General features: G+C 51.8%; 42 protein-coding genes (1 of these 42 only partly in view). 24 read left to right on the top strand and 18 right to left on the bottom strand.

The window, feature by feature from the left end; all coding sequences use genetic code 11:
* Positions 1-159 precede the first annotated feature (159 nt).
* From RIC19_RS01560 to RIC19_RS01580, 5 genes are all read right to left on the bottom strand, one after another.
* A complete protein-coding gene (locus tag RIC19_RS01560; RefSeq protein WP_350176128.1) occupies positions 160-2424 on the bottom strand; it encodes a hypothetical protein in 2265 nt (754 codons plus the stop codon).
* Between the two features lie 18 nt (positions 2425-2442).
* Positions 2443-3588, bottom strand: coding sequence for a radical SAM family heme chaperone HemW (gene hemW / locus RIC19_RS01565; protein ID WP_350176130.1), 1146 nt, complete (start codon positions 3586-3588; stop codon positions 2443-2445).
* A 10-nt stretch (positions 3589-3598) separates the two neighbouring features.
* The gene (locus RIC19_RS01570) at positions 3599-4369 is read right to left on the bottom strand and encodes an alpha/beta fold hydrolase (protein WP_350176132.1); all 771 of its coding nucleotides are present in this window, start codon (positions 4367-4369) and stop codon (positions 3599-3601) included.
* A gap of 138 nt (positions 4370-4507) precedes the next feature.
* Positions 4508-6001 carry a T9SS type B sorting domain-containing protein gene (locus RIC19_RS01575; RefSeq protein ID WP_350176134.1) on the bottom strand — a complete coding sequence of 498 codons (1494 nt, stop codon included), beginning with the start codon at positions 5999-6001 and terminating at the stop codon, positions 4508-4510.
* A 128-nt stretch (positions 6002-6129) separates the two neighbouring features.
* On the bottom strand, positions 6130-6855 hold the full coding sequence (locus tag RIC19_RS01580; RefSeq protein ID WP_350176136.1) for a hypothetical protein: 726 nt from the start codon (positions 6853-6855) through the stop codon (positions 6130-6132).
* A gap of 182 nt (positions 6856-7037) precedes the next feature.
* On the opposite strand from RIC19_RS01580, the gene RIC19_RS01585 reads away from it, so the two are divergent.
* From RIC19_RS01585 to murI, 3 genes are all read left to right on the top strand, one after another.
* A complete protein-coding gene (locus tag RIC19_RS01585; protein WP_350176138.1) occupies positions 7038-7559 on the top strand; it encodes an OmpH/Skp family outer membrane protein in 522 nt (173 codons plus the stop codon).
* Between the two features lie 103 nt (positions 7560-7662).
* On the top strand, positions 7663-8169 hold the full coding sequence (locus RIC19_RS01590) for an OmpH/Skp family outer membrane protein (protein ID WP_350176140.1): 507 nt from the start codon (positions 7663-7665) through the stop codon (positions 8167-8169).
* A 13-nt stretch (positions 8170-8182) separates the two neighbouring features.
* Positions 8183-8977: a glutamate racemase gene (murI, locus tag RIC19_RS01595; protein WP_350176142.1), complete on the top strand. Its 795-nt coding sequence runs from the start codon at positions 8183-8185 to the stop codon at positions 8975-8977.
* 62 nt (positions 8978-9039) lie between these two features.
* Here the strand turns inward: murI and RIC19_RS01600 are convergent, their stop codons facing one another.
* On the bottom strand, positions 9040-14754 hold the full coding sequence (locus tag RIC19_RS01600) for a CHRD domain-containing protein (protein ID WP_350176144.1): 5715 nt from the start codon (positions 14752-14754) through the stop codon (positions 9040-9042).
* Positions 14755-15348: 594 nt separating this feature from the next.
* Here RIC19_RS01600 and RIC19_RS01605 point away from each other — a divergent pair.
* Both RIC19_RS01605 and RIC19_RS01610 read left to right on the top strand, forming a co-directional pair.
* The gene (locus RIC19_RS01605) at positions 15349-15963 is read left to right on the top strand and encodes an RNA polymerase sigma factor (RefSeq protein ID WP_350176146.1); all 615 of its coding nucleotides are present in this window, start codon (positions 15349-15351) and stop codon (positions 15961-15963) included.
* A complete protein-coding gene (locus RIC19_RS01610; protein ID WP_350176148.1) occupies positions 15953-16732 on the top strand; it encodes an anti-sigma factor in 780 nt (259 codons plus the stop codon). The genes RIC19_RS01605 and RIC19_RS01610 overlap by 11 nt, the downstream gene beginning before the upstream one ends.
* A 115-nt stretch (positions 16733-16847) precedes the next feature.
* Here the strand turns inward: RIC19_RS01610 and RIC19_RS01615 are convergent, their stop codons facing one another.
* Entirely contained in the window at positions 16848-17150 is a 303-nt protein-coding gene (locus RIC19_RS01615; RefSeq protein WP_350176150.1) for a F0F1 ATP synthase subunit delta/epsilon, read from the bottom strand.
* An 80-nt stretch (positions 17151-17230) separates the two neighbouring features.
* Positions 17231-18748, bottom strand: coding sequence for a F0F1 ATP synthase subunit beta (gene atpD, locus RIC19_RS01620; protein ID WP_350176152.1), 1518 nt, complete (start codon positions 18746-18748; stop codon positions 17231-17233).
* A gap of 343 nt (positions 18749-19091) precedes the next feature.
* On the opposite strand from atpD, the gene RIC19_RS01625 reads away from it, so the two are divergent.
* The 7 genes from RIC19_RS01625 to pyrH all read left to right on the top strand — a co-directional run bounded on the left by RIC19_RS01625 (position 19092) and on the right by pyrH (position 25628).
* On the top strand, positions 19092-20621 hold the full coding sequence (locus RIC19_RS01625; RefSeq protein ID WP_350176154.1) for a DUF5691 domain-containing protein: 1530 nt from the start codon (positions 19092-19094) through the stop codon (positions 20619-20621).
* A gap of 26 nt (positions 20622-20647) precedes the next feature.
* Positions 20648-21736 carry an ATP-binding protein gene (locus RIC19_RS01630; protein ID WP_350176156.1) on the top strand — a complete coding sequence of 363 codons (1089 nt, stop codon included), beginning with the start codon at positions 20648-20650 and terminating at the stop codon, positions 21734-21736.
* A gap of 408 nt (positions 21737-22144) precedes the next feature.
* Positions 22145-22588 carry a 50S ribosomal protein L13 gene (gene rplM / locus RIC19_RS01635; protein ID WP_350176158.1) on the top strand — a complete coding sequence of 148 codons (444 nt, stop codon included), beginning with the start codon at positions 22145-22147 and terminating at the stop codon, positions 22586-22588.
* 31 nt (positions 22589-22619) lie between these two features.
* Entirely contained in the window at positions 22620-23006 is a 387-nt protein-coding gene (rpsI, locus tag RIC19_RS01640; protein ID WP_350176160.1) for a 30S ribosomal protein S9, read from the top strand.
* Positions 23007-23078: 72 nt separating this feature from the next.
* Entirely contained in the window at positions 23079-23804 is a 726-nt protein-coding gene (gene rpsB, locus RIC19_RS01645) for a 30S ribosomal protein S2 (protein ID WP_350176162.1), read from the top strand.
* A gap of 50 nt (positions 23805-23854) precedes the next feature.
* Positions 23855-24688, top strand: a complete 834-nt coding sequence (gene tsf, locus RIC19_RS01650) for a translation elongation factor Ts (protein ID WP_350176164.1) — start codon at positions 23855-23857, stop codon at positions 24686-24688.
* Between the two features lie 223 nt (positions 24689-24911).
* On the top strand, positions 24912-25628 hold the full coding sequence (pyrH, locus tag RIC19_RS01655) for a UMP kinase (RefSeq protein ID WP_350176166.1): 717 nt from the start codon (positions 24912-24914) through the stop codon (positions 25626-25628).
* Between the two features lie 16 nt (positions 25629-25644).
* On the opposite strand, the gene RIC19_RS01660 is transcribed toward pyrH, so the two are convergent.
* Positions 25645-28065, bottom strand: a complete 2421-nt coding sequence (locus tag RIC19_RS01660; protein WP_350176168.1) for a zinc-dependent metalloprotease — start codon at positions 28063-28065, stop codon at positions 25645-25647.
* Between the two features lie 241 nt (positions 28066-28306).
* Here RIC19_RS01660 and RIC19_RS01665 point away from each other — a divergent pair, with 241 nt between their 5' ends.
* From RIC19_RS01665 to RIC19_RS01690, 6 genes are all read left to right on the top strand, one after another.
* Positions 28307-28669, top strand: coding sequence for a transmembrane 220 family protein (locus RIC19_RS01665; RefSeq protein WP_350176170.1), 363 nt, complete (start codon positions 28307-28309; stop codon positions 28667-28669).
* 94 nt (positions 28670-28763) lie between these two features.
* The gene (locus tag RIC19_RS01670; RefSeq protein WP_350176171.1) at positions 28764-33101 is read left to right on the top strand and encodes a PAS domain S-box protein; all 4338 of its coding nucleotides are present in this window, start codon (positions 28764-28766) and stop codon (positions 33099-33101) included.
* 2 nt (positions 33102-33103) lie between these two features.
* Positions 33104-33481, top strand: coding sequence for a nuclear transport factor 2 family protein (locus tag RIC19_RS01675; protein WP_350176173.1), 378 nt, complete (start codon positions 33104-33106; stop codon positions 33479-33481).
* 38 nt (positions 33482-33519) lie between these two features.
* The gene (locus RIC19_RS01680) at positions 33520-34542 is read left to right on the top strand and encodes a ligase-associated DNA damage response exonuclease (protein ID WP_350176175.1); all 1023 of its coding nucleotides are present in this window, start codon (positions 33520-33522) and stop codon (positions 34540-34542) included.
* Positions 34539-36140, top strand: coding sequence for an ATP-dependent DNA ligase (locus RIC19_RS01685; RefSeq protein ID WP_350176177.1), 1602 nt, complete (start codon positions 34539-34541; stop codon positions 36138-36140). The genes RIC19_RS01680 and RIC19_RS01685 overlap by 4 nt, the downstream gene beginning before the upstream one ends.
* Before the next feature lie 39 nt (positions 36141-36179).
* A complete protein-coding gene (locus RIC19_RS01690) occupies positions 36180-37352 on the top strand; it encodes a PDZ domain-containing protein (RefSeq protein WP_350176179.1) in 1173 nt (390 codons plus the stop codon).
* On the opposite strand, the gene RIC19_RS01695 is transcribed toward RIC19_RS01690, so the two are convergent.
* Positions 37349-38059, bottom strand: coding sequence for a ComF family protein (locus tag RIC19_RS01695; protein ID WP_350176181.1), 711 nt, complete (start codon positions 38057-38059; stop codon positions 37349-37351). The two genes, RIC19_RS01690 and RIC19_RS01695, sit on opposite strands and share 4 nt — an antisense overlap.
* 325 nt (positions 38060-38384) lie before the next feature.
* Positions 38385-39515 (bottom strand): S1C family serine protease, encoded by a 1131-nt coding sequence (locus RIC19_RS01700; RefSeq protein ID WP_350176183.1) that lies wholly within the window; start codon positions 39513-39515, stop codon positions 38385-38387.
* A gap of 547 nt (positions 39516-40062) precedes the next feature.
* On the opposite strand from RIC19_RS01700, the gene RIC19_RS01705 reads away from it, so the two are divergent.
* The gene (locus tag RIC19_RS01705) at positions 40063-40815 is read left to right on the top strand and encodes an HD domain-containing protein (RefSeq protein ID WP_350176185.1); all 753 of its coding nucleotides are present in this window, start codon (positions 40063-40065) and stop codon (positions 40813-40815) included.
* Here the strand turns inward: RIC19_RS01705 and RIC19_RS01710 are convergent.
* Positions 40797-43115: a TonB-dependent receptor gene (locus RIC19_RS01710; protein ID WP_350176187.1), complete on the bottom strand. Its 2319-nt coding sequence runs from the start codon at positions 43113-43115 to the stop codon at positions 40797-40799. The two genes, RIC19_RS01705 and RIC19_RS01710, sit on opposite strands and share 19 nt — an antisense overlap.
* Before the next feature lie 201 nt (positions 43116-43316).
* Entirely contained in the window at positions 43317-44369 is a 1053-nt protein-coding gene (locus tag RIC19_RS01715; protein WP_350176189.1) for a sugar phosphate isomerase/epimerase family protein, read from the bottom strand.
* Positions 44370-44726: 357 nt separating this feature from the next.
* On the opposite strand from RIC19_RS01715, the gene RIC19_RS01720 reads away from it, so the two are divergent.
* Together RIC19_RS01720 and RIC19_RS01725 are read left to right on the top strand one after the other, a co-directional pair.
* Entirely contained in the window at positions 44727-45341 is a 615-nt protein-coding gene (locus tag RIC19_RS01720; protein ID WP_350176191.1) for a hypothetical protein, read from the top strand.
* A 10-nt stretch (positions 45342-45351) separates the two neighbouring features.
* Entirely contained in the window at positions 45352-46575 is a 1224-nt protein-coding gene (locus RIC19_RS01725; RefSeq protein ID WP_350176193.1) for an outer membrane protein assembly factor BamB family protein, read from the top strand.
* Positions 46576-46769: 194 nt separating this feature from the next.
* Here the strand turns inward: RIC19_RS01725 and RIC19_RS01730 are convergent, their stop codons facing one another.
* From RIC19_RS01730 to RIC19_RS01740, 3 genes are read right to left on the bottom strand one after another with little or no spacing between them, the layout of a single operon-like run.
* Positions 46770-47522, bottom strand: coding sequence for a succinate dehydrogenase/fumarate reductase iron-sulfur subunit (locus RIC19_RS01730; RefSeq protein WP_350176195.1), 753 nt, complete (start codon positions 47520-47522; stop codon positions 46770-46772).
* Positions 47523-47566: 44 nt separating this feature from the next.
* Positions 47567-49567: a fumarate reductase/succinate dehydrogenase flavoprotein subunit gene (locus tag RIC19_RS01735; RefSeq protein WP_350176197.1), complete on the bottom strand. Its 2001-nt coding sequence runs from the start codon at positions 49565-49567 to the stop codon at positions 47567-47569.
* 29 nt (positions 49568-49596) lie between these two features.
* The gene (locus RIC19_RS01740) at positions 49597-50286 is read right to left on the bottom strand and encodes a succinate dehydrogenase cytochrome b subunit (protein ID WP_350176199.1); all 690 of its coding nucleotides are present in this window, start codon (positions 50284-50286) and stop codon (positions 49597-49599) included.
* 453 nt (positions 50287-50739) lie between these two features.
* Here RIC19_RS01740 and RIC19_RS01745 point away from each other — a divergent pair, with 453 nt between their 5' ends.
* Positions 50740-51252 (top strand): hypothetical protein, encoded by a 513-nt coding sequence (locus RIC19_RS01745; protein ID WP_350176201.1) that lies wholly within the window; start codon positions 50740-50742, stop codon positions 51250-51252.
* A 92-nt stretch (positions 51253-51344) separates the two neighbouring features.
* Positions 51345-53576: a ribonuclease R gene (rnr, locus tag RIC19_RS01750; protein ID WP_350176203.1), complete on the top strand. Its 2232-nt coding sequence runs from the start codon at positions 51345-51347 to the stop codon at positions 53574-53576.
* A 352-nt stretch (positions 53577-53928) separates the two neighbouring features.
* On the opposite strand, the gene RIC19_RS01755 is transcribed toward rnr, so the two are convergent.
* Both RIC19_RS01755 and RIC19_RS01760 read right to left on the bottom strand, forming a co-directional pair.
* Positions 53929-54276 (bottom strand): hypothetical protein, encoded by a 348-nt coding sequence (locus tag RIC19_RS01755; protein WP_350176205.1) that lies wholly within the window; start codon positions 54274-54276, stop codon positions 53929-53931.
* A gap of 43 nt (positions 54277-54319) precedes the next feature.
* The gene (locus RIC19_RS01760) at positions 54320-56428 is read right to left on the bottom strand and encodes a peptidylprolyl isomerase (protein WP_350176207.1); all 2109 of its coding nucleotides are present in this window, start codon (positions 56426-56428) and stop codon (positions 54320-54322) included.
* Positions 56429-56782: 354 nt separating this feature from the next.
* On the opposite strand from RIC19_RS01760, the gene RIC19_RS01765 reads away from it, so the two are divergent.
* Positions 56783-57671, top strand: the 5' portion of a protein-coding gene (locus RIC19_RS01765) for a T9SS type A sorting domain-containing protein (protein ID WP_350176209.1). It continues 644 nt past the right edge of the window; the window shows 889 of its 1533 coding nt (coding positions 1-889); the start codon lies at positions 56783-56785; its stop codon lies beyond the right edge, outside the window.

The raw sequence follows: 57671 nt of genomic DNA on the forward strand, positions 1-57671 counted from the left end.
AAACTTTTTATCCGATTCACTTAGAGCGTGTTGGGGTTTTGGTCTTCTAGTCGAAAACTAAAGTCCCGGTACGCTCTTAATAACACCAGACTATCTCACTGGTTATTGCTCCAAATATAGCCCTTTCAACGGACTATCAGCAAAGCAAGTGTTTTTTCTTTATCTCCCCGCAAACCGAATCAACTGCTCAATCTCATACAAATGGGGAATGCTCTCCAGGAAGTTGGCATCTTTACAGGAAAACTCCAGATGGATAACCGTCTGCCCATCTGCTGACAGGCAGTAAAGGTGCTTCCTGAAAAAATCATAATACTGCACCCGCTCCCGCTCTGTGAAAGTCCGTGCGGCACGGCCACCGAGCTGGGTATCAGTAGTGGGTTGTTCAATATTCTTAACCACCCAATCCTCCAGGGACTGCCCGTTGGCGGGAAGGAATTCATACACTACGCGGGATTGCCCGTAATCGCCTTGCTTGTAGAGTTTCTGAATGCTCTCCTCCAGCTTCCACTTCTTCGGAAAGGTCAAAATGAGCCCCTGCTCCACCGTATCCACCTGGTAATCCGTCTCAATCCCGGCGGGCGTAGGCAGTACCGGCGGGTGCTCCTGCCCCCGGGCGTCGAGGTACCCGAAGCGGTCATCGGATACGAACTGCGCCACAGCGTTGTTTTCCGTCAACGCATAGCATAGCTCATCGGTAGTGGTATAATCCCCGCATCCTTTCAGCATCCGGTACCGGAGCGGCGCCAGCACTTCTCCTGAGGTACGGATAAGCCCAAAACGCCCACGCTCCTGCCCTACCAGTACGCCCGGTGCCAACGCCCGCAAATGCCCGTAGTTGAGCGGCACCTGCAGCTGCCCTTTGCGGTTGATAAAGCCCCAGTAATTGTCCGGGGTTTGTACCAGATAGCCTTCCAGCCCAACAGGAGTGAGCCCGGCATAGCGGCCCGGGGGGACCACCCATTGCCCCCGGGCATCAATGACACCGGTTTGCCCGTTTTCCACAGCTACCGCCTGATTGCCGAAAAAGGGGTGGATGAGGTCAAACTGTGGTGATATAAGCATGGCCGCGCGGTCATCAATCAGCCCCATTTCACCGCCTGCAAAAGCCCAGTAGTTGCTGTCATCGCGGGGGATAAGCCGCTCGTAGGCTGCGAAAGGTACGAGGGTGTCTCCCGACAGGTGCAGAATACCCTGCGCGCCACTGTATTGGGCCAGCAAAAGGCTGTCGCCTAAATATTCCAGCTTTTCAAAGTAGATGGGGAGTAGCTCCCGGCCGTCCGTTTGCACGAGGCCAAAACGTTCTTCCAGCTCTACTACCGCTAACCGGGGGTGTACCGGCTCAATACCGTCGTATGCTGCGGGCAGAACAACCCGTCCGTCACTTGCCCGGAGCCCGGTACGGCCTTTTTCGGTAAAAGCTTCCAGGTGCGCGGCTTTTGCCCCTTCACGCCAGCGCTGCAACTTGCGGGGTTCAGGTTGTAAAGCATTCAGCCAGACCCAATCTTCAAGGTGGCCAGCCGGCGTTACAACCTGCCAGCCCCAGGTGTTTTTTTCTTTGACTTCATAAACCAAAGCGTCCCGCTGATCGCCCCGCTGAATCTGTAGTTTGTCTCCTTGCTGCCGCCAGGTGCCGGGTAAGGGTTTCGCACTTTGCCCATCCCAATAACGGGCATGTCCATTTTCCGCCAGCAGCCAGCAGGCCGCACCACCCTGCACCGCCATCCAGCCGGAGGCTTGGCCCTTAGTCTGCACTATCCGCCGTTCTACCATTTTTGGCTGACCGGACAACTGATTGTGCTCCAACCGGTGATCCCATTTCCCATTGCCATCCCAACTGTATTGGTAGGTGCGCCAGACGAACAGCGCTCCATCCTGCAGCCCGGCCTCAGCAATCGGCCAGCCTTCCGTATTGAGCAGGTAAGCAAACTGCCGTTTCCCGTCCGGACTGATCAGGCTAAGGCGACGGCGCTCAGGTGTAGCTGACAGGCCGGGCGTCAAAGCCAGCAGGCTGTCCATCGCTGCCGTTGAGGAAGGGCTGAGATAAAACGCTGTTGTGTCGCAGATCAACCCCTTAGTGCCCGGCACTTTGTTCCAAAATTGCCCCCCATTGAGAATGGCCGAATGCAGGGTATCGGCTAAAAAGTTCAGTGCCCACTTTTGCCTGCTTCCATAGGGACCACCCCCTGCGACATAAAGCCCCCCGGCTTCCTCACCCGGATAAACTGAAGTCACACTTTCCAGTTGTCTTGCTGAAAATGCCCATGCCCCGGTTTGGGCCCCAACAATATAAGCCGGGTGGTAAGCCTGTTGCCCGGGACCGTCCCCGGCAAACAGCCACTGTGGGTCAGCCTGTCCAGTCATTTGTACGATGGCGAAGCTTTGAAGGCATAACCAAAGTCCGGCTGCGCGAAGTAAAAGATTCATTCGTGTAAGCATTTCAATTTACCAAAAGAGCGCTGCCGCAGTGCCGTCCGCCATAAAGCGGTGAGTACCGGGCAGCCAGTACCTGCCATTTTTTTCCTTCATTTGACCGGCAGCCTGATAAGGGACCACCTCCCGCATGAAGTGTGCTGCGTATTTAACTCCAAAGCGGCTCCGGATAGTGCCCAGGTCCACCCCCCAAATGGTCCGAAGGCCGGTCATCACGTATTCGTTGTATTGATCAGCGATGCTCAACTCCTCCTTTTCGAATAGCCCCGTACCGGCTGCCTGGCTCAGATCAGGGGCTGACATGGCTTTGAGGTATTTTGCGTTATTGGCCACATTCCACTGCCGGCTATGCCCGTTGAAGCTATGGGCGGAGGGGCCAATGCCGAGGTAGGGCTCCCCTTTCCAGTAACTGCTATTGTGCACAGCGTAGCGCCCGGGCAAAGCAAAATTGGAGACCTCGTACTGCTCGTACCCTGCGGCGCTTGTCATTTCTACCAGCATCTCAAAGTGTCGGGCAGCGGCAGCTTCCTCCACCGGGGGGACTTTGCCTTTTCTGACAAAATAGTCGAGAGCCGTCTGCGGCTCTACGGTCAGTGCGTAGGCGGAAAAATGGGGCACTTTGGCCTCCAAAACCGTTTGCAGGTTGACCGCCCAGTGCGCATCGGGCATGGTGGGCGCTCCATAGATGAGGTCAACGGTAAGATCACGGAAGCCGGCGGCGCGGGCGCGTTCCACACACTGACGGGCTTCGGCTGCATTGTGTGCCCGGTTGAAAAAGGTTAGGTCTTCTTCGAAAAAAGACTGAATGCCAATGCTCAGCCGGTTGACAGGCGACGCGCGCAGGGCTTGCAGTTTTTCCGGTGTGAGGTCATCGGGATTGGCCTCAAGGGTGATTTCCGCATCCGGTGCGAGCTCGAAGTGCCGGGCAACGGCATCGAAAAACGCCGCCAGTTCCTCCGCTTCCAGCAGGCTGGGAGTTCCTCCTCCGAAGTATAGGCTTTGCAAAGGCTCCTGTGGCAGGTAGCCCGCGCGCCAGTGCAGCTCCTTCAGCATGGCTTCCACTACCTGCGACTTGTACTTCAGGGAGGTGGAGAAGTGGAAATTGCAGTAGTGGCAGGCTTGCTTGCAAAATGGAATATGAAAATAAATACCTGGCATGTACCGTAGTTTAAGCCTCTAAAAACGATTCCAGGGCTTCCAATAGTGCCTTCGGTGCCTCGGCATGCACCCAATGCCCGGCCTTGTCGATGGTCTTGAGCTGGTAATTGGGAAAGTGGGCTTCCAGGTCAGGCAGGTCGCTGTCCTGAATATAATCGGAACGCCCGCCGCGCACAAACAGCGTGGGGCCTTCAAAGGGCGGGTGCTGCCCGGGCAAAGCATCCAGGATATCAGCATAGTGGTTCCACAGGGCATCCAGGTTCATTTTCCAGCGGTAGTCACCGGCCTTGCTGCGGGTCAGGTTTTTTAACAAAAACTGCCGGATGCCAAGGCTTTTGATCTGCGCTTTTAGCATATCCTCGGCTTCTCCCCGGCTGTCAATTGCCGACAGGTCCAGGCTTTGCAGGCCTTTGAAAATATCCTCATGCCCACCGGCGTAGGCTTTGGGGGCAATATCCACCACAATCAGTTTATCCACCATGTCCGGGTAGATACGGGCAAAGGCCATTGCGGTTTTGCCGCCCATAGAATGCCCCAGGATGTGGGCTTTGAAGATCCAGTGCGACTCCATAAAGTGATGCAGGTCTTCGGCCATTGCGGTGTAGGTATGCGCCTCATCGTGGGGCGATCGCCCGTGGTTGCGCTGATCTACCAGGTAAACGGTGTAGTGCTCCGCCAGCTTTTTGCCAAGGGCCTGCCAGTTGTCAAGAGTGCCAAACAGCCCGTGCAGTATGATGAGGGGATCGCCTTGTCCGAAGGTTTTATAGTTGAGTTCGAGCATGGGTGAGTTTTCGTTATGATAAGGTAGCACAAACAATCAGAAAATGTGCCGCTGCAAAAATTAGCATTTTTAAGCAAACCAACTCACATAACGAAAACAGAAGCACATGGTTTATTCCGTTTGACCAGAAGTCTACTCTTACCGCACCAAATGCACTTCTCCCGACCCGGTCTGCCGGAATGTCGCCAAGCCATCCCGAAAAGTAATCGAAAGAAAATAAGTGTATACACCAGCTACACAAGGCGCTCCTCTACAAACCCCATCCCAGCTATTGCTGATATCATTACTGACAAATACCTGGTTCCCCCAGCGGTCAAAAATTTCCAAATGGAAGGATTGCACCTGGCATTGCCCCTGCACCAGAAAACGGTCATTCACCCCATCCCCATTGGGTGAAAAAGCATTAGGTATATAGTAGCAGGAGCCTTGCTCAATCTGACTACAATCTAAACCGTTGTACACGGCACTATCCAAAACGCCACAGTACGGGTGCATGGCATAAATACGGCTTTCTCCTAATGTATCCAACGTAAGCGTGTCAGCAACCGGCTGCTGCCCGAGATAGTATTCAACCTCTTCTGCGGCGGGCAAAACAATTGATAACCTATCCCCTGCACAATAGTCTGTTGATACCAAAGCGCTGTCATCAAACCGGCTGACCACGCCTGAGCAATCTTGTACCTCTATCTTAAAGGTGCCTATCTGCCCGCATTCATCCAGAAAAACAACAGCTTCATACAAGCCTGGTTCTTCAAAGACCCGTAAGCCACCTGAAGCCGGACCTCCCTCCAATTCATACGACCGATAGGCAGTGGTATCAAAAAAGTACGATTGCCCGGCTAGCAGTATCGTATCTGCCGGGACTAACGATGCCACCCGATAAAGGCTTACATCATCAATAAAGTGGAAATCCGTATACCCGATGACCGTATCGAGATAAACGGTGGCTTCGTCCGGAGCAAAATTGCCCAGCACCAGCATATCTTCGTCTCCATCTGCCTCAAAACAGCCGCCAATTTTCACCCACTGCCCCGTGGGGATGAACGCCGTATTGCTCAGGTCAGGCTCTGCCGGTAGCACATCGCCATCAAAGACAAGACCGGCACTGTTGGTCAGAAGAAGCTGATAATTTTGTGTAATGACCTGAAAAGGCAAGGTGTAAATCCAAAAAGCCCCGTAATAGCGCTCTGGGCGCAGGGGCTCTTCAAGCGGGTAGGCTAAATACTCCCGCGTAACATTAGGGGGCGTAGGGTCACTGTCGAACCATACACAGGAAGATAGGCCGGTACCGCTGTGTGCCTCAGGAGTAATTGTAGGGTTCTGACCGTAATAATTACAATTCATATAGTTTGGCGTGCCAAAAAAAGTCACCCAATCCGTGGCATAGCCCTCGAAGTGCCCTTCGTCAGTAGGGCACTGTTCAAACGATTCAAAGTCGCCATTAGGAATCAGGTTCTGCCCGGGGAGCAGCCCCGGGCAGAACGCAGATACCAGAAAAAGATATAGTATTTTAGTGCTTGACAAATCGCAATGGTTTGATTTGGGGGTGGTCTCTATTGGGCTACCGGTAGCTTTCCGGCGGATGAGGGCATCGAGACGTTTTAATTGTTCCAGTTGTTCGATGAGTTGCATGAGAGGCGTGTTTGACTAGAAATCCTAATAAAAATCACGAACAATGTACCTCTCTAAATAAAAATGATGTTAAAACCATAGCGCCTTTTTAGCCGTACCCCCGACATAATCTGCATTAACACAAAGCTTCAAGGCACGAAAGCCAACACCGAAGCCGGCGTCCGCCCATCCTCCCAGTCTCCCTCCGTGCGGTAGGGGTGGAAACGGCAGAACAACTCTTCTTTGTACCAGCCCAGTTCCCGGGTACGGCGTACCACTTCTTTGTGGTATTTACTTCGGTAAGCGTAAGCGGTCATCAGTTCGCTGTTTTGCCAGAGGCTGAAGGTCGCCTGCTGTACGAGCGGCAGCTCTCCAATACCCACAGAAAACAACAGCCCTTCCTTATCTTCGATGGACCGGCTCACGGGCGGCACAAACCGCCAGAAGCGCCAAAGGTGGTGTGGGTAAATCGTAGCCCGGGTGATGACTGCTACCGGGCGCGCCGGATCATAGTCTGTGGTGATAGGGAAAGGCACCTCTCCTTCCCAAACTCCGTGCACTTTAGCGGCTTCCATATAAACGGTCCACCAACCGGCGCAGCGCTCCCGGGATTCTGCGAACAGCGCGTGCTTTTGGAAAAAGCGTTCTGCCGCACCTTCGTTGTCCCAAACGCTGAGCAGACCGTAGACCCCGAAATTGGGCCAGATGCTAAAGCCGTTGCCCGCTCCGCTGCCCAGCATTTTGTGGAAACGGAGCCCGTCCACCTGATCCAGCACTTCGCCGGCCAGCCCCATTTGCTTGAAGCCCCACCAGCGGTTGGCCCAGGACTGGTAGCGAAAAAAAGTAACCGTCGTAACAGATTGGAATGTCGCCATAATCAAATACTATTGACCTGTGTAACACTTATGCCGGGGGCAATTGTTGCGCCCGCGTTAAAAAATGCGCTACGCGTTAAATCGAGGTTAAACAACGGGCGGCGAATGCACCCAAATAGCCAAGTGTTGCGTTATGCCTTTGTGTTCCGTACATTCGTCAAAAAATCAAAAACAACGAAAATATGAACCAGTTATCATTTAGGAAGGCGCTCCTGACCCTCGCGATCGTCGCGGCAGGCACCTTCACTACCTTTGCGCAGCGCATCGCTTATGTCAATGTCAATACTATTCTGGAAAGCATTGACGAATACCAGGCGGCACAGCGCGACCTTGATAAGACCGCACAGCAGTGGCGGCAGGAAATCGCCCAGGAATACGATAAAATCAAGGGCATGTACAACCGTTACCAAGCCGAGCAAGTCCTTCTAAGCGAAGATGAGCGACAGCGCCGCGAGGAAGAAATCATGGAGAAGGAGCAGGAAGTACGCGACCTGCAAAAGTCCCGCTTTGGCCCGGAAGGCGATTTATTCAAGCTGCGGCAGGACTTGGTGCGCCCCATTCAGGAGCGCGTATATGCTGCAATCGAAGAATATGCACAGGAACGGGGATACGATTTCGTCTTTGACAAATCCAGCGGTGCCGGCATGATCTTTTCCAACCCGTCTTACGACAAAACGGAAGACGTCATGAAGAAGCTGAAGTAATAAGGCGCAGGATTTCAGGCAAAAAAGCGCGAAATTCTTATTTTTGCACCCGCAAAAACAACGATCAACTTTTTGATCCAATACAAATTCAAACCGCATACGAATGAAAAGTTTGTTGAAAATCACTTGTCTTATAGTACTTTTTGCAGCGGCCGCCGGTACGCTACAGGCCCAGAAGTTTGGCTATGTTAATTCTGCTGCTATCCTGGCTGAAATGCCGGACGTGAAGCAAGCGGATGCCAACCTTGAAGCCCTGCAAAAGCAGTTGCAGAAAAAAGGGCAGAGTATGCTTGAGCAGTTGCAGCAAGACTATACTGCACTTCAAAAGAAAGTACAGGGCGGCGACTTGTCTCCTAAGCAACAGGAAGAAGAAGCTCAAAAGCTACAGGCGCGCGAGCAGGAAATTGCGAAGTTTGAGCAAGACATGCGCAAACAGGTTTCCGATAAGCGTGACGAGCTACTTGGACCGATCTACGAAAAGGTCAATCAGGCGATTGAAGACGTTGCTAAAGAAAACAACTATCAGTTTATCTTTGACCAGAACGTACTGCTGTACTCAGAAGAATCTCAAAATGTGAATGAGCTGGTGAAAGCAAAGCTGGCCAATTAAGCGCTTGCCGGCAATGCCAAGCCAAGCTATCGGTATATTTGATTCTGGCATAGGCGGCCTGTCGGTCGCCCGTGCCATTATCGAATTACTGCCTTCCGAATCCCTGCTTTACTTCGGCGATACGGCACGTGTCCCCTATGGCACCAAGTCTGCCGAAACCATCCGTCAATACAGCCTGGATATTTCCCGCTTCCTGATTGAGTCTGGCTGCAAAGCGATTGTCGTAGCCTGCAATACCGCCTCCGCTGCGGCGCTTGGCACTTTGCGGGAGACTTGGCCGGATACGCCCATCGTAGGTATGGAGCCGGCGGTTAAACCCGGTGCCAATGCCACCCGGACCGGCGTCGTCGGCGTTTTAGCAACAGCTGGCACTTTCCAAAGCCAACGCTATTCCACCCTCATGCAACGGTACGCGAGTGATGTCACTCTCCTTGAAAATCCGTGTATCGGCCTGGTCGAACAAATTGAGGCGGGAGAACTCGATACAGCCACCACCCGCCGCCTCTTAGAAGATATTCTGCAACCGATGCTCCAACAACAGGCTGATACCTTTGTACTGGGCTGTACCCACTACCCTTTCGTTGCTCCATTGATACAGGAAATTATCGGGTCCGGGCGTACCCTCATCAATCCTGCTCCGGCGGTAGCCCGGCAGCTCAGCCGCGTACTTCAGGTACACCACCTGCTTGCCCCACCGGAGGCCATCCCCAACCACCAACTGTTCTTTTCAGGAGACTACTCCGGCACCGAAGCATTGGCAAAATATATGCTTGGCGGAGCATTCCCCATCGCTCCTCTTACCCTATAAAAAAAGCCGGCAACGACATGCGTTACCGGCTTCCCTATTAATACCTTAATAAATCAAAACGTTTATTCAACAATAAATCGGCGGATTGCGACCTGCTGCCCTTCAACAATTAAGCGAAGGAAGTAAGCGCCCGCTGGCATCTGCTGTACATCAATCTGTTCTGTTGTCGTACCAGACGATAATTCTACTGGCAAAATACGTATTGTCTGACCATTGCTGTTGTTCACCATCAACTGCCCGCGGAAGGCTTGCTGACTGCTCATCTCTACGGTCAGGTTGCTCCGCGTAACGGTTGGGAAGGCGTTCATGCCCAGACCGGCAGCATCCACATTCAAGGTGGAGGTAATCATACCACGGGTCAACTCAACTGTAGCAAAGCCTCCGGGTGTTGCCACGCTGCCATCCGATGCTACTGCACGGTGGTAGAGGGTGACGGTTTGATTGATGGCGATGCCGGCATCTGCCAGTAACTGATCCACCACACCAAAGGTGGTTTCGAAGGTTTGTTCAGTACCAACGTTCTGTTGCACCAGTACTGCCGTAAAGTCTTCCTCCGCGGCCAACTGCCAGATGTATGCCAGGTCGTCACGATCACTTGCAACCGACCAGGTTGGCGCAAATGGCGTTTCCGGGTCTCCTTCAATCGTAATCGCGGCACCATCCATCGGGGCAGTAATCTCCGCTTCATTGGATGGGAAACGATTGATTTCGGTGAGCACCTGCCCACGCAGTTCTCCGGCAGGCTGATCAGTGGTGTGGATGTTGACATAATAGTTGCCAGCCCGCACAGCTTCTGCCTGCTCAGCCGTCAGGGCATACGCATTGTCGGCAGCCGTAAAGGTGCCGCTCGTCTGACCGGCATCAATTGTGGCCATGAGCGCCAGGTCTACAGCACCGTTCATGCCAGGCCCACCGAGGTGCAAGTGAGCACCGCCACCGATATTTTCATCAAATGCACTTGATAAGCCTGAGAATGCACCCGTGACCACTAAGCGGTCACCTGTTAGTTCGGCTTTGATGCCACCTACTGCTTCAGATTCGACCGGCTGTACTTCGTTGAAGCCGCTCAGGCTGCTGGTAAAGTAGGTCGTGGAAAGTGGCAGCAGTTGCCCGCGCACTTCACCTGATGCAAAATCCATAGAGTGCACATTGACATAATACTGCCGCATGCGCAGCGTATCTACCCAACCTGCGCTGGCCATGATGGTGTTTTCAACGGCCTCGAAGATACCGTTGGTACCGTTGGCGTCAGCCAGTACTCCCAATACATTCTGGACACCTCCGTTCTGACCCGCATAGCCGAGGTGGATGTGCGCACCACCCGCGATATCGGTATTCAGCATACTGGACAGAGCATTGAAGCTACCCGTAGCGATCACGCGCCCGGGGTTTACTTCCAGTGCAAGTGCACCTGTAGCTTCTGTATTTACAGCTGGCACTTCACTGGCACCACTTAGTGGGGCGTAGAAGTAGGTCCGGGCTTCCGGCAGGATCTGTGCCCGAAGTTCGCCCGATTCAATCTCCGTACTGTGGATATTCACATACAGTCCACGGTCTTTCATCAATTCAATCTGATCGGCTTCCAGCTGATAGGTGTTCGCCATGGCGGCAAAAGTACCTCCGAGGTTGTCACCATCAAGGTCGAGCGCCAGTGGGATCACCACCCCGCCCGTCTGACCGGCGTATCCGGTGTGAATGTGTGCCCCACCAGCAATATCGGTAGCCACCGGGCTGCTTAGTCCGGCAAAGGTACCGGCCAGCGTCATGCGGTTGCCCGAAAGTTCAGCTTGTACAGCGCCCAGTGCTTCCGTAGCGGCTTCAGGCACTTCAAAGATACCCGACAGGTACCCTGTAAAGACGGCCTGACTCTCCAACATCAATTGTCCGCGGATTTCACCGGAAGGCTGATCTACAGCGTGAATGTTAACATAGAGGCCACGGTTCATCATCGCTTCCAGTTGCGCTGCATCAATAGTAAAGGTATTATCAGCAGGCAGGAAACGACCGGCGTTGCCTCCCTCATCTGTTACATTGAGCGGGAAGATGACTCCGCCATTCTCGCCAGGCAGGCCAATATGGATATGAGCACCACCGGCAATATCGGTATTCAATGCACTTTCCAGGTCAGAGAAGGTACCGGATACCACGATGGTCGAATCGTTCATAAGCTCAGCAACCACTGCGCCTCCTGCCATGCTTGTTACCGCCGGTGCCTCATTTGCACCAGACAAGTGGGCACGGAATACAGCACGTGGTGTGCCTGCCAACTGCCCGCGCAGTTCACCACCGGGATAGCCCGTGGTATGGATATTGGCGTACATTGACCGTGTACTCAATAGTTCGCGCTGATCTTCCGTCAACATGAACGTATTGTCTTCCGCACGGAAAACGCCATTTCGCAGGCCAGCATCCACATCGGCATTCAGACCGATCTCAATGCCGCCGTTTTCACCCGCTTGTCCAATGTGCAAGTGGGCACCGCCGGCGATTTCGGCATCAAAGTCACTTTCCAGCCCGGAGAAGGCACCACTGACCGTCAGTTCGCCATTAGCGACTTCCAGTACCAGTGCGCCCTGACCAGAGGTCACCGCGGAAGGCACTTCATTGCTGCCGAGCAGCGACATGGTATAGATTTCTTCGGATACCGGCGTAAGCTGCCCGCGCAGTTCTCCGCCGTTGAAGTTATCAGAGTGGATATTGATGTACACTTGGCGACCACGCAGCAGAGCTACTTCCTCATCTGACAACATGAACACATTGTCTTCTGAAAGGAAAGCACCGCTCAGCGAGTCACTGCTTATTTCAATATTCAGAGGATAAAGGACAGGTCCATTTTCGCCGGCAAAGCCAGCGTGCAAATGGGCACCACCCACGATTTCTTCAGCAATTTTGCTGCTCAGGCCTTCAAAACCACCCGATACTGTCAGCTCATTGCCCGACAAAGATGCCGATACAAATCCAGTCGCGGTAGTTAGGATGGGTAGAGCTTCATTGTGCCCCGAAAGCGTTGCCTCAAAGAGGTCTTCCATCACTTCCCCACGTGTGATGTTGACGGAAGAAACTGCACCTGCAGTAGCGACCGCGCCATCAGTAGCAACTGCCCGGTGATAAACGGTCACTTCAGTACCTACATCTACACCGAGGCTGGCCAATAAGCCGTCGACAGTCTCAAAATCGGTAACAAATGCCGTAGCATTGCCCACATTTTGCTGAAAGACAATATCCTCGAAGTCGGCATCGGTTGCCAGCTGCCATACGTAGGCTAATTGGCTGTCATCTGTAGCTGCACTCCAGGTAGCGGAGAAGTCAGTAGTCGCACCACCTTCCAGCAGGAAATCCAGTCCGTCCGGTGGGAAGTTGATCACAGGAGCTGCTATCGGGAAGAAATTGGTCTCATCGAGTATCTGACCACGCAGTTCACCGCCAGGATAGGCTGTAGTGTGCAGGTTGGCGTAATAGTTGCCGGTTGTCAGCGCAATGATTTGCTCTTCTGTCAGGGTAAATGTGTTGTTGGCGGCCTCAAAAGTACCAGACAGGTTATCGGCAGCTGCAGAGGGGTTGATAAAAATATCGACGCCCCCGTTTTCACCAGGGAAGCCCAGGTGCAAGTGCGCACCACCGCCTATACTCTCGTCAAATTCACCGGTAAGTCCACTAAAGGCACCTGTAACAGTCAGTTGATCACTATTCAGTTCTAACTTCAAGGCGCCCGTTGCGGCGCTTACAGCTACCGGCACTTCATTGAAGGCATCAAGGGAGGTCGTAAAATAAGCGGTTGCGTAGGGCAACGTTTGGCCACGCACCTCACCACTAGCAAAATCTTCAGTATGCACATTGACATACAAGGCACGATTGCGGAGGCTCTCCCGCAGCGCCTCTGTAGAAGGCACAGTATTATCGGCTGCCGGAAAGCTGCCACTTAAACCACCACCATCAACGGTGGTAGAGAGGTTCGTCACAATACCGCTATTGGCGCCAGCCAGCGCTCCATGCAGATGCGCGCCACCCGCTACAGATGGATCAAACGGGCTGGATAAACCCGCAAAGGCACCTACGCTAACTACATTATCAGAACGGACTTCCATCAGCACCTGCCCGGTTGCAGTGGTATTGACGGCAGGTACTTCACTGGTACCCGACAAGGTTGCGTTCATGTAGTAGCGAGCTTCGCCCATCAGCTGCCCGCGCAGTTCGCCACTTCCATTATTGAGGGTGTGGATATTGACATAGTAGGCACGGTTCATAACCGCCATGACCTGTTCATTGGTCAATTCAAAGGTATTCGCATCGGGGTCAAAAGTCCCTTCGGTTAGGTCACCACTAAGGTCAATCGCCAGCGGGAACTCCACCTGCCCATTTTGCCCCGGCAAGCCGACGTGCAAGTGCGCACCGCCCACAATATCTACGTTTACGGCGCTGCTCAGCCCACTAAAAGAACCGGACACGGTGAGCATATTTCCACGCAGCTCTGCTTTGACTGCACCGAAGGCGCGGGTAGTCACAGGGGGCGCCTCAAAGCCACCACCGAGTACTGCGGTAAGGTACAAGGGCGCTTCCGGTAGCAACTGCCCGCGGATTTCCCCCCCCTGCTGATTGGCAGAGTGGATATTGACATAAAAACCCCGGTCGTATATTGCCTCAAGGTCATCAGTAGTCAGTGCAAATTGATTATCTGCAACCGGAAAGACACCTCCGTTGCTCTCATTATTTAAATCACTGCTCAGCGCAAAAGCGACTCCGCCATTTGCCCCAGCCAAGCCGGTGTGGATGTGCGCACCACCAACTATTTCCGTGGCAACTTCACTTTCCAGCCCGGCAAAACTACCGTAAGCAAACAAGGTATCTTCGATAACCTCGCCCTGCACTACGCCTGTGGCATAGCTGGTCACAGCAGGCTGCTCGTTGCTGCCCGACAAATGGGCACGGAAAACCGTAGAAGCAGCAGCCGAAGCGACCTGCCCTCTCAGTTCGCCCCCACCGTAGACAGTTGTATGAATATTGGCGTAGTAAAGCCGGTTCTCCAGGGCTTCTACCTGGCTTTGTTCGAGGGAGAAAGTGTTGTCTTCTGCTGTAAAAATGCCGCCTTTCAAACCGGCATCCGTAGTTGCATTGAGTAAAATATCGACGTCTCCGTTTTGCCCCGGCAGGGCAAGATGTAAATGCGCGCCACCAAGAACGGAGGCATCAAAATCACCTTCCAGATCAGCAAAAGCGCCGGTTACCGTCAGTTGATTGCCGACCAGGTCTAAAGCTAAAGCGCCATGCCCGGGTGAATTGACAGAAGGCACCTCGTTGCTGCCCATCAGGTTGATGTGATAGTTATCGCCTTCGGGCAACAACTGCCCCCGGATCTCACCGCCGGGAAAGCGGGTGGTATGAATGTTTACGTACATCCTGCGCTCCATTAGAGCGTCTACCTCTTCGGGTGACAGGGTGAAGGTATTCGTGCCAGCCTCGAAGGTGCCACTCTTCAGCAAGATGCCTACTATGGGGTTGAGGTTGAAGGTGATCCCTCCATTTTCTCCGGCATAGCCGGTATGAATATGAGCGCCCCCCGCGATAGTAGCATCGAAGTTGCCTTCCAGTCCGGTGAATGCACCGGATACCTGAAGTTCATTGCCATCCAAAACGGCAGTCACCTCACCGAAGGCGGGGCTTACGATCGGTGCCGCTTCGTTTCGCCCGCTGAGTTGGGCCGTAAAGGTCATTTGTGCACTGCCAACGTTAGGCAGGCAACAAAGCACCATAAATAATATTAAGTAATCTTTGATTTTCATAAATTAATTTAACTTTAATTAACGTTTTTGTAATTAATGGTCTGCAAAGAGAATAGAAGGGTAGGCTTTCAAGCGTACCGAAAGCACCTTACCATCAAAGTCATGCAGACTTAGAGCTTGCTAGGATTTTAACCTTGAACTGCTCTTGCCAAATTCCGGGCTGCTCTTTTTCCTTATTTGGAGCTTGTTGTTTTGATGCAAGGCAGCTCTAAGAGCGTGTTGAGACTTTAATGAAGGATTCAAAAAGCGGGATTAAGGCTAAATCCCGGTTTTTGTGCCTTGCCCAACCAAAAATTGTTAGTTTTCGACTAGAAGACAAAAGGCCCAACATGCTCTAAAATAAATGCCTTCCAGATTGATGTACGGAGTTATGACCGCGTACGGATTAAAGATGATCCATCTTTTTTTACTATCTTTCGACAAGGGCTGACCTCATAATGGATTACAATCGTTAAAGTTGTCAGTACAAAGTCAAGTGCCGTTCATATACCAAGCTCATTTGCAGGAGACAAATTTGTTTTGCGCTGCAACGAAAAAGGCTCCGTAATGTTCAAAACCAGAACGCACCAATTAATAATGTCTATTTGACGCACTATGCCAACAACAAAACCCAGGACTGCACTGGAAACGGAAATCATTGAGTTGCTTTCCGGCAAAAACCAAAGGGGGATCACACTACTGTATGAGCACTACTCGCCGGCACTGTACAACATCATACTCCGTATTGTACAATCGGAGGAGATTGCCGAAGAGACCCTTCAAGATAGTTTTCTGAAGATATGGGATAATTTTTCGAAGTATGACCCCGAAAAGGGCCGGCTCTTTACCTGGATGGTGCGCATTTGCCGCAATTTGGCCATTGACAAGATACGTTCCAGTCAATTTAAGAAAGGAAATCGAACTGAATCCATCCCGGACTCCGTATATAACAGTGATTCACTCAGCGAAGAGCTGAACACCTCCGACCCGGGCTTACGCAAAGTCATTAGCAAAATGGATGATAAGACCCGGGTTCTTATCGAACTCCTATACTTTAAAGACTATACCCAACGGGAAGTGAGCGATGCGCTTGACATTCCTCTTGGCACAGTCAAATCAAGGTCGAGAAAAGCCATTCAGGTACTCCGGCAGGTCCTGGGTAACGAAGGCTTCCTATCGGCTATTTTCATCACTATGTTCGAAACGATAAAGAGATATTTTGGATCCTAAAACATACATAGCGTCTGGCATTTTAGAGCAATATGTGCTCGGCAAGCTCTCTTCGGAACAAATGGAGGAGGTAGAGCAAAATGCAACGCAATACCCGGAAATCAAGGAAGAAATTGAAGCCATTGAGCTGGCACTGGAGGAGTATGCGCTACTGCACGGCCAAACTCCACCTCCCGGCGTCTTATCGACGATCCTGCAAACGGTCGACGAAAGAGGGGCGCAGGCTCAGCTAAAAGGCAAAAGCAGTAGTCGTACCCTGCTCGTCATCACTTGGGTACTCTTCTTCGCGGCGGCACTCGGTTGGCTATACGCCTACCAACAAAACCGGACGTGGGAAGACAAGGTTGCTGCTTTGTCCACTGAGCTCAATACCATAGAAACAGCTTGCGACAACATACAGGAAGAAAGGGACCGGCTCCAACAAGAACTGGAGTTCCTGCGCAACCCGGATACCCGCAATACCCGTATGAATGGTACCGATCTTTCACCGGAAGCAATAGCCTCGGTCTTTTACAATCCAGCTTCCGAAGCGTCCTTACTCGATGTGGGCAGCCTACCGGTACCGCCCTCAGACCAGCAATACCAGCTTTGGGCAATTGTGGATGGAGCACCGGTCAGCATGGGGGTTTTTGAGGTCAATACCGACACCTCAGGGCTGCAGCCTGTAGCCTATGTGGAAAATGCGCAGGCCTACGCGGTCACTCTAGAGCCTCGCGGAGGTAGCGAAACGCCTACCCTGGAGCAGATGTATGTGATTGGGGAAATATAGGCGCTCATGAATGAAGAAGGGGAATAAATCCATCATTGGACTTATTCCCCTTCAGTTTATGGCAAACATAGTATTAACTCAAAAGGCTAATACAATAGTCATTCTTTGCAACTCACTAGCTCAGTCCGGTGACGAGCAGTGATACTTCATTATTTAGCACTTCCACGAAGCCCCCTTTGATGGCATACTTGATCTTTCTGCCGGCTTCGCTTGCATTTTCAAGTGCACCCGATTCTTCATTAAAGAAACGGTATTCTCCACGATCAGTCGTAATGACGATATAGCCCGCTTCCAGTGAAGAAACGATAGGCGCGTGGTTTTTCAACACCTGAAATTCACCATTGGTACCCGGTACCTTCACGGAGGTAATCGCTCCGGTGAAAATTTTCCGGTCTGGAGTCAGTACCGTAATATTCATAATGACTTAGTTTATAAAGCGGTACCGGAAGACAAGCTTCCGATACCTAATACAATCGTTTCAGGATGTGAGAGGGAGAATTAATCTTCTACCTCTGCCAACATCTTCTTACCTGCTTCGATCACTTCATCGATGTTACCTTTCAGGTTGAAGGCGGCTTCCGGGTATTCGTCTACCTCGCCATCGATAATCATGTTAAAGCCACGAATGGTTTCCTCAATAGGTACCAAAACACCTGGCAGGCCAGTAAATTGCTCTGCTACGTGGAAAGGCTGAGAGAGAAAACGCTGTACGCGGCGTGCGCGGTGTACGACTTCCTTGTCCTCGTCGGACAATTCTTCCATACCAAGGATGGCGATGATGTCCTGAAGCTCGTTGTAGCGCTGCAGGATATTCATAACCCGCTGAGCGGTATTATAGTGCGTATCACCGATGATAGCCGGGTCGAGAATACGTGAAGTGGAATCCAGTGGATCTACTGCAGGGTAGATACCCAGAGATGCAATTTTACGGCTCAGTACCGTGGTGGCATCAAGGTGGGCGAAGGTTGTTGCCGGTGCGGGGTCAGTCAAGTCATCCGCAGGCACATAAACCGCCTGTACAGAGGTGATAGAACCACGCTTGGTAGAGGTAATCCGCTCCTGCATCAGGCCCATCTCTGTAGCCAGAGTTGGCTGATAACCCACCGCTGAAGGCATACGGCCAAGCAGGGCAGAAACCTCAGAACCCGCCTGTGTAAAGCGGAAGATATTGTCGATAAAGAATAGGATATCACGCCCGCCCATTGGGTCTTTCAGGTCGCCGTCGCGGAAGTACTCTGCAACCGTAAGACCGGAAAGCGCTACACGTGCACGTGCGCCCGGGGGCTCATTCATCTGGCCGAATACGAACGTCGCTTTAGACTCTTGCAACTCTTTCATATCCACAGCGCTGAGGTCCCAGCCGCCTTTTTCCATAGACTCCATGAAGTGGTCGCCGTACTTGATAATGCCTGCTTCGAGCATCTCCCGCATCAGGTCATTCCCCTCACGGGTACGCTCACCTACACCTGCAAATACAGAGATACCTTCGTACCCCTTTGCGATGTTGTTGATCAGCTCCTGAATCAATACGGTTTTGCCTACACCCGCACCCCCGAAGAGGCCAATTTTTCCACCTTTTAGGTAGGGCTCGATCAGGTCAATCACCTTAATACCGGTGTAGAGTACTTCTTTCTCAACGGAAAGGTCCTCGTAGATCGGTGGCTTACGGTGAATAGAGGCCGTGCCTTCCTGATCAATAACCTCCCCGATACCGTCAATAGGGGTGCCCACTACGTTGAAGAGGCGGCCTTTGATACCAGGGCCGATCGGCATTGCGATGGGCTTACCGGTATCCTGTACCTCCATGCCGCGAACCAGGCCGTCTGTTGCATCCATTGCAATAGCACGAACACTATCTTCGCCGAGGTGCTGCTGAACTTCCATCACCAGGACTTCGCCGTTGGGACGGTCGATCTTCAGTGCGTTATTAATTTCCGGGAGTTTCGAACCTTCAGCGGAAAAACTTATATCCACTACCGGGCCGATAACTTGCTTCACATGACCGATGTTTGCCATATCAGTGCGTGTATTTATGTTGAAAACTAGAGTATCTTTTAAAAATCGGCACAAATTTAGGCTTTTGGGTTGATAATCAAAAGCAATTTCCTCTCCTTATCGCCCCTAAACCTTAATAAATCAGCCTATTGACTTTCGCACCCTGCGGAATACGGCAAATACTTTAAGAAATTTTGCTGCACTGCCCGTCCTTATACCGGTATTTTATTTCACTGATCTACCTTGCTCTGTACCTCTATTAGGCAAAACAGAACAAATACCAAGCTTCTCGCCATCATAAATACCAGTCCATTTTTTATCTTCAACAGGCAACAATTCCCTTAGATTTCTTATTCTTGACGATATGATTTGGGAAGCACTTGCAAAATTGGCCCTACTCGGCACCGAACGCGGACAACTACCACACAAAGTGCAGGAAGCACTGGGCAAAGTAGGTATTCAAACCGCTCAGGCTCCGGAAGCGGTGCTGCTGGAGGGTGCCGCACTGTACCATCAGCTCCGCCGGGCAGGTTTCCCTCTGCAAAAAGGGGCCGCGGCAACGCTCCGTCCGGATACAGCCAAGCGCCCTGCCATGCCGCCCCGTGCAGCCCGGCAGATGGAGCACGTCATCCGCGGCAACTACCGGGACGCCCTGCCCGAGGCTTTTCAACTTACCGCACAAGCGGGCTATGCCTTACCACCGGAACACCTCCCGGCCTTACTTTACAAAGCTGCCCGGCGGAAAAATTTCTGGAAAGCCCTCCGCCCTCTACTTGAGCCTTCCGACTTTGAATTCCTCCAGCTCAACCCAGACTGGGCCGGGCTCACAGAATGCCCCACAGCAGGCGACTGGAGCAGCCTTTCGCAGGAAACGCGCCTGCAGATGCTCCGTCATATCCGCTTCGAACAATCCGAAAAAGCCATCCTTTATTTGCAGGAATGCTGGGAGGAGCTGACTCCTCCGGAAAAAAAGGGGCTCCTTGGCTTACTGGAAACAGGGCTAAGTGCAGCCGACCAGCTTTTTTTGGAAACACAGCTTGAGGACAGCCGCAAGGAAGTACGGCAAGCAGCGGCACGACTGCTGCTCAAAATCCCGGATACCCCTCTGCAGGATACCATATATAAGGAGGCCGCCTCCTGGCTTGAGGTCCAAAAAGACGGAAGGCTCGACCTCCACGCCCCGAAACAACCGGTAGCGTATTTCAAAAAGCTGGGCTTATACCGGACTAAAAAGCACAAGTATGCAGGTGGCGTACATGCCGGGCAGGCTTACGACATCCTTTCCCTGGTACCGCCCAAGCGGTGGGAAGCACATTTTGGCAAGCCTACTTTGGATACCCTGCGCCTGTTTGCCCGGGGCAATCAGCAAATCCTGCTTACGGATGCCGTAGCCAATGCAGCACTCCTGCATCAGGACCACCGCTGGATAGAAGCCCTGCTCCGGCATTGGTGGCGCACGGATAATGAAGCGCGGTGGAATAGTGCACTGGGCAAAGCGCTGATGGCTGCCTTGCCGGATGCTGTTTTCAACGACATCATGAGCCAGTACCTGCGTCAGCATCAGGGCTATATCGAAGAGGAAAGTTTTGCCGGACAATTGCTATGTTTGGGTAGTCATCAGTGGGAAAGCGGTGTAGCACGGCAGGTCCTTTCCAACTTCAGGGAGTGGCTCAACGCTGCTCAGTCGGTCTACTGGAACTTATGGCATTACAAACGCATTCTACAAGTGGCGGCTTTCCGCGGACCGGTAAGTGTGCTGCCGGCGCTTCAGACCGGTTGGAATACTCGCGCGCCGGCCTGGAGCAACTGGGAAGGCGATATTGACCGGTGCCTGAAAACACTCGCTTTTCGAAAAGACCTGCAGGACGCCCTGGCACCTTCAAAAAACGCTTAAATCAACTCGATAAACACCTTTTATATATGGCTACAAATGCTGCCATCCGATTACAAGCCGAAGATGCCTACGCCGGGGAGCTCAAAGCCCTCGCCTCTGTAGATGACCGCCCCCGCCCTACCAACTGGAACCTCTCGCCCTGGGCCGTAATGACCTACCTCATGGGGGGCGAACTGGAAGATGGCACGACGATAACGCCCAAGTACTTCGGTAACCGCCGCCTGATTGAAGTGGCGGTAGCCACCCTGGCTACCGACCGCGCCCTTTTGCTGACCGGAATTCCCGGCACGGCCAAGACCTGGGTGTCAGAACACCTGGCAGCGGCCATCAGCGGCAACTCCAAACGCTTGGTACAAGGTACTGCCGGCATGGCAGAAGAGTCCCTGCGTTACGGATGGAACTACGCCCGGTTACTAGCGGAGGGCCCATCAGAAAAAGCCCTGGTGCCCAGCCCGGTGATGGTGGCCATGCAGGAAGGCCGAATCGCCCGGGTGGAAGAACTCACCCGTATCCCCAGTGATGTGCAGGACGCCCTGATCACCATCTTATCGGAGAAAGCCTTGCCCGTACCGGAGCTCAACTCGGAAGTACGGGCACAGCGCGGCTTCAACCTCATCGCAACCGCCAACGACCGCGACCGGGGCGTGAACGAGCTGTCCAGCGCCCTGCGCCGACGCTTTAATATGGTCAATATGCCCCTACCTGCCACCCTGGAAGAAGAGGTGGAAATTGTGCGGCAGCGGGTAGCTCAAATTGGCAGCACCCTGGAACTGCCCCCTCAGGCGGCGCCGGTAGAGGAAATCAAGCGCCTCGTCACCATCTTCCGGGAGCTGCGCAGCGGCAAAACCGAGGACAGTCGCCGCAAGCTCAAAGTGCCGTCCAGTACGCTGAGTACAGCTGAGGCCATTTCCGTTATCAACAGCGGGCAGGCACTGGCCGTCCACTTTGGGGAAGGCGTTATACAGGCCGGAGATATAGCCGGCAGTTTACTGGGTGCTGTTGTTAAAGACCCTGTACAGGACCGCACCGCCTGGGAAGAATACCTGGAAACTGTGGTAAAGGAACGCAAGGGCTGGGGCGATTTGTACGAGGCGAGTAAGGGGCTGCTGGGGTAATAGTAAGGCAGAAGTACCTGGTCGGTAAATGGAACTGATTTAGAGCCCCCTGTTGCCCGGAGTGTAGCGACACCGCATACAGGTGAATTCCCCTTTCTGCCTTCTGAAATGGAAAGATTTCGGGCTTCCAAAATCCGCTTTCCGATGTTAATAACCTCCGCCCTCTAAAGTTCCTGTGCGATATTTAGGCTGTTTTTCAGGCATTTACAAAAGCCCCTTCCGTTTTTTTTTCAAAAAAGCCTTGTTTATTGGATTAAAGAGCGCTACCTTTGCACCTGCCTTTTCAAAGGCGGCCCGATCAAGGCGAAACAATTAAGAAAACAGGCGCTAAAAGAAGGTGCATAACTTCGCTCGCACCCTTTGATTTTCACCTGGTTTTCTATTGATCAACAATTAAATTATTGAATAGTGGATACGCTAAGTTATAAAACGCAATCTGCAAAAAAAGAGGGAGTAGAACGCAAGTGGCACATCATTGACGCCGAAGGCGAGATCGTGGGCCGCATGAGCAGCAAGATCGCTACCGTTCTTCGCGGCAAGCACAAAGCTTCCTATACCCCGCACGTTGACACCGGCGACTACGTCATCGTCATTAATGCGGGCAAAGTCCGGTTCACCGGCAACAAGCTTCACCAAAAGGTGTATCAGCGTTATTCCGGCTACCCCGGTGGTCAGAAATCACGCACAGCAAAAGAAATGCTGGACAAGAAGCCAATCGGCGTTTTGGAAGCAGCCGTACGCGGTATGCTGCCCAAGAACCGCCTGGGCCGTGCGATGTTCAAGAAGCTCTTCGTTTATGAAGGCGCTGAGCACCCGCACGAGGCACAGAAGCCGGAAAAACTGGAACTTTAATTATTAAAAAAGCAGGACAATCTCGATAAATATGGAAATGATCAATGCCATTGGGAGAAGAAAAGCGTCTGTAGCCCGCGTATACTTAAAGAAAGGCGAGGGCAAGATCGTGGTCAACGGCAAGGACTACAAAGAGTACTTCCCCCAAAATCACATCCAATATAACCTTACGGACCCTTTTCAGACAGTAGAAGTAGAGAACATCTATGATCTGAAAATCAACGTAAACGGTGGTGGCTACAAAGGCCAGGCCGAAGCGATCCGTATGGGCATTGCCCGTGCGCTCGTCAAACTGAACGAAGACTTCCGCAAGCCGCTGAAGGACAAGAAGTATCTTACTCGTGACTCCCGCGTGGTTGAACGTAAGAAGTACGGTAAGCCGAAGGCACGTAAGAGCTTCCAGTTCAGCAAGCGTTAATTCTTTTTTTCAGTATTCTTCGCGAGCTGCATATTGTAGTTTGCTTCCAAATTCAAACTTTAGAAAAAGAAAATGGAAAAGCCCACCTATAAAGATTTATTGGATGCAGGTGTGCACTTTGGCCACCTCAAAAGAAAGTGGAACCCCAAAATGGCGCCTAACATCTTCATGGAGCGCAAAGGGATCCACATCATTGACCTGAACCGCACACTCGATAGCCTGGAGCGCGCGGGCAACGCGGCACGCCAAATGGCAAAGTCTGGGAAGAAAATCATGTTTGTCGCTACCAAAAAGCAGGCGCGCGAAATCGTTGCCAATGCTGCACGCGAAGTAGGCATGCCTTTCGTAACTGACCGCTGGCTTGGTGGTATGATGACCAACTTCTCTACGATCCGCCGTTCGATCAAGAAGATGAACAACATCGACCGCATGTTTCAGGATGGTACCCTGGAAAACGTGACCAAGAAGGAGCGCCTCACGCTTACCCGCGAGCGCAACAAACTGGAGCGTGTACTTGGTGGTATCGCTAACCTGAACCGCCTTCCGGCAGCTGTATTCATCGTGGATATCCACCACGAACATATCGCTGTGGCAGAGTCGCACAAGCTGGGGTTGAAGACCTTTGGCATGGTAGACACCAACTCTGACCCTTCACAGGTTGACTATGCAATCCCTGCCAACGATGATGCGTCTAAGTCGATCGCTATCATCACCAACTATATGGCAGAGTGCATCCGTCAGGGCCTGAAGGACCGGGATTCTGTTAAGTCAGAAAAAGAAGCTGTCGCGAAAGGCTAGGTTCCTTTTTCAATAGACATTATTTACACACCATTACAATACAAGATATAATGAGTGCAAATATTTCTGCTGCCGACGTCAAAAAACTGCGCGAAATGACTGGTGCAGGCATGATGGACTGCAAGAAAGCGCTTAAAGAAGCAGAAGGGGATTTCGAAAAAGCCATTGAGGTACTTCGTAAGAAAGGCCAAAAGGTTTCTGCCAAGCGTGCAGACCGCGATGCTAATGAAGGCGTTGTCGTGGCCCTTGTTTCTGATGATAAGACCAAAGGGGTTATCGTTAAGCTGAGCTGTGAAACGGACTTTGTTGCCAAAGGCGATGAGTTCATTGGTTTCACCAACAAAGCAGCCGAGCTGGCGCTTCAGCACTTCCCTGATACCCTGGAAGACCTGCTCAAAGTGGATATGAACGGCCATTCTCTGGGCGATCGTGTGACCGAGCTGGTTGGGAAAATCAATGAGAAGATCGAACTGGCCTCCTATGAGAAGCTGGAAGCGGCTATGATCAGCCCTTACATCCACATGGGCAACAAAGCTGCCGTACTGGTAGGCATGAATAAGGTCAGCGACGAAATCTATGACGCCGGCCGGGACGTTGCCATGCAGGTGGCTGCAATGAAGCCTGTTGCTGTCAATAAGGACGGTGTTGATCAGTCAACGATTGATAAAGAGATCGAAATCGGTAAAGAGCAGGCGCGTCAGGAAGGCAAGCCTGAGCAGATCATCGAGAAGATCGCAATGGGTAAACTGAATAAATTCTTCAAGGAGAATACACTGCTGAATCAGCAGTTCGTAAAGGACGGCAACGAAACGGTTGCTTCTTTCCTGAAGAAGTTCGATAAGGAACTGACGGTTACAGACTTCAAGCATGTAACTCTCGGATAATTTTTTGAAAGGCGGATTAGTTATCTAATCCGCCTTTTTTTGTACCCTTACTTAGAGCTTGTTGGGGTTTTACACTTCGGGCTGCGTTCGCTCCAAAAGCAAAACCCCAACAAGCTCTTATGGGTCTGGCTATGCGTAAGCGTACCGGGCCTTTGTAGGATTACTCCTACTTCTTTTCTTTCTTACCTTCTGTTGATGGTTGAAATCTCAAACAATTGAAAATATGGCACAGCTCAAATACAAAAGAATCCTGCTCAAACTGAGCGGAGAGTCTCTGATGGGAGATCAGGGCTTTGGTATTGATTCCAAGATGCTTACGCATTACGCTGAACAAGTAAAGGAGTTGCTGGAGCTGGGCGTACAAGTGGCTATCGTTATCGGTGGCGGCAATATCTACCGCGGCCTTCAGGCCAACGAATCAGGCATTGAGCGCGTACAGGGCGACTACATGGGCATGATGGCCACAGTGATCAATGGTATGGCCTTGCAAAGTGCCCTGGAAGGCGTTGGCGCATATACCCGGCTGATTTCCGCAATCGAGATGAAGCAAATTGCAGAGCCCTACATTCGCCGCCGGGCGATCCGGCACCTGGAAAAAGGACGGGTCGTAATCTTCTCCGCTGGTACAGGCAGCCCTTACTTCACCACAGACTCTGCAGCCGCCCTGCGGGCAAATGAAATCAATGCCGAGGTCATCCTCAAAGGTACCCGTGTAGACGGCATCTATGACGCTGACCCGGAAAAAGATGCTTCCGCCACCAAATTTGACAACCTGACTTTCGCCAAAGTGATCAGCCTGGGCCTAAGCGTTATGGACATGACCGCTTTTACCTTGTGCCAGGAAAACAACCTCCCTATTATAGTTTTCGACATCAATACCAAGAGAAACCTCAATGCCATTGTACAGGGCGAGCGTATTGGCACACTGGTGGAAGGCTAACCTTCTGTCTTGCGTACTATCTTCCACAGCCAATTGGAGAGCCATCCGGCAACCGTGGTGCATCTGGCAACTGATACGCGCCGGGAGCTGTTTTAAACTTCCGGATTTCACCCAGCATATAACTCAGATGCGCCCGTTCCTGCCGGTCGGGCTGCCCCGTAAGCTGCTTTTTGAAGCCCTGCTCAAAGGTATCGATCTGATAGCCCGCCGCGCCTGCAACCTGTGGGGCCACTTTTGAATCCCCCGCAAGGCGTAGCAAGTGCAAAATCAATCGTTTTTGCCCGACCCTGGCAATACTGCGTTCAGCCGGCGTATTAGCATCATCCATTGTTTTCCACAAAGCTTCCACGAAGCGGTCAAGATGTATGGTTTGAAGCACCCCCTGGGCTTCCTGATTGGCTACGCGTGCCAGCCGCTGCGGGTGCAACATCAACGTCAGGGTGTGGTCGATGGCTGCTGCGGCTGCCGCTGTGGGGTCAAAGATGGTACCGGTATGGGGCTCAAAGTACTCCCGCCCACGACTGTACCCCATAGGTTGGGGAGGCAGTAGGTTTAGCAGATCAGCCGGAATCAGCAATTCGCTGGGCTTTACAGTCCTGAGCAATGCACGCATTGCCGCACTTTGCTCAGGCTCCGGCACGGGCCGAATAGCCGTTTGCCCATCTCCCCTCAGGGCATAGGTGTAGTAATAGCCGCCTAATAACTTACTGCAAGCTGCAACCTGATAGCGGTGCGCCAGATACAGGGGCGTAAAGACCTGCTCAAGGGTAGCCATAGCCGCTCCTCTGGGGATGTTCGCTTCACTAAAATGGGCCAGGGCTTCACGCCGTAAATCCATAACCCGGTGCAGTTCTTCTGGTGCAACCGCACCGTTATCCCACAAATGGGCTAATGGGTGAGCAGTGCCGTCAGCTCGTGCCCCATCATCAGAGATGTAATACAACCCATCCTCAATGCTCGCTTCAAGGATTGCATTCAGAGCCTCCGTTTCGTCGGTGCCCGGAGCGTATTCCGAATAACCATAATTAATGGCTACTTTATCCCACGCCCCTATCCCGGTATCGTAGGCCTCCGAGAAGTCGATACCGCCTTGTTCTTCCAATTGCAGAAAAGGATGGGGGTAGTCCATTACAGAAGCCCGGCCGTTGACGCTGGCGGCAAAGTTGTGCGCCAGCCCAAGGGTATGCCCCACCTCGTGTGCAGAGAGCTGCCGCAGCCGGGCCAGTGCCATCTCCTTCAGCCTGGGATCGGCGTTTGCTCCAGACTCATAGGCTTCTACCAGCCCCTGCGCGATCAGAAAATCCTGGCGCACCCGCAGTGAGCCCAATAAGACATGGCCTTTGATGATCTCCCCGGTGCGCGGGTCGGCTACAGTGGTGCCATAAGACCAGCCCCGGGTACTGCGGTGCACCCAGTTAATGATGTTGTAGCGCACATCCATAGGGTCTGCTCCATCTGGTAAGACTTCCACCCGGAAAGCATTAATGAAACCGGCGGCTTCGAAGGCTTCGTTCCACCAACTGGCGCCCTCCAGCAAGGCTGTACGCACAGGCTCGGGCACGCCCGGATCGAGGTAATAAACAATGGGCTCCACCGGGCGGCTCCGCTCCGCTTCCGGGTTGGCTTTTTTTAACCGGTGCCGGTAAATCAACCGCTGGGTGAGTGGCGCTTCAATAGGCACTGCATAGTCTTGGTACGTGAGTGGGAAATAGCCCGATCGGGGGGCAAACCGCCGGGGCTCGAAGCCATCGTCCGGTAGTTCGACCAGAGCGTGGTGCATGCGTACCGCAAAAGAAGCCGGCGTGGGAGCAACCGAACGCAACTCCTGCCCTTTCGGGTCACCCGTGAAGGTCAGCAAGGCTTCAAATTCTGTATTCTTCGGAAAGTTCTTAGTCCGTTCCAGCCATAACATACTGCGTTCCTGGTCTAACTTAAAAACGCCCTGCCCCTTGCGCTCAAGGCTCTGGGATACCCCGTGGGCGTCCCGCATCAAAAACGGAGTCCAGTCAATCAGGACCCGCCCCTCTTCCGCTGCGGCCACTTTGAAGCCCCAAAGTACGGACTGCGCAAAGGCCTCTTCGACAGACTGCCGCTCCAAAGTATTATCGGTATTTGCCCGGTATTTGAGATTAGGCTGTAGCAGCAAGACTTTAGGCCCCTCCCGGATAAAGCGGACAACTCTTGTGTCCCCCAGTTGGTTGCGGTCCAGCCCAATGTCATTAGACCCCAAGCCCGCTGTCAGGCTATTGACATAGAGTATATCCTGCCCCATGGCTTCAATTTCCAGCCATATTTTGCCTTCTTCCGAATCGTAGTAGAAAGTGAAGAACCCCTTTTGAGCCTCTAGCCCTTTGGTTTTCTCTGCAATGCTTGGCATTTGTGCGCTCAGAAGTGTAGCCCAACCCAAAAGAATAGCAGACAGCAGGTATTTTGTCATTGCCTTTTTGCTTAAAAATAGAGAAATTTAAGGACTTAGACTATGTTTGGAGCTTGGTCCTATTGCAAACTAAGGACTTATGAACCCCACACTGCTTCGGGCCAGGCTCTGGCGTCATCTTTTTTAGCTTATTTGGCCCGCCAAATGCGCCAGAAAAATTTAGCCAGAGCCACAACTCCTTGACTTTCATGACGACCCTGCTCCAAACATAGTCTTACCCAGTCAACAAAATACCCGGCGTATGAAAAATGGACATCTGGTTGTAGCGGCTTTATTTCTGCTGTTCGCTTATTTCCAGCTCAACGATCCTGACCCCTGGGGCTGGGTCGCTCTTTATATTGGTGTGAGCGCGGTAGCCCTGCTTGCCTTTTTCCGGCAGCCCTTCCGCTGGCTGGCCATTGCAGGACTCGGCATTATTGCAATCTGGGGGATACAGCTATTCCCGGCTTTTCTGGAGTGGATAACAATGGGCACCCCTTCTATAGCGGAAGAAATGAAAACGGACCAGCCCCACATCGAGCTGGCCCGGGAGTTTCTGGGGCTCATGCTTTGTGCACTGGTGCTTGGGGGCTACCTCATTCGGGGGCGAAAAGGCTGGACGTAGCAAAGGTTCAATTATTATTTCCTGTAAACCTGTATCTGAGCAGAAAAATCAATAAATTACAGGCTCTGATGGTTCGAACATTTAATGCACAGAAATGCCCATTCAAACCCAAAGTGATTTACAGATACTTTTAAAATCAGTACTTTCCCTACAGCAATCCACTTCGTTGTACGAAGGAGTAATAGCGACCGTACCCGAGGTAGCCTCTTTGATCAACGCACGCGCCGTCTGGGTCTATCGTATCCATCCTAAAAAACATTCCGAGGCATCGCTGGTGCTGAGTATGCACCTAAACGCGGATAGCCAATGGCAGGTCACCAATCAGCCAGCTGCTTTAGACTGGTCTGAACATTGGAACAGGATACAGCAAGGCGGATCATTCCTGGAGCTGCCTTCTGAATCCGGGTCGCATAAAATACTATGTGCCCCGGTGGAAATAAATGGAGAAAGCTTAGGTTTTTTTATCGCAGAAACGCCCGTCACCACGGAGGGTGCCTTCCAGCAGCTTTGTCCTTATCTTGAAGGGCTGAGCATTGCTATGTCCCGTTTTGCGCAGGAGAACAAAATCAAAGTACAACGGGACTACCTTCGGAAAATCATCGACAATATCCCTGGGCTTGTTTTTTCAAAGGACCGAGAGGGCCGTTTCGTGTTGGTCAATCAACGGGTAGCTGAAATTTACGGGGTACCGGTAAAAGAACTGATTGGCAAGAAGGATAGCGACTTCAACCCTTATACCGAAGAAGTAGAGCGGTACCGGGCAGAAGATATGCGCGTACTGAACGAGGGCGCATCTGTCTGGCTACCTGAGGATAAAATAATCACCCCGGGTGGCAAAGAGATACACTTACAGACGCTAAAGATACCTGTATCCAGCGAAGACGAAGAAGGCACCAATAATGTCCTTGGCTTATCGCTTGATGTATCGCTATGGCGTCGCATCAAAGAACAGGAGGCGCAAAGCCGGGAGCGGTATGAAAACTTCATCAAGCACGCTGAGGAAGGCATCTATTATGTGAAATGCGACTCACCTGTTCCTCTTGAAGGTATTACGCCCGAAGAGCAGGTAGAGCGCTACTATCAGTCTGCCAGCATTGCGGAATGCAACAAAGCCCTGGCTGAAATGTATGGGCTGGATGCTCCGGAGACCCTTATTGGAAAAAGGGTAGCCGACTTGCACAAAGGAGAAGGAGAGCCCCTAAACAAGGCAACGACGCTGCAGTTCTTCAAAAACAATTTCAAAATCAAGGATTTTGAAACCCACAAAATCACACCTGAGGGAAAAGAGCGATGGTTCAACAACCACGTGGTTGGCGTTTTTGAAAACCAGCATATGGTGGGTATCTGGGGCGGGCAGCTAGATATTACCGCCCGCAAGCAGATGGAGCTCTCTCTACTTGAACAGCGCGAAGAGCTGAACTTCGTTTTGGAAGGTGCCAAGGTTGCCACCTGGTACTGGGACCTTCCGGGGAAGATCGCCCGGTTTAATGACTACTTCTGGCAGATGTTGGGCTATGAGGCTTCCGAACTCCCTACTCCTACCCCTAACAAAAAGTTTAATGAACTCATTCACCCGGATGACTTTCCAGGGTTTATTGCCAAGGTGACCAAACACCTGGAACTGCGGAATAACACTCAGGTTTTTGAGTATGAGATGCGGATGCGCGCCAAAAACGGGACGTATAAATGGGTACTCGACCGCGGCAGACCCCTTGCCTGGAATGAAAAAGGGTATCCGGTGCAGGCGAGTGGGATTTTTATAGACATCACTTCCCAAAAAGAAGCCATGATACAGCTCACCGCTCAGCAAGAGCTGCTCAATATGGTCTCGGAGAGTGCATTGGTGGCGTTCTGGGAACTCAACCTTGAAACAGAAGCGGTCAAAGTCTCTCCTACGTTTTTCAAAATTCTGGAGTATGAAGCGGGAGCGTTCGAATTGTCTACTCCAAATCTGTATGAACTGATTCATACTGAAGACCAGAATACAGGGTTCAAATATGCAATACAGCAAATTGCACAGGGCGAAAGTTTTGATATTGAACTCCGGCTCAAGACCAAAAGCGGAAGCTACAAATGGGCTTATGCCCGGGGCGAACAATATGAGTTTAATGGTAAAAAACACTATGCGGGCCTGTTGATTGACATTCACCAACGTAAGCAAACAGAGCTGGAACTCAAACAAAGCCAGGATAAACTGAATATGGCGATTGAGGGCTCACGCATCGGTATTTGGGAGTGGGACATACCAAACCAAAAGGTCTCAAATAATGCGCTCATGTTCAAGCATCTGGGCCATGCCCCTGAATTGCTTACCGATCGTTATGAAGACTGGGTGAAGTACCTCCATCCCGATGATGTTTACCGATTGCAGGAAAGCTTCCACTTACAAACCGGAGCATCTGACCGTTTCCGGCTGGACTACCGCATCCGGGATGTTAAAGGGGCATACCACTGGGTTTACGATACAGGCAAAGTAACCGAACGCAACGAACATGGACTCGCAACACAGGCTACCGGTATTACCGTGGATATTTCTGAACTCAAGGCTACAGAAATCGCTCTTAAAGAAAGTCAGCAGCGTACCAAGCTCATTCTTGATGCTGCCAAGTTGGGGCTTTGGGAATGGAACATCCAAACAGACGAATGTTTCTATAACCGCCACTGGGGTGGGATGCTGGGCTTTAAACCTGAGGAAATTGAGCCCGTCTCTAAGACTTTCTTTGAACTCATCCACCCGGATGATGCCCCCTTGCTCAACAAGGCCCTTAATGCTCAACTCGAAGGGAAAACGGAGCTATTCGACGTAGAGATCAGGATGCGGACCAAAGCCGGTAAATGGAAGTGGGTGCATGACAAAGGACAGGTCATGAGCCGTGACAAGGATGGTAAACCGTTAAGGGTGGCAGGAATACACATCGATATTGACCACCGCAAAGCGGCGGAGCGCGCACTGGAAGAGAGTGAAGCCTTTTTCCGTACGCTATACGAAGATAGCCCTTTGGGTATTCTGTTCTGTAATAAAGAAGGTGCCGTAGAAAAGGTCAATGAAATGGCCAGTCAGATATTAGGTTATTCCAAAGCTGAGCTCACCGGTATTGAACTGAATACGCTCAGCATTGAAAAAAAGCTTTTTGAAGGCCTTATGGAGTCCTTCAAGCGGGACAGCGCCATCAATCACTTTGAGCGACAGTTGAGGCACAAAAGCGGCAAAGTTATCTGGAGTAATTTGCTCATCAGCATAATCAGGGATGCCAAAGGCCAACCGGAGAGCATCATTTGCTCTATCGAAGACATTACCAGCAGAATGGAAGCCCAGCATGCACTTCTGGAAAGCGAAGACCTGCAACGTGCTATACTCGATGCGCTGCCCGACTTGAAGTTCCGCATTGACAAAAACCTTCGATTCATCAGCTTTTTTGCCCCCAGAGGTGATGCTCCGCACCTGATAGTGCCCCCGGAAGTGTTCCTGAACAAAAAAGTGGAAGAAGTCTTACCCCTACATATTGCTCAGGCCCTAAAAATTAACCTTAAAAAAGCACTCGTAAAAGGTGACGTAGAGTCCTTTGAATACCCTATGTATCTTGAAGGAGGCATGCGCTTCTACGAAGCCCGAGTGAACAGTATCAACGATTCCGAAGCCATTGTGGTCGTCCGGGATATTACCGAGCTGAAGATTGCGCAGCAAGCCCTGCAAAAAAAGCTTAGGGAGCTTGATCATAACAACGAAAAGCTTACCCGCTACGTCAACAGCAACTTGCAATTAGAGAACTTCGCGCATACCGTTTCCCATGACCTGCGGGAGCCTGCCCGCACGATGAATAGCTTTGCACAGCTCCTGAAGCACCGGTACGAGAATCAACTCGATGAGGACGCCAACTCCTACCTCGACTTCATCAGTAAGAGCGCCACTCACATGAATAAGCTAATCGAGGACTTGCTGGAGTTTGCCCGTTTTACCAATAGCGAAGACCCGGCCTTCGAAGAGGTAGACCTCAATAGCTTGCTTGAGGTGGTACAGCAGTCACTGCGTGGGCTTATCCATGATAAGAATGCCACCATCATTATCAAACGGCCTCTCCCTATTCTAAATGGTAACCCCACCAAGCTTGGACAGCTTTTTCAAAACCTGATTTCGAATGGTGTGAAGTTCCAGGCGAAGGGGGTCAAGCCGGAAGTCACCATTGAATTTCAAGATCTCGGGGATCACTGGCAGTTCTCAGTACTAGACAATGGTATTGGTATTGACAAGGAGCACCACGGTCATATTTTCCAGCTCTTCCGCAGGCTCCACAGTAAAAAAATCTACCCAGGTTCGGGTATTGGGCTGGCGCTCTGCAAACGGGTCGTGGAACAGCATGGTGGGGATATTTGGGTAGAATCCAAGCCGGAAGCGGGTGCAAAATTTATTTTCACGCTGCACAAAAATTTCTAGCCATGCAGGAGGCCCTCATTCTTGCCTACCTTGATGCCCTGAGCAAGGGGGACCTGCCCGCTTTGCTTGAGCTCTTCGCACCGGCAGCCGTAGTCTATTCTCCGCTCTACGGAAAAAAAACCGCTAAAATCTTTTATGCCGATCTTTTAAAAGATAGCAAGGCTTCGCACATCGAACTCCTGAACGTTTTTCAGGCACCCGGCACCTCTCACGCCGCCGTAAACTTCCTCTATCACTGGACGCTGGCCAACGGCGAGCAGGTCCGCTTTGATTGTGTGGACATCTTCCACTTTAATGCGGCGGGAAAGATCATAAAGCTCAAAATCATTTATGACGCTTCTCTAACCCGGCCTGCTCTTCAGCGTACTCAAAACACCTAGGCTATATTTGCGTTGTAAAACTGCAATTGCAACTTCCTATGGCTTTACTCGAATTCACCAATAAGGGCATCTACTGTCCGCCCGCTGATGTCTACATCGACCCCTGGCGTCCGGTCGACCGGGCGCTCATCACCCACGGGCACGCCGACCACTCCCGCTGGGGGCATCAGCATTACCTCTGCTCAGCCACCGCTGCTCCGGTGATCAGGTACCGGCTGGGGCACATCAATCTGTCGACGGTCCAATTTGGAGAAACGACGACCATTAATGGTGTCCGGTTTTCTTTCCACCCTGCAGGCCATATTGTGGGTTCCGCTCAGATACGAGTGGAGCACAAGGGGGAAATATGGGTAGCATCCGGCGACTACAAGGTTGCGCCCGACGGCCTTTCCGAACCCTTTGAGCCGGTACGCTGCCACACTTTCATTACGGAGTCCACTTTCGGTTTACCCGTTTACCGCTGGAAACCGCAGCAAACGGTTTTTGAAGAGATCAATGACTGGTGGCGGCAAAATCAAGCGCAGGGCAAGGTCAGTGTTCTGGCCGCCTATGCTCTGGGCAAAGCACAACGGTTGCTGCACGGCATTGATGATAGCATCGGCCCGATTTTTACGCACGGCGCGATCGAAAAGACCACACAGGTGATGCGGAAGCAGGGGGTGAAGCTGCCCGATACCCAACGTATTACACAACAGTACAAGCCCGACGACTTTGAAGGTGCGCTGGTACTCGCAACCCCATCTGCTACAGGCTCTAACTGGATGCGCCGTTTCAGGTCTGCCTCCGTAGGTATTGCTTCCGGATGGATGGCCCTGCGCGGCACCCGCCGCCGCCGTGCAGCGGACCGGGGTTTTGTCCTCTCCGATCATGCCGACTGGAATGAGCTCAATGAGGCGATCAAAGCCACAGGCGCCGAGCGTGTCGCAGTGACCCACGGCTACACCAATCTTTTTGCACGCTGGTTACGGGACGAATGTGGTCTTGATGCGTGGGAAGCCGATACAGAGTACGAGGGCGAATCCCTGGATAAAGAGGATGCTGAAAATGATAATGACGCATGAAAGCATTTGCCAATCTATACACCCGGCTGGACCAAACCACCAAGACCAATACCAAGGTGGCAGAGCTCGCCCGGTTTTTCGATCAGGCCAATGATCAGGACCGGCTTTGGACCGTAGCGATCCTCTCCCACCGCCGCCCCAGGCGTACCGTCAATACGACGCTGCTACGGCATTGGGCAGCGGAACTGGCTGGTATCCCGCTCTGGCTTTTTGAAGAGTCCTACCACGTCGTAGGCGACCTGAGCGAAGCCATCGCACTCACGCTCCCCAAAGCCCTCAGCAGCAATGATAAAGGGCTTACCTACTGGATTGAATACATCAAAGCACTGGACAAACTAGAGGAGGCGGAGAAAAAGCAGCGCGTAACTGATGCCTGGATGCAGATGGACTATACTGAACGCCTGGTCTTCAATAAATTCATTATGGGAGGGTTCCGTATCGGCGTTTCTCAGAAACTGATGGTGCGGGCGCTTGCCAAATCTACCGGGATTGATGAAAACACCCTCGCCCACCGTATCATGGGCAACTGGACGCCCGATAAGACGACTTTTGAAGACCTCATCCTGACCAAAGACCCCCTGGAGGACGTCTCCAAGCCTTACCCATTTTACCTGGCTTATGCGCTGGAAGAAGGGCCGGAAGACCTGGGGGCTCCCAGTGAATGGTTCGTTGAGCGCAAGTGGGACGGCATACGCGGGCAGCTTATCGTCAGAAAAGGCGAGCTCTTTGTCTGGTCAAGAGGCGAAGAGCTGGTAACGGACAAATTCCCGGAGTACCACCCGCTGGCTGAAATACTACCCGACGGAACCGTGATCGACGGAGAAATTTTGCCTTATCAGGATGGGCAGCCACTAACCTTCAATGACTTACAAACCCGGATCGGCCGTAAAAATATCACGAAGAAAATACTGGAAAAGGCCCCGGTGGTCCTCGTGGCTTATGACCTGCTGGAATGGGAAGGCGAGGATATCCGGGAGCGTCCTATGAAGGAACGCCGGGCTCTGCTGGAGCAACTGCTCGATCAAACTGAGACCCACGGCATCGTACTCCTCTCCGAAAGGGTCGCTTTTTCGGACTGGCAGGAACTGGAGCCGGAACGGCAAAATGCCCGGCAGCACCATAGTGAAGGGCTGATGCTGAAACACAAAAACAGCCCCTACCGCGCCGGCCGTAAAAAAGGCGACTGGTGGAAATGGAAAGTAGATCCACTAACCATTGATGCAGTCATGATCTACGCGCAGCGCGGGCATGGCCGGCGGGCTAATCTCTACACCGACTTCACCTTCGCCGTATGGGATGGAAAAACGCTGGTACCCTTTACGAAAGCCTACTCCGGGCTGACGGATAAGGAGTTCCGGGAAATTACCGCCTGGGTACGCCGGAATACCATTGACCGCTTCGGGCCGGTGCGCAGCGTGGAGCCTGCCCATGTCTTCGAAATTGCCTTTGAAGGCATACGGAAGTCTACCCGGCATAAGTCCGGCGTAGCGCTCCGGTTTCCCCGGATTTCCAGATGGCGCAAAGACAAGCCCCTGCGGGAAGCTAACACTTTGGAAGATTTACATCAGTTGTTGACGCTATATGAAGAGGGTGCCTGAAAAACTATTATTTTTGGCCTTTCTAATCCCATCAATCTCATGATCAGAACAAACTTTGCTCTTGGCTTCATCCTGGTACTTAGCTTTTTTTACGCCTGTACCCCCTCGGTGAATCAAAAAATCTATCAGGCTGGTTCGCCGGCACTAACTATTTTTCAGGATACCCTGCCCTTTGAGCTGCGGGAAGGGTTCATGGTGGTGCGCGCCCGCCTGAATGACCGGACAATGCCACTGGACTTTATCTGGGACAGTGGCGCTCCGGTCAGTACCATATCTCAGGCTACCCGGGAGTACCTGGGGCTCCCCAAAAGCATCAAGCCCGGCACGCTTGCACGACTGGACTCCTTGCGGCTAAGCAATGTTTCCTTCCCCTCAGTCCCTGTGGAAATTATAGACTACGACGGATATGCAGCCCCCAAGTGTATTGCCGAAGCCGGTGTGATCGGTGCCAATCTTATACGCCACTGCAACTGGTACATCGACTTCGATCAGCAGCTTATTATTTTTTCGGACAAGGCTCAACAAGCACAAGTTGCTACTCCCAGTCACACCCTTGACTTCAAGACTACTGCCCTGGGCCAGCCGGAGCTAAAAGTCGTTACTGATATCACGGGCAAAAACAAAGCCATAGCCGGCATAGGCCAAAGCGGTGGGCTTTGTATCGAAGCCCCAAAACTACCCGATGCCGGGCAGATGGCCTATGATCAGGGGATTATTAACCGCTTTGCGCACACAATAGATACGACTGTAATCTTTCCGGATACTCAGGTAGGAATAGGACCGCTATCCTGGCAGGGCCTTCTTACGGTTCAACGCAATCATGCATCCCGGCTTGGCAACGACTTATGGGCGCAGTACAACGTAGCCCTGAATTTTGAAACCGAAACCATTAGTCTGATAGCCCGAACACAGGCACCACCACCCATTGCGCCACTACCTCAATTGGGCTGGATGCCACACTTCACGCCAGTCAGCGAGCTGACCGTAGGGTTTATTATTGTAGGCAGCCCGGCCTGGGAAGCAGGGTTGCGCATGGGTGATGTTATTGATCAGATTGACCGGCGGGCGGCACCGGGCTGGTATAACGATTACTGTGCCTACCTATCGAGTGTACAATCGCAATTTGCGGTGCCCCAACAAATGCAGGTTTTTAAAAATGGGTCAAAGCAACCACTTAATCTTAAAGTGGAAGGTACCCGGGAGAAGCCCTAATCTGCTATGGCAATAGCCGCCATGCTCAGCTGTAGGCCAGGGTGCTGTAGCAGCCGGGCGCCACAAGCTTCCAGCGTTGCGCCCGTGGTCACGACATCATCTACCAACAGGACATGCTTCCCCGGCAGGCTGACGCTTGCGGATAGCTCAAAGGCCCGGCTCACATTGACCTGCCGTTCTGCGCGGGTCATCCGGGTTTGCGTTTGGGTGAAAACCGTCCGCTTTAGTGCATAAATGACCGGGCGCTGCATCGTCTCACTCAGCCCCCTGGCAAACCAGTCAGCCTGATTATAGCCCCGTATCTTCTCCTTCCGGGGGTGCAGGGGCACCGGGACAATCGCATCTACAGATTGAAAAGCGGGTACAGACTTGAGGGCTGCTCCGTACAATTTACCGAGGTATAGCCCCACCTCCCGCTTGCCGTTGTATTTGAGATGGTAAAGCAGCCGTTGTACCCGGCCATCTTTGACGAACTGAAAAAAAGCCGCTGCCGACTGCAGTTCCAAACGCCCCCAGAGGCGCTCCGTAAAAGCATTCTCTGCATGCAGGTGATGATCGGTCCGCGGCAGCTTGTAATGGCAGGTCAGGCAAACAGGGTCTGACTGCCCTGCCGGCAAATTCTGGCCGCATGCATAGCATAAATTAGGGTAAAATAACCCAAGAAGATCATTGAGCCAGAGGGAAACAGGTTGGGGCAGTACCGTCATCGGATCGGTTCGTTGGTTTACTGTTTCAAGATAATAAAAAACGTCTGCCCCGCAAAGCGAGACAGACGCATCAAAACAAAACGAAAAACCAACTTTAAACAAGTTTCTTTATCACCACTAACTAAAAATCAATGCTGAATGTTGCTTGTAGCGGTGTTAAGGATTTCTTAAAAGAAACCGATATTGTTTTAGTTTTCAATGGCTTACAACTCCTTTATCCAATTTAAGTTTTGTTGTGGTTAAGCGCAAGGCCACAGCCGTCATTTTTCTTACAAAACGGTGTTTGGTTGCCGCGATTATTCCGCAATCAAACCGGAGTACGATGCTACTCGCCTTTCAGCCGCACTGGCAGGCGCAATTGCTCCCCGTTCCGGTTGACGCGTACTTCTATGACGTCCCCGGCCTGGGCTTGTCCGACCACCTCCTGTAATTCAGGTACCGATTTGATGCTCCGGTTGCCCACGCCCACGATTACATCTTTCGGCAACAACCCCGACATTTTTGCAGAGCCGCCTTCCACCAGCTTTTCAATCACCACACCCTGCGTAATGGGTAGCCCTAGATCTTTGGCATAGTCGCCGTCCAGCTCTGAGATTTCAACACCGAGGAATGCCCGCTGAAAGCTGCCATACTCGATAATATCATCCGCAATGCGGCGCACCAGGTTGACCGGAATGGCAAAGCTGTAGCCGGAGAATACGCCGGTGCGGGTTGCAATAGCCGTATTGATGCCCAGCAGCCGTCCTTCGGCGTCCACCAATGCCCCTCCGCTATTGCCGGGGTTGACGGCCGCATCCGTTTGGATGAAAGACTCAATGGCTTTTCCACCTCCCAGCAGGTTGATACTCCGCCCTTTGGCACTCACAATGCCCGCAGTGACGGTGGAAGTCAGGTCAAAAGGGTTGCCAACGGCCAGCACCCACTCTCCGATTTCAGCTTCGTCGCTGTTGGAGAAGTTGAGCGTCGGAAAGTCATTGCCCTCAATCTTAATGACAGCCAGGTCAGACTTTTCTGCTGTACCGATCACCTTAGCGGTATATGTGCGGTTGTCATAAAGCGTTACTTCCACCTCATCTGCATTCGCTACAACGTGGTTATTGGTCACGATATAGCCATCGCTCGTGTAAAACACACCTGAGCCGGAGCCACCCTGCGGCTGCCCTCCTCCGTAGGGATCGCCAAAGAAGAACCGAAAGGGGTCCTGACGATTGGAGGTAGGCTGAGCGACTTTGGCGGAGATATGGACTACAGCAGGCATTGCTTTAGCGGCGGCCTCCTTGAAATCAAAAGGCGCCCCTGCTTTAGCGGGCGGTACGTTTAGATTGCGGACAGCTTGGGCAAAGGAAGATTCCTGAGCTATCGGTGCGGTGGGTTGGGGTGCCAGCAAGCTGTAGCCACCCAATGTGACCAAACCGCCTACGATGCCTGCCAGCACTAATGCAAATAGTTGTTTCATAATCGGATGAATATTTTTGTGCGTTTGATAGCGTTGATTAACGTAAATTTTGTACGCTCCTGGTTTGCCTTTTTCACCAGCTCTGCATCATGCCTGCCTGTGTCTCGTCGCCGGTGGGCAGAGCCCTCCGGAGACCGAAGTATCGACATGAAGTCGAGGTTTCGGGCGCTCTCCCGCTATTTGGCGGGACAGGTCTTGATCTGGCAAAAAATCCTAACCCATGACCTATACAAAATCTGCATTAATAAACGCTGATGATTGCCAAGGCCACTAAACTGACCTTTTTAACATTTGGAAAAACGCTTAACCTCCAATCTTTGTTATGACCATTCCGGTGCTTTAACGGTAGCTTAACTCAACCACCAGCCAACCTGCGCTTTGCGGGTTCAACCGGAATGATTATCTTAGTCCCCCTCACTTACGGACAACACTTCAAAAGAGGAACGGCTAAGAAGACAAGAGGCTACACTCCAGGTCCACAGTAGATGGGTGCTGAAGTGCCCGAACATCAAAGGTGCAGCAAAACCAAGGCTTAAGAGGATAAAACATGCCTCATTGCTTCGGTTTGACCGCAGGCAGGTTGGCCGTTTTGCCTTATATTGTTGATGATTTACTGGCCTGGCGAACGGATTTTGTGCTGTATCCGTTTATTGAATACCCTATTTATCCATATGTCTACGTTCAGCTAATCTTTTTAACCAACATGACGCAAGACTACCGCAATCCTACACCACAACTGATCAGCCCTGAGCATGAAACAGAAGCCGCATTGCTCCAAGACCAGGCTTTTCAGGAAGGGTTGCTTTGGGGTGTCCCCCGGTTTGGCCATCCGGAAGGAAAAATCTACAAACACATCCTGGAGGTTCTGGACAATATAGACCGCCTCAAAGTCTCCGCTCCGCTCCGGCGCAAACTGCGGCTCATCGCGCTCGTACATGACACCTTTAAGTACAGAGAAGTGCGGGCAACGCCCCGGGACTGGTCAAAGCATCATGGCATGCTCGCCCGACAGTACATGGAGCGTTTCACTTCCAATCAGGCGATCCTGGATGTTATCGAGTTGCACGATGAAGCCTTCTACGCCTGGCGCTGTATCTTCATGTACCAACTGCCCGGTGAGGGGCAGGTCCGCTTAGAGCGTCTGCTCGCCCGACTTGGGGACAATCTGCAGCTGTTTTACCTGTTCTTTAAGTGTGATACGGAGACCGGCGATAAGGTACAGGCACCGCTGCGTTGGTTTGAACAAGTGGTGCCCGGCATAGAAGTCCTGCCTCCCCTCCCTCAAAGCTCCACCCGGTAAGTCAGAATCGGGATCAGGCTCAACTGATAGCGCTGTAACACCTCATTTTGGAGGATATCGTAGTAGGTGTAAGCTACATTTTCCTGATTGGTCAGGTTTTGGATGTCCAGCGCAAGGGTACTGCTGTACTTTTTCCGGCTCTTTTTGATGTAAATCCGCAAATCAGTACGGAAAAAATCGGGAAACTGCTCCGTATAACCGGCTGAGAAATCAAAGCGGGTATAACTTGCAGCCTCAGAAGCATCCACATCTATCGGGAGGTCCCTCAGCCCTCCCAGGTAGTTCACCCGAAGATTCAGCCCTATAGTCCTCGTATGTTTATCGGTTTCCTTTTGCCATTCTTTTCCTCCCGCGGCATTGAAGATGTAGCGCCCATCATAGCGGCCTGTTTGAGCTGCTTCACCGGGCAAAGTGAAATCAGCCTGGTACAACGTCAGGTTAGCCAGGTAATAAAAGCCTTTGGTCAGGAGCTGTTCGACGGAAAGCTCAACCCCATAATTATCGCCCGTTGCCTTTTCCTCCCGGATGATCCCGTCCAGCCATGACCAGCTGTTGAGTTCGTTCAGTGTGGTAAAGGCGCCGCTGCCCGCCACATCAAAAACCGGTGCATTAAATAAGTGATGGTAGAACGCCTCGACTTTCACGCTGAGTGCCGGTTGCGGTTGCCATTGGTAGCCTAATGCGCCCTGATGAGAACGGGTGGGGGACAGTGCCCCGAATGCCCGGAAGTACGGAGAACTCATCTGAGAATGCAGCCCGTAACCCGCATAGAGTTGATGCTGAGGCGCCATCTGATAGCTTAACGAAACCCGGGGTTCTGCATAAACGGGCTCGGATTCCAGATAAGCAGGCAGGTGGAGCCCAAGTTGATAGCTCACCCTGCCCGATAGTGGCCCGCTTAGGGTGAAGTATGGGGTCAGGATGGTTTCGTTTTGTGTTGCTGCATCCGGGGCGGTCCCTTCCAGTTGGTCAAGGTGGTCAAACGCCCGTACCTGAAGCCCGAATTGTGCCTGATGCCCCCGGATGAAGTTGTGCCGGTAATACGTATGGCCGGAAACCAAGCGCAGGCGGTCATCATCCTCCAGAAAAGCCTCTGGGAGTGCCTCCTGCAAATCCGGAATTAGTGCCTCGCTGTATCGCTCCTGATCGACGGCCGAAACCCCAACCCCGGTAAACCAAAGCCCCCGTTTACCAACCGGCTGTTCGTGGGTCGCCCCCAATATGCCCATGTTCGACCGGAAATTGATTTCAAACAAATCCTTATCCGACTCTCGCAATTCGGGGTCAGCCTGCCCATCGAATAAGTTACTGCTCAGACCGCCCACCCCAAAGAGGGTAAACTTACCGCCCTTCTGCCCGGGAAAAACCAGGTTGAAGGACAAATCCTGAAAATTAATCGCCTCTTCCCCGAAGTTCACGCCGGCCTGCGTAAGCAAACCTACGGTAGAATAGCGGTAATTGACCAGGTAGGAGGCTTCGCTGTTTTTAGAAAAAGGCCCCTCAGCAGCTACATCCAGCCCGATCAGTCCGGCCTGCAGCGTAAACTCCTGCTGTTGATTATTGCCCGCCCGCAGGCGCATGTCCATTACCCCGCTCAGGGCATTGCCGTAGGCCGCCGGGAATGCTCCGGTGTAGAGATGGGAAGTCGACAGCAGCTGAGCGCTTAGGGCATTGACCCCACCGCTATTCATGGTGGCGCGGTCGGAAAAGGTGCCGGCGTTGGGCGTATGATTCGGATTGAGAATTTGGAGCCCCTCCAATTGCCAGGACATGTGATCGGGAGAGTGCCCGCGGATGCTCATGCCATTGGCCTGATCATTGGTATTGACTACGCCTGCGTAAGCCGAAGCCAGTCTTGCCGGATCGTAGTAAGAAGCCGGAAAGCGGCGCACCTGTTCGATGGTCATGGTTTTGACGCCCAAAGGCTGCACCACCTGCATACCACTGCGGGAAGCGGTCACCTCCACCGCGTCTAAAGCCTGTGGCTTCGGCTTGAGCTGTATTTCCAGCACCACTTCCTTACCGGATTCCACCAGCACTTCCGCCAGGATAAAGGGCGCATACCCCAGGAAGGTTACCCGCAGTTCGTACCGCCCAACCGGCACTTCCGGAAACAGGAACTGCCCCCGTTCGTCCGTCACGGTACCCGAACCGAAGCCGATGAGCTCTACTGCCGCCCCGGTCAGCGGTGCGTTGGTGCCTGCTTCCAGCACTTCTCCCCTCACGGTTTGGGTAGGTGAGGACTGTGAGAATAGTGAAAAAGTGCTTAACAGCAGAACCAGTAAGTAAACGTAGCGCATGAAAATAATTGATTTTAGACCGTATTGGGATTTTGGTCTTCTAGTTGAAAGCTAACAATTTTTTGGTTAGGCAAGGCACGAAACCCGGAGTTTAGCCTAAGCTAAATAGCCTGTCCCGCAATTTGCGGGAAGGATTTTCGGAACGAAGCATAACCGAAAAATTGTTGATTGCAGACCGATTACTAAAGTCCCAATACGGTCTTAGATCCCCAGCGTATCGCGGTTGAGCTGCTCGTCTGAACCCCCACCGGCGAAATCATCGAAAGACTTCTGTGTCACTTCGATGATGTGCTCCTGAATGAAGGGCGCACCCTCTGCGGCCCCCTGCTCGGGGCTTTTGATGCAGCATTCCCATTCCAGCACCGCCCAACTGTCGTAGTCGTACTCTGCCAGTTTGCTGGAAATGGCCCGGAAGTCCACATCTCCGTCACCCAGAGACCGGAAACGCCCCGCCCGCTTTAGCCAGGGCTGATACCCTCCGTAAACGCCTTGTTTCCCGGTTGGGTTGAACTCCGCATCCTTAACGTGATAGGCCTTGATGCGTTCATGATAAAAGTCAATAAACTGAATGTAGTCGAGGCACTGCAGCACAAAGTGGCTGGGGTCGTAATTGATACAGCAGCGTGGGTGGCCGTCCAATGCTTCCAGGAATGCTTCAAAGGAGTCCCCGTCGTGCAGGTCTTCGCCCGGGTGCAGTTCGTAGCAGACGTCCACGCCTTGTTCATCGAAGGTATCGAGTATGGGCTTCCAGCGCTTAGCGAGTTCTTCGAACCCCATTTCCACCAAGCCGGCCGGGCGCTGTGGCCAGGGGTACATAAAGGGCCAGAGCAGGGCACCGGAAAAGGACACATGGGCATCTAATCCCAGATTACGGCTGGCTTTAGCAGACCATTTCAGCTGCTGAACCGCCCACTCGGTGCGGGCTTTAGGGTTACTGTGCACCGCTTCCGGGGCGAAACCGTCAAAAAGCTTGTCGTAAACCGGGTGCACGGCGACCAGCTGCCCTTGCAGATGAGTGGACAACTCGGTGATTTCCAGCCCGTGCTCAGCGACTCTGCCTTTAAGCTCATCGCAGTAGGATTGGCTTTCAGCTGCCTGCTGCAGGTCAATCAGCCGACTTTCCCAGGTGGGGATTTGCACGCCTTTATAGCCCAGTCCGGCCATGTAGGCACAGATGGCATCGAGGCTGTTGAATGGGGGGTCATCGCCCATAAACTGAGCGAGGAAAATGGCGGGGCCTTTCATGGTCTTCATAGTCGTGGGTTTTAGATTGGAAAGTACGGATTTTTTGGAAAAGCATCCCTGGCTTCATTCATGCAGGGATAAATAAGGTTTGGCCTCATCCGTATTCACAATGTTTTTTTTTCAAAAAAATTTAGGCCATTTGGAAATACCTATGAAGGAGGGTATATTACATTCATTCAAGTAACCGTTGCAACACAAAAAATCACAACCACCCCGGAGCAATTAATCTTATTGCCTGGCTTAGGTTGTTATTTGTTCTAATTATTGCACGCGCTGGCGCTTACTAAAACTGTATGAAGCTGGTTTTTTTGGGCTTTTTTAGGCTTTAACCGGACCTGCACAGGCCAGGTACATTAATTTTTGACCATGCGAGCATTATTACCGGAATCCAGCCCCAATGAATGGCCTTTATACAATGCAGATGGATCTGATGCTGCCGGGATTGCTGAAGTCGCTGAGCAACTGGATTTTTACGTCACCCGCATGAATTTCTGGCAAGGGCTGCACGATGCCTACTGTGGCTGGTGGCCTTTATGCTGGACGAGCGCAGAACCTATTGCAGATGCCTACAGAGAAGGTGTCAATTGGTTTAGCACCCTCGACCCTACCTGGCAGGAGTTGATCGGGGCTTCTCAGACGGGCCTGGTCCAAGTCGGATGCGACTACTATGATTATGACGGTATTGTAGGCAGTTGTACCACCTATCTAGGATTTGATCCTAACTGCGGGGGCGTCTCTAACCCGTTTGCCTGTGAGCATACGGTCTACGAAACCCAAACCGTCAGGAAACTTTCGGACGGTTTTATTCTCGCTGAATCCGCCATGAACGGACCGGGAATGAACTATCAAGCCCAGTTTATGGATGGCTCCAACCACATGCAGATGAAGAACGATAGTGAGATGGAAGAAGCGGTGATAAAGATCTTTGAGGAAAGCTTTGGAGCGTTTGACCAAGGCTACTTTTTTACCGAATTTAGGTAATATGAGGATAATGATTATATACACCTTAATGATTTCCGTAAGCCTTACTTTCTGGGCTTGCAGGCAGCCTGACCCGTTCTCCCCCAATCCTCCCATCGTAGAACAGGATACTGTATTCGAGTTGGCTTGGGCCACCCGGGTGGATTATGAAAAGGAGATAGTGGGGACAGATAATACACAGCAGTACAAAGATTTACTTCTTGTTGGGGGAGATATTGGATTCCCCCCAACGGTACTGGCCTTCAACAAAGATACCGGAGAGAAAGAGTGGGAATATGTTCATGAGGGTGCTATAAAAGATGAAATTGATGTAAGTTATGTATTCAATAATATCTATGTCGGTATGTGCAGTGGAGGGATAGTAGGGATAGATTTGGATACAAAGGTGGCACTCTGGGAGATTGATTTAAAGGCGATGAACATGACAAGAGGAGTCAAGTTCGATGTTTTTAATAACAGTTTATACTTCCGATCGGTGTGGGGGCTAGGCAGTCCGGTTCAAAACACAAAGTTTTTTAAATTATCCCCTTCAACAGGAGAATTAGAAGTTGTATACCAAACTAGCAATGGTTTAATCAATCCACCTGCATTTTATACAGACAATGCTTCAGAAATCAATATCATATTTAACGAATACCCTTGGGAAAATGACCTGCCGGAAGAATCTATTCAAAATTTGATTTGTATTGATTATGACTCAGGAGATGAGATTTGGAGAATGGATTCCATAACGGAACGTTTCATGTCTAATGTAGGTCAAAATGCAGTCGTCTACGACAATCGCATCGTCATCACCGGTGGAGATTGGAGCATTTACGCCTTTGATGTGCAGACAGGAGCGCGGCTGTGGCGGTATGAATTTGATTATCCCTGGGCCATTTGGGCAAATACAAACCACCTTATACATGAAAACCGGTTGTATGTCAACAACGGGCAGGAGGATGTCACCTGTCTTGACCCGGAGACGGGCGAGCTAATATGGAACAATCCTAAGGGTGGTCCCAATTGCACTGACAATATGGTATACTACGAGAAGGAGGACTTACTGGTATTCACCTCCTGGGGCTACGGCTCCGTCATGGTCCTGGATGCGTTAACCGGAGAGACGCTGCACCGGGAGCACCGGTTCGACAACTCTGCCTACAATAATGATGTGGTTTATGATGAGGAGCGGGATATGTTCTTCACCAGTACATACAAGCATGCTATTGGCTTTAGGGTGCGCAGGCCGTAAATGTGGAAGGCACGGAAAAACGTCCTGACTTCCCCATCCGGGCTGAAGGGGAGCAAAATGTTATTCCGCTAATGATACAGCGGTAGGGCTGCTAAGGGTAAAGATTTAATCCAAGTAACACCCCAAAAACAAAAGCCGCTGCCCAAAACAGACAGCGGCTTTCCTGCGAATTCACTTAAATTTTCGTCGGCTTGCTAGACCGTGGTCTCTGACCCCAGTGCAGAGGACAGGTACTCGCGGTTCAGCTTAGCGATATTCTCGACGGAGATGCCTTTGGGGCACTCTGCTTCACAGGCGGTGATGTTGGAGCACATACCAAAGCCTTCGTCGTCCATCTGCTTGACCATCGCCTGAGCGCGGCGCTTGGCCTCCACTTCACCCTGTGGCAGACGGCCCAGGTGCGCGACTTTAGCACTGACGAACAGCATAGCCGAAGCATTTGGGCAGGCAGCCACACAGGCACCACAGCCAATACATGCTGCAGCATCAAAAGCACTCGCAGCCGTCTCCTTCTCAATGGCAATAGAATTACCATCTTGTGCCTGTCCGGTGTTGATGGAAATATACCCGCCTGCCTGAATAATGCGGTCAAAGGAATCGCGGGTAACCACGAGGTCCTTGATGACCGGGAAGGCGCTGGCACGGAAAGGCTCAATCACGATCGTCTCGCCATCCTTGAAGTGGCGCATGTGCAGCTGACAGGTGGTAGTGCCCTGCATAGGACCGTGCGGCTCTCCGTTGATCACCATGCTACAGGTACCACAGATGCCTTCCCGGCAATCGTGCTCAAAAGCAACGGGTTCCTCTTTTTTGGAGATCAGCTCCTCGTTGAGGACGTCCAGCATTTCCAGGAATGACATGTGCGGGGTCGCCTCTACCGTGTAGGTTTCAAACTTCCCTTTTGCGTTGGCGCTTTTCTGGCGCCATATCTTTAATGTAAGTTTCATATTCTCTGATTTTGTAGTTGAAGAAATGGGGTGCTCGCCGGTGTTTACTTGTAACTCCGGGTCTTCAACTCTACATTTTCAAATACCAGCTCTTCCTTGTGGAGCTTGGGGTCTTCCTCCCAGCCGGTGTATTCCCAGGCAGAGACATAGGCGAAGTTTTCATCATCGCGCAAGGCTTCCCCTTCTTCGGTCTGATACTCTTCGCGGAAGTGGCCACCGCAAGACTCTTTGCGGTCCATTGCATCTACAATCATAAGCTCTCCCAGCTCCAGGAAGTCAGCCACGCGATGGGCTTTTTCCAGTTCCGGGTTGTAATCTTTCGCATCACCGGGGACGAAGACGTCCTTGTAGAATTCTTCCCGCAGCTCACGGATCATCTTGCGGGCTTTTTCCAGTCCGTCTGCATTACGCGACATGCCACAGTAGTCCCACATGATTTTGCCCAATCGGCGGTGGAAACTTTCTACTGACTGACTACCCTTGATGTTCATCAATTGATTAATGCGGTTTTCCACTTCCTTTTCCGTCTGCTCAAACTCAGGGCTATTGGGATCGAGCTCCGGTGTGCGGATTTCCTGGCTCAGGAACTGCCCGATCGTATAAGGCAACACGAAGTAGCCGTCTGCCAGCCCTTGCATCAATGCAGACGCTCCAAGGCGGTTGGCGCCGTGGTCGGAGAAGTTGGCTTCGCCGGTAGCGAAGAGGCCCGGGATATTGGTCTCCAGGTTATAGTCTACCCAAAGGCCGCCCATGGTGTAGTGGACTGCCGGGTAAATCTTCATAGGCGTGGTGTAGGGGTTCTCGCCGGTAATCTTCTCGTACATTTCGAAAAGGTTACCATACTTTTCTTCCACTACTTTTTCGCCCAGTTCTTTGACCTTGGCTTCGCTTGGGTTGCTGATGCCTTTGGTATTGGCTTCTGCCTGCCCATAACGCATGATGGCCGACTCAAAGTCGAGGAATACCGCAAGGCCAGTTGGTGCCACGCCAAGCCCTTCGTCACAGGCTACTTTCGCAGCGCGGGAAGCTACATCCCGTGGTACGAGGTTACCAAATGCCGGATAGCGGCGCTCCAGATAGTAGTCGCGATCGGACTCCGGGATATCACTTCCGGTCTTACGCCCTTCGCGGACAGCCTGTGCGTCTTCCTGATTTTTGGGTACCCAAACCCGCCCATCGTTACGCAGCGACTCCGACATGAGGGTCAGCTTAGACTGATACTCACCAGACTGCGGGATGCAGGTGGGGTGGATTTGTGTGAAGCAGGGGTTAGCCATATAGGCACCACGGCGCACGGCACGCCAGGCAGCGGTAGCGTTGGAGTTCATGGCGTTGGTCGACAGGTAGAAGACGTTGCCATAGCCACCCGAAGCCAGTACGACACAGTGTGCAGCGTGGCGCTCCAGTTCTCCGGTAAGGAGGTTACGGGCAATGATACCCCGCGCTTTGCCATCCTGAATGACGACATCCAGCATTTCGTGGCGGTTGTACATTTTCACACTGCCTTTGGAAATCTGGCGCGACAGGGACTGATACGCACCGAGCAACAACTGCTGTCCGGTTTGTCCGCGAGCGTAGAACGTACGGCTCACCTGCACCCCACCGAAAGAACGGTTGGCCAGCAAGCCACCGTATTCCCGGGCAAAAGGAACGCCCTGCGCCACCGCCTGATCGATGATATTGCGGCTTACTTCCGCCAGACGGTGTACATTGGATTCCCGGGAGCGGTAGTCGCCCCCTTTGATGGTATCGTAAAACAGGCGATAGACGCTATCACCGTCATTTTGGTAGTTTTTGGCGGCATTAATACCACCCTGAGCGGCGATACTGTGTGCCCGGCGGGGGCTGTCGTGGAAAGTGAACGCTTTCACCTTGTAGCCCAGCTCGCCCAGCGTAGCTGCCGCAGCAGCGCCCGCAAGACCTGTGCCGACAACGATGACTTCGATGCGGCGTTTGTTGTTGGGTGCCACCAGATTCATGGTACCGCGGTAGCGCGTCCATTTCTCCGCTAATGGCCCCGGAGGAGTATTACTTTGAAAAGGCATATCAATCAAGTTTTGCAGTTGTCAGATAATTATCCCTTCAGGTACATCATGATCGGGATGATAGCGAACCCAAGTGGGATTAAAATAGCGTAAGCTTTGCCAAGCCCCTGTATGAAAGGAGTGTACTTACGGTGGTTGATGCCGAGGGTCTGGAAAGCCGACTGGAATCCATGGATCAGGTGATAACCGATCACCACCATAGACACAACATAAAATACCACAAAGCCAATATTGTTGTAGGCAGTCGATACGAGCATGTAAAGATCCTTGACCTCTTTGCCGTCGTAGGTGACCATTTGCGTAGTGCCCAGCTTCATTTGCAGCCAGAACTGATACATATGTACCATGAGGAAGACAAAAATAATAGTACCGAGCCAGCCCATATTGCTGGCCGCAAAGCCATTGGTACTAGCTACTTTATTCACCTTCACGGCATAACGCTCGGAGCCCCGCGCTTTTCGGTTTTTACGCCACAGCGCCCACCCCTGAATAGCATGCAGAAGTATGCCCGCGTAGAGCAAATAAGAACTCGCCTTAATTAACGGGTTAGTCGTCATAAACTCCGCGTAAATGTTGAATGCTTTGCCGCCGTCGCCTGCCAGCAGCTGCAGGTTGCCAACGAGATGGACGAGCAGAAAGATGATAAGGAACAACCCTGTAAGGCTCATTACGACCTTCCTGCCGATTGAGGATGTTAGAAAGTTAGAAAACCAGCTCATGTTTTTTGCTTTTTCGATTGTGTGCAGCCTTTACGAAAGGCTCGTTATAGCTTTTAGTTATTCTCGTAAAAGTAGTAACAAAATCTATGGATATTGACAAAGACCACCAAGTATTGTTTGGTTGACTTAAATAGCAAAAGTTATTTAGAATCGTTTCAAATTACTAAACAAAATTCAGCACTTCTCCTCTTAAATAGTGCCGGGGTGCAAACAAAACCACTACCTGGCATCGTTTAAATAATAAACATCCTGCGGAAATGGCTGCTAAGTGGCAAAAAAAAGTATTTTGTTTGGCTTTGGAACACGCCCGTAACCTGACCTCAGGGAAAAGCCTTTTAACCCCGCAATGATGCCCAGTGTATTTCGACTTATACAAAAAGATATTAATCACGGCAGCTTGACAGGTTATTTATCCACCTCTACATAAGCTCGCTGCTAATTGCTAAAACATTTATGGATAAGCCCAAACGGCAACCCAAAGTTAGTTTTTCTCAATTTTTAGATAAGTTCCCGGAAGTGCCGCTGCCGATTACGCTGGCAGAAGAAGCACATCATGCTTTCAGTCAAAAGAATGACCCATTGCCGGCCTTGATGATCGAACAGTTCATCCTCCCAATTGAGGGGCAACCCATGGATGACTATACTGAATTTGTGCCGTGCATGCGCATTCCGGATACTCACGACTTCCATGCGATCATTTACTGGCGGGCTATGCTGATGTCTTATCAGTATGCTCTGGCTACGTTCAGCAAGAAGGGAGAGCTGATTGACAAGCGGGTAATCGCAGGAACTTTCTCGCAGGGGGAGACGTTAACGACCTCGGTCGCAACAATTGAAGAAGACTGGACGATTTATATCGTATCGGGCCAGAAGCGGCTTGATCAGGTCAAAGGCTTTGACCCTACCCAAAGCACAGCCAATCAGCTGGAGTTATTACCGGAAGGACAAATCGCAGAACCTCATTAAACTTAACACCCTTTCCTCTGATTTTCCGGAGGGTTACGCGCTTGCCAACCTCGACTTCCGGAACTTCAGGTATCTAAACACCCAATAAAATCATGAGCAAAAGAAGAAAACATAATTCCAAAAAGACCGGCAACAAGCTTAGCGCCCGCCAACTGCGGGAAGAAATCCTAAAGCTTTTCCGCCGGCACCCCAAGAAAGAACTCAACCCAAAACAGATCTCCCGCAAACTGAAAGTCGCCAACAACACCGACTCTGTGCAGGACGCACTGGAAAAGCTGGCAGAAAGCAACGAGCTGAAGCCTACGGGCGACTACAAATTCAGGCTCTCCCGTCAGGATCATGCTGCCCGCAACAATAGCCAACATGTGGAGGGCAGAGTGGATATGACACGTAGCGGAGATGCTTACATCGTATGCGAAGGACAAGAGCAGGACGTACACGTTTCGGCAAAGTACCTCAACACCGCGATGAATGGCGACAAGGTGAAAATCCGAACCTGGACCCCCTCGGGCCGCCGTAAACCGGAAGGTGAGGTGGAGCAAATCCTGGAACGCGCCCGTGACCACTTCATTGGCACGCTGTGGATGTACCCCAAACACGCTGTAGTCACCATCGATATGGTACCGCCGATTGATGTGGAGGTGAATATGAAAGATCTGCCGCAAGCAAGCGACGAAGACCGGGTGGTAGTACGCATTGACGAGTGGCCTGACCGCAACAAGCACAATCCCAAAGGCACTATCACGACCGTACTGGGCAAAGCTGGCAGCAGCGACATCGAGATGAAGACCATCCTGGTGAATAACGGTTTTGACCTGGAATTCCCGGAAGACGTTAAGCGAGAAGCGGAATACCTGCCGGCACGCATTAGCGCAGAAGAGATCAGCCGCCGTCGCGACCTGCGGGAAGTGACGACCCTGACCGTAGACCCCGAAGACGCCAAGGACTTTGATGACGCCCTTTCCATCCGGCACCTGGAAAATGGCGAAATCGAAGTGGGCGTACACATCGCTGATGTAACCCACTACGTCAAGGAAGGCACACCGCTGGACAAAGAGGCCCTGGAGCGCTCTACTTCGGTGTACCTGGTGGACCGGGTACTACCGATGTTGCCCGAGCGCCTGTCTAATGACCTCTGCTCGCTGCGGCCCAATGTAGACCGGCTGGCGTTTTCTGCCTTGTTCGTGTTCAACAAGAACAATAAGATCATCAACCGGTGGTTTGGCAAAACCGTGATCCACTCCGATCAGCGCTTCACGTACGAGGAGGCGCAGGAACGCATAGAAGGCAAGGGTGGCAGCTTCGCACAGGAAATACAGCAACTGGCTAAAATGGCCCGGCAGCTGCGCAAACAGCGCTACAAAGAAGGGGCAATCAACTTTGAGACGGAGGAAGTCAAATTCCGCCTGGACAAAGATGCGGTCCCCATAGAGGTCTACGTTAAGGAGCGCAAGGAAGCGCACATGATGATTGAGGATTTCATGCTGCTGGCCAACCGCGAGGTCGCCCAGTTTGTCAGCCTGAAGGGGCGGGACCAGGAAATCCCCTACGTCTACCGTATCCACGATGAACCCGACCCTGACAAGGTAGAGGAACTGTCCCGCTTTGCGCGGGAAATGGGCTTCGATATGAACATTAGCTCGCCTGAACAGATTGCGAAAGCCTACAACCGCCTGGCTGAGGAGGTCAAGAAACGCCCCGAACTGCGCTTGTTGAGCCCTCTTGCCATACGAACGATGTCCAAAGCTGCCTACTCTACCGAAAACATCGGGCACTACGGGCTGGGCTTTGAATACTACACCCACTTCACCTCGCCCATCCGCCGCTATTCGGATGTACTGTCGCACCGGCTATTGGAGCCCAATCTGCAGCACAACGACTTCTACCGGGTCAATAAGGCGAAGCTGGAAGATCAGTGCAGTCACATTTCTAAAAAGGAACGCAACGCGATCACCGCCGAACGCGAGTCGATCAAGTACAAACAAGTCGAGTATATTGAGAAGCACATCGGTGAAGAATTCGATGGTTTCATCAACGGTATGATGGACCGGGGCTTCTTTGTGGAGCTGGAAGCCGGCTTGATCGAAGGTATGGTCCCCTTTGAAACCCTGGACGAACCCTTTACCGTGGCAGACTCCCGCCTGCGCATGACCGGTGCCTTTTCTAAAAAGGAATACAAAATGGGGCAACGGGTGCGGGTGCGCATCGCCCGGGCGGATTTGGTCAAACGGCAAATTGAAATGGATTGGGTGCGGGAAGAAGCGGTGCCTGCTGGCGGTAGCAATGGCAAAAACAATAACCGCAACAAACGCCGGAAGCGCTAAACACATATATTCCCCTCGGGCACAATAAGTGATTTTTGACTTTTTCTTTTTGCGCCCTGCGGCGTTAACCCCGGTTCACCGGGGTTAACGCCGCAGGGCAGAGGAGCAAAGCGACGATCAGCGAAGCTAAAAAGAGCAAGTCAGGATTCACACCAGGCAGTAGACGCGAAGCGAAATCTTGGGTTGTCAGACTATAAAAACCAGGAAAGCACTTACGTGCCATAACCCAAATGACAAATCGGTACCGCAAACTTTATGCGACACCGATCTGAGCAGAGCCCTGGAGACTAATGAGAACAGGCAGGCTTGTACCTGCCCGACCTCTTCGAAGCCCATCTGAAAGCCCGGTCAATTAACCGATATACTTGAAGTTATACTGGTAAATACTAACGACCAGTATGACAAACAGCAAGAAAAAAATAAAGGCACCTAGTATCAGATATCCTTTTTTCCCTGAATTTCTTATTTCATCACCCATGATGGCTATATTTTTTTTGATGTTAACGTTTATTGTAGCTGCAAAGATGGATAAAAATCTAAAAATGGCAAAGTCTTGACGTGCGCCTTGATGCCCTTCGGCCTTACGAGCAGGTTGGGGCTTTGGTGCTCGGGCTATTCCATCCGAACAAATCAGCGCCGCTCCTGCACAACAAGTGGGCACCCTGCACAAAAAAGCCGGAATTTTGCTGATAATCAGCAAAATTCCGGCTTTCCTCGGATCGGTCTAAGTTATCCGTAATCTCCTAATAGAACCGCGAGCGATTGTCCTCGATATCCGCGTTTTTCTTCATCGCCTGAATAAGGCGGGCAGGCACTTGCTGTTGTACCGGGGAAGACATCGTCCGGCGCAGCTCAGGGATATTATTGGCCTGACTAGCTGCGGGCTTACTAATCACCTTCACTACGAATACGCCTGTCTTGCCCTGAATAGGCGCGGAAACACTGCCTTGCTCCATGGTGTAAGCGGTACCAATCACCTTAGGCTCAAAGCCGAGGCTTGGCACGAAGGTCGCGTTGAAGGCTATGTTTTGAGCCGTATCCACTTTTGTACCAAACTGCTGTGCAATTGACTGAAGGTCTGTACCGCTGATTTTACCAGCCAGCATTTCGCCTTTTTTCTTGTTGATGACCTGCTGCTCAATCTGACTCTTGATGTTCTCTACCTTTGGAAGGCCAGCAGCCTGACGGGCGCGCAGCCCAACCACCACATATTTATTGGTGTAGTAATCAACGGGGTCCTGATAGCCGTAGAGTTCAGGAGACACTTCGCCAACATCGGCGTTGAAAGCCCAGCGAACAACATCGCGGCTCGCTTGCCCACCGCCCAGTTCACCGATAGAAAAACTGTTGCGGGTCATGCCAGCTGACGTTTTCATATCCAAACCACGGGCAGCCGCACTTTCGCGCAATGTCTCCAGATCACGGTTTTCGCCAATAAAGGCCAGGACATCTGCTTCAATATCTTCTTGTGTGCTCTCCATTGGAACGATAGACTCTTCCAGGTAAGCTACTTTGACCCGTGGGGTAGCGGAAGCGCTGCGGCTCAGAACCTCTACCAGGTGCCAGCCGTAAGAGGTGCGTACTTTGTAAAGCTCACCGATATCACCGGTGATGAATAGCACTTTGTTGAATTCAGGGACAAACTGACCAGGGGTTACGCCTTCGTACTTACCGCCATTTGAGGAGCTGCCCGGATCCTGACTAAAGCGGATAGCCAGGGAGTCGAAGCTCGCCTGATTGGTCTGCAGCAGGTTCTTCAGGCTGTCGATCGTCTTTTCAGCCGATACGAACTGCTCAGGTGCCTGTGCCTGAATCAGGATGTGGCGGGTATCCGCAGAGTCCGAAATCATGCGGCGCTCTACCAGCTTTACTGCACGGTATTTGCCCTGATCAATGTAGGGCCCGTATACGCTGCCTTCCGGCATATTCATCAGGGTATCTGCAACAGCGGCACTCAGTGCATCTTCAGTGAGGTAAGTGCTCGGTGGTACGCCGTAGTTGCGCTCCGTGAAAGCCGTATCGTTTTCAGCTGCTTCAAACTCAGGGATCAGCTCTGCAACGCGGGTGCGCAGTGCAGCAGAGTCTTTCACGGTTGGCTTCACCTCAAAAACAACATATTCGAGAATGCGGGTTTCTTCGTCATTGGTGTACTGCTCTGCATTCTCCTTCAGGAAGGCTTCGTAGTCGGCATCAGAAAGTGTGACTTCTGAGTTGTCCACCTCATCGAAAGGTACCTTAACATAAGCCAGGCCAAGGGGTGCATTTTGCTCGGCATGGCCCATCTCCGCCATCCAGGTCGGCGTGTAGATCGCCTTGGAAACGAGGGCGTTGATTTTGCTCTGCAGGCGCTCCTTGATGATCTCATTTTCCTGGTGTGCCCAGTAAGACATCAGGCGGGGATCATCAGCGATTGAGCCATCTTCGATAGCAGTCTTAATCTGATTCAGCTGCTGAAAATCCACCTGACCCGTTTGCGGATTGCGGAAACGCTGCTGAATGACCGGGCTTGGGCTCGTGCCAAACTGCAGGTCCAGCAGTTCTGTTTTGCTCACGCCAAGGCCAAGGGCTTCGGCTTCTTCCTTCACCAGTGCTTCCTCTACGAAATAATTCCATAGCTGACTGCGCTGACTATACAGATCACCACCAGAATTGCCGTACAAGACCTGCTCCGTGCGGTAAAACTGATTCCAGTCCAGCTTTTTACCCTCAATATCGCCCACAATAGTCTGGGAGCTGCCAAATACACTTTGCTGACCGGAAGTCATGTCCATTACAATGAAGCCGATCAGACCCAGTGCGATCAGTACGACCAGCAGCCAGGAATTCTTTCTAATTTTACTTATCAAAGCCATCTTAAAACCGATGTTTTTTGAAAATCAATGTTGCAATTCTGCTCATCCACGGTTTCTTATCAAAAAAACCGGTGAATGCTCCACTTTACGCTAAAGAGACGCAAAGATAGCGCTACCTTTGCGAAAATCCATGCAAATGTAGTTGGTTTAACGGCTAAAAACAAACTTTAAGGAAAGTAGTCGTGTGCTAGTTGGGAAGTTGGGGGAAATCACGTAAATTACCTGATACTATTCCTCTGTTTGTCAAAACCTGAAAGATGAAAAAGCGATCCCCCTCTCTCCTCTTCACTGATCCCCCTTATCCAAATGCTATTGGGCCGCCGGGCAAGTAGCCCTAACAATAAAAGACAAGCCATGAAAACCTTCCTGATCACTATTGCCGGTTTCCTAATCCTGCACGGCACTGCTGTGGGGCAGCCCGGGTTCTCCAAGTGGTTTGACTTTGGGAGTGAAGCAACTTTTCATAATATCTTGCTCAACGAAGATTCATTAATCATCTGTGGCTCCGTGTGGAATGAAACAGCTGAAACACTTGATGCCCTTCTTCTAAAGATGGATACTTTAGGTAACATTAGTTCCTTTAATACCTACACAGATAGTCTTGGCAGTCATCTCTCCTTTCAAAAAGGCTACCCCATCGTTAATACCTCTTCTGGAGGATATCTCATGGCTGGCGACATACTGAACAGAAGTAGCGATTGCCTAATCCTTTGGAGTCCAAATGGGACCGTAGAGGCTTTTTGGGAATACCCCTATGCCTCAAATATATTAACTAGTCTTCCACGAGGTATTTTAGAGCTATCAGATGGGTATTTGATTGCATGGCACAGGCAAATTGAAAACTTTAGACGAGACATTTACCTAACCAAGATTGACTACCAAGGCAATATAGTATGGGAAAACGACTACGGCGCGTACAATATAGACGAAACCGTAGGCAGCATCTGGCAGGAAGATGACAACACGATCGTACTGGGCGCTTCCAAGGCCACCGATCAGCACGTCAACTTCCCCGCCCCGTTGAAGTGCGGCTCCAGTTGGATTTTTGCCATTGACAGCCTCGGCGCCCCGAAGTGGGAGTGGCAGAGTGCGCCCTGCGAGGGCAACATCGTCAGGGGGCTGCAACGCACCAGTGATGGCGGCTGGATTTATGCTACCCGCGACTTTCAGGCCTTCAACGCCGCCAACTGGGGGGCAGCGCCTACATTCGTCAAGCGCGACAGCCTGTTCAACTTACTCTGGG

Origin of the sequence: Phaeodactylibacter sp. (assembly GCF_040219495.1) — a bacterium.
Lineage (GTDB): Bacteria > Bacteroidota > Bacteroidia > Chitinophagales > Saprospiraceae > Phaeodactylibacter.

Coding starts and splice junctions, on each gene's coding strand:
- RIC19_RS01560 (WP_350176128.1), bottom strand. CDS start 2,424: ATGAATCTTTTACTTCGCGCAGCCGGACTTTGGTTATGCCTTCAAAGC.
- hemW (WP_350176130.1), bottom strand. CDS start 3,588: ATGCCAGGTATTTATTTTCATATTCCATTTTGCAAGCAAGCCTGCCAC.
- RIC19_RS01570 (WP_350176132.1), bottom strand. CDS start 4,369: ATGCTCGAACTCAACTATAAAACCTTCGGACAAGGCGATCCCCTCATC.
- RIC19_RS01575 (WP_350176134.1), bottom strand. CDS start 6,001: ATGCAACTCATCGAACAACTGGAACAATTAAAACGTCTCGATGCCCTC.
- RIC19_RS01580 (WP_350176136.1), bottom strand. CDS start 6,855: ATGGCGACATTCCAATCTGTTACGACGGTTACTTTTTTTCGCTACCAG.
- RIC19_RS01585 (WP_350176138.1), top strand. CDS start 7,038: ATGAACCAGTTATCATTTAGGAAGGCGCTCCTGACCCTCGCGATCGTC.
- RIC19_RS01590 (WP_350176140.1), top strand. CDS start 7,663: ATGAAAAGTTTGTTGAAAATCACTTGTCTTATAGTACTTTTTGCAGCG.
- murI (WP_350176142.1), top strand. CDS start 8,183: ATGCCAAGCCAAGCTATCGGTATATTTGATTCTGGCATAGGCGGCCTG.
- RIC19_RS01600 (WP_350176144.1), bottom strand. CDS start 14,754: ATGAAAATCAAAGATTACTTAATATTATTTATGGTGCTTTGTTGCCTG.
- RIC19_RS01605 (WP_350176146.1), top strand. CDS start 15,349: ATGCCAACAACAAAACCCAGGACTGCACTGGAAACGGAAATCATTGAG.
- RIC19_RS01615 (WP_350176150.1), bottom strand. CDS start 17,150: ATGAATATTACGGTACTGACTCCAGACCGGAAAATTTTCACCGGAGCG.
- atpD (WP_350176152.1), bottom strand. CDS start 18,748: ATGGCAAACATCGGTCATGTGAAGCAAGTTATCGGCCCGGTAGTGGAT.
- RIC19_RS01625 (WP_350176154.1), top strand. CDS start 19,092: ATGATTTGGGAAGCACTTGCAAAATTGGCCCTACTCGGCACCGAACGC.
- RIC19_RS01630 (WP_350176156.1), top strand. CDS start 20,648: ATGGCTACAAATGCTGCCATCCGATTACAAGCCGAAGATGCCTACGCC.
- rpsI (WP_350176160.1), top strand. CDS start 22,620: ATGGAAATGATCAATGCCATTGGGAGAAGAAAAGCGTCTGTAGCCCGC.
- rpsB (WP_350176162.1), top strand. CDS start 23,079: ATGGAAAAGCCCACCTATAAAGATTTATTGGATGCAGGTGTGCACTTT.
- tsf (WP_350176164.1), top strand. CDS start 23,855: ATGAGTGCAAATATTTCTGCTGCCGACGTCAAAAAACTGCGCGAAATG.
- pyrH (WP_350176166.1), top strand. CDS start 24,912: ATGGCACAGCTCAAATACAAAAGAATCCTGCTCAAACTGAGCGGAGAG.
- RIC19_RS01660 (WP_350176168.1), bottom strand. CDS start 28,065: ATGACAAAATACCTGCTGTCTGCTATTCTTTTGGGTTGGGCTACACTT.
- RIC19_RS01665 (WP_350176170.1), top strand. CDS start 28,307: ATGAAAAATGGACATCTGGTTGTAGCGGCTTTATTTCTGCTGTTCGCT.
- RIC19_RS01670 (WP_350176171.1), top strand. CDS start 28,764: ATGCCCATTCAAACCCAAAGTGATTTACAGATACTTTTAAAATCAGTA.
- RIC19_RS01675 (WP_350176173.1), top strand. CDS start 33,104: ATGCAGGAGGCCCTCATTCTTGCCTACCTTGATGCCCTGAGCAAGGGG.
- RIC19_RS01680 (WP_350176175.1), top strand. CDS start 33,520: ATGGCTTTACTCGAATTCACCAATAAGGGCATCTACTGTCCGCCCGCT.
- RIC19_RS01685 (WP_350176177.1), top strand. CDS start 34,539: ATGAAAGCATTTGCCAATCTATACACCCGGCTGGACCAAACCACCAAG.
- RIC19_RS01690 (WP_350176179.1), top strand. CDS start 36,180: ATGATCAGAACAAACTTTGCTCTTGGCTTCATCCTGGTACTTAGCTTT.
- RIC19_RS01695 (WP_350176181.1), bottom strand. CDS start 38,059: ATGACGGTACTGCCCCAACCTGTTTCCCTCTGGCTCAATGATCTTCTT.
- RIC19_RS01700 (WP_350176183.1), bottom strand. CDS start 39,515: ATGAAACAACTATTTGCATTAGTGCTGGCAGGCATCGTAGGCGGTTTG.
- RIC19_RS01705 (WP_350176185.1), top strand. CDS start 40,063: ATGCCTCATTGCTTCGGTTTGACCGCAGGCAGGTTGGCCGTTTTGCCT.
- RIC19_RS01710 (WP_350176187.1), bottom strand. CDS start 43,115: ATGCGCTACGTTTACTTACTGGTTCTGCTGTTAAGCACTTTTTCACTA.
- RIC19_RS01715 (WP_350176189.1), bottom strand. CDS start 44,369: ATGAAGACCATGAAAGGCCCCGCCATTTTCCTCGCTCAGTTTATGGGC.
- RIC19_RS01720 (WP_350176191.1), top strand. CDS start 44,727: ATGCGAGCATTATTACCGGAATCCAGCCCCAATGAATGGCCTTTATAC.
- RIC19_RS01725 (WP_350176193.1), top strand. CDS start 45,352: ATGATTATATACACCTTAATGATTTCCGTAAGCCTTACTTTCTGGGCT.
- RIC19_RS01730 (WP_350176195.1), bottom strand. CDS start 47,522: ATGAAACTTACATTAAAGATATGGCGCCAGAAAAGCGCCAACGCAAAA.
- RIC19_RS01735 (WP_350176197.1), bottom strand. CDS start 49,567: ATGCCTTTTCAAAGTAATACTCCTCCGGGGCCATTAGCGGAGAAATGG.
- RIC19_RS01740 (WP_350176199.1), bottom strand. CDS start 50,286: ATGAGCTGGTTTTCTAACTTTCTAACATCCTCAATCGGCAGGAAGGTC.
- RIC19_RS01745 (WP_350176201.1), top strand. CDS start 50,740: ATGGATAAGCCCAAACGGCAACCCAAAGTTAGTTTTTCTCAATTTTTA.
- rnr (WP_350176203.1), top strand. CDS start 51,345: ATGAGCAAAAGAAGAAAACATAATTCCAAAAAGACCGGCAACAAGCTT.
- RIC19_RS01760 (WP_350176207.1), bottom strand. CDS start 56,428: ATGGCTTTGATAAGTAAAATTAGAAAGAATTCCTGGCTGCTGGTCGTA.